The organism is Oceanobacillus longus (assembly GCF_042650085.1).
Classification (GTDB): Bacteria; Bacillota; Bacilli; order Bacillales; family Amphibacillaceae; genus Oceanobacillus; species Oceanobacillus longus.
Window position 1 is genome coordinate 1 of the sequence record NZ_JBHSAO010000017.1, and the last position, 57,671, is coordinate 57,671.

Here is a 57,671-nt window from a genome sequence, read left to right on the forward strand (position 1 = left end):
TGTTTTAGAAAGAAAAACAAGTTTTCTTTTCTGTGACATACTGGTTGTTTTGTTCAGTTTTCAAAGATCAATTTTTTCTTTTTGTCGTTTTTTGCGACAAGATATAATATAACACGCATCTTAGTTGTTGTCAATATGTTTTATGAAATATTTTGCTTCTTTTTTCTCGAAGTTGTTTCATAAATCGACAACAGAAATTAATATATCATAAATTATTCCCAAGAGCAATAGAAAATCATAAATTAATTAAATTAGTATTTCTTATATCTTGTAAAGCTAGTACTTACCAAGAGAATGATATAATCCCCAACTTCAAGAATAATTGTGTTTGAAATTAGGGATTATAAATCTTATGTGTTTTCTCTACGTTTCGGAATATACTTCATACAATCCTGCTCACTTGCTACACGTCTTAATAATTGAAACAGAGTTCGATACCTTTCTCTCATTGCTCTTTTCACCATATGATCAATCCTACTGTCTTCTAAATCCATCAATAATTCTTCAAGTTCTCTCTTTAATAGATACTCTATTTCTTTTTGTTCCATTTCATTGATTAACAATCCCAGCATATTATTCACCTCATGCGTTCTCTAATCTAAATTCGATAATTCTAATTCCATTCGTAAATTCCTATTTGAAAGTAGAGAATAATTCTCTCACAATACACATTCCCGTTAATATATATTTTCCCTTAGAAGGTTACACCACATTCATTCGTCAGTAAAAGAGGATTTTGTCGGTTATTGTCAGAATTAATTCTAAGTAATATATAGGGACTTCCAAACATTAGAAAATCGGTTAGTAAATTTACTATTCCCTCATTCCTACATTTTTCATCCATTTTCATCATTTTTTCCCTGAAGATTTTATTTTAAAGTTTTTCATCCTTTGGAAGGCTTGTTCATATTTCTTTACCTTTATCATAAATATAATGTTAGAACTACTGAATAATGGGAGGAAAAATACATGGATCATTTTTATGTAATAGGACTTAAGAAAAGAAGAAGTTGGTTACTAATTGGATTTGCATTTGTCACTGCCCTCTTATTTTGGACTCAAAAGGATATGGTTTTTTCAGTTTTCTCAAATGATCGTCCTGTCGCTTTATCAAAAGGAAATGCAGATGAACCAAATATTGCATTAACATTTAATATTAGTTGGGGTGAAGAAAAGGCATTGGATATATTGGATCAGCTTAAAAATGAGCAAGTGCAAGCCACCTTCTTTGTTAGTGGAGAGTGGGCTGAACGTCATCCGGAGATTCTTGAAAAAATAACAGAAGGACAGCATGAATTAGGAATGTTAGGTTATCGTTATAAAAGTTACCTGGATCAGGAGATTGATCAAGTGAGGAAAGATCTTCTTTATGCAAGGGACATTTTTAAGAAACTGGGTTACGAAGATGTAAATCTGCTGCGAACACCAAATGGTCATTTTAACGAAGAAATCATTGAACTTGCAGAGGGGTTGGAATTTGAAGTGATTCATTGGAATATTAACCCTAATGACTGGGAAAACCCTGGTACAACTAAAATCGTTGATACGGTGATGAAAGATACAACGAATGGCGACATCATTTTGCTGCATGCCTCAGATGCTGCCAAGCAAACTGCAGATGCTTTAAAAACAATCATACCTGGCCTGAAGAACAAAGGCTTTCAATTAGTTAGCATTTCAGAATTGATTAACCAGGCGCATGCAGAAACAAAGATTATTGAATAATAATTCTAACTTGAAATAAAATACCTCTGTACCATTGGTGGCCCAGAGGTATCATTTTATGCTTTTTTGGCACCTGCTTGCTTTTTAGGTGCTTTTGTACCTTTTTGATTTTCACTCTGTGTTGCCTCGTCAGACTTCGTGATTCGATGTAGTGTAAGTAATTGGTAGGTATTACATGCCAGCAATGGAGCAACCATTAGCCATGCATAATCCGTACCTTCCACCTGTAATCCAGGTACCCATTCCACAGTAGTAATGACAACCATAAAAAATAAGGCTGGAATAAAAGCATGCTTATTTGTTTCTTTTGCTTTTCGCTTAGCAACAATCCAACCAACAGCGAGTAAAGCTGCAGCCATGAGAATATACCAATATACGGCCACCTCGCCATTTGTAGCTTGGTATGGGAAATAAACCAAGTCAAAGAGTACAAATGCGATCAGTAACACCTGGACTGTAGGCCAAAACGAACGAAATAGGTTCAACCCCATACGGTGAATAAATAAATATGCAAAAAAGCCGGTCATACTAACGACACTGAAAGTTAATCCTAGACCAATAAAAAATAAAACAAGGCCTAGAACCTCTATAAAATCGAACGGGCTTATGTAATTAGCGTAATCCTCCGATTTAATGAAAAAACTAATGATGAGACCAGTAATACCTCCGATCATAAATGTTTTGAACAAGAAATTTACCAATTTACGACTAGTCAATATAAATCCTCCTAATATCCCCAACAATTAACACTTTTGCGATGTACGTCTTCTATAGTTGGTATTTTATCATGAAGTACATTAATTTTCCCCTAAGAAGTGAATATTTTATAAATTTGTCACTCATATTAAAGGATATAGGAAGGAGGTACAATACCTAATGAAACGTTTTGTATTTATTACACTCCTTGGAATATCCTTTACTTTGCTTGCTGCTTGTAATGGTGAGAACACCGCCGGTAAAGAGGGGGATTATGAAACAACGAAGAAAATGGTCGTTGATATATTACAGACAGAAGATGGTAAGAAAGCATTAACAGAAATACTGAAAGATGAAAAAGTAAAACAGGAATTGGTCATCCAATCCGACGTGGTAAAATCAGCCATTAATGAAACCCTTGTTTCAGAAAAGGGCAAAGAAATGTGGACGACTTTATTTGAAGATCCGAAGTTTGTCGAGGGTTATGCAAAATCCATGTCGGAAGAACAAAAGAAACTAATGAAAGATCTTATGAACGATGCGGAATATCAGAAACAAATGCTAGAACTAATGAAAAACCCTGAAATTACAGACCAAATGCTTAGTCTTCTAAAGAGTCAGCAATTCAAGTCACATTTGGAAGAGACAATCACTCAAACACTGGAAACTCCTTTGTTTCAGGCAAAAATACAGGAAATATTGTTGAAAGCTGCTGAAGAACAAAGTAAGAAAGAAGAAGGTGGCAGTGGTGAATCAGGTGGTGGCACCGGTGGTAGTGAAGGTGGCGGTGGTGAAGAATCAGGTGGTGACAGCGGAGGACAATAATGCTTCTGACCATCTCATGAATAAGAAGAGGGCACCCCATTTAGGATGCCCTCTTCCCTATTCTTCCATTTTTGCGATGACTTTTGCTGCAATTTTGTGGAATTGCTTACCATTTGGATGATCCTCCTGATAAACAGAAGGTGCAAATACACCCTCTTCTTCGTAAGGCTGTTGAATCGGTAACTGACCAAGTACTTTTGTTTTCAAAACCTCAGCTAGCTTCGTACCGCCGCCCTCACCAAATACAAATTCTTTTTCACCAGTCTTTTTACTTTCAAAGTAGGCCATGTTTTCAACAACACCTAAAATTTCATGGTCTGCCTTTATTGCCATTTGTCCTGCCCTAGCCGCTACAAATGCAGCTGTAGGGTGCGGAGTTGTTACAATGATTTCTTTACATGTTGGCAGAAGTTCATGGACATCCATTGCAATATCTCCAGTACCTGGTGGTAGATCCAAGAGCAGATAGTCCAAATCGCCCCATTCTACTTCTGAAAAGAAGCTGTTAATCATTTTACCTAGCATTGGTCCACGCCAGATGATTGGTGAGTTATCCTCTACAAAGAAACCCATTGATATTACCTGTACACCAAAGCGTTCAACCGGAATAATCTTTTCACCACGTACAACCGGCCGTTCTTCCACACCCATCATGTCTGGAACACTGAATCCATAGATATCGGCATCAATAATACCTACTTTTTTACCAAGTCGCATCAGAGCTACTGCAAGGTTAACGGTAACCGTCGATTTACCTACACCACCCTTACCACTAGCAATTGCGATAAATTTTGTATTCGAGTTACCACCCATCAATGATTCTGCTTGTGCCTCTTCGGCAGCTGGCTGATATTTTTGAATAACTTCATCGGGTAACGGTTCAAAACGTAAACCTACCGTATTGGCACCGTTTCTTTTTAAAATACCGACAATTTCCTGCTGCAATTCCATCTGCTCCGCAGTATTTGTCTTAGAAATGCCAATTTTGACACTGACATGCTTCTTATCTTCCTTAATCGTTACATTTGTAATTCCACCAGTTTCTTCCAGTGTTGTATGTAAAAAAGGATCTTTAACAGGATTAAGCAGTTGAACAACTTCCTCTTGCTTTAGCATTGTAAGTCACCATCCCTTATCTTTATACTCCATCTGTTAGTATAACATAATTCGTATAAATTCTAAGTGATATGAACTATGGTTACGTTTTCAATCCTCCTCATCTACATCCTCGGTCAAATACCTCAAAATTCCTTCATAAATACTTGCTGCCATCCTACGCTGGTAGTCTTCCTGTTTAAGCAATTCTCTTTCTTCAACATTCGATAAAAAGCCAATTTCCAAAAGAGCCCCCGGAGCATTGGCATGTTTCAGTAAATAAATTCCATTTATCACCAATGGAGAACGATTTGTGTTTTCCATATTACGAATAATCTCATCCTGTATCATTTTCGCTAGATGCTTACTTTCTTCAAATTCAGGATAGTAAAACGTTTGCGCTCCTCTCCACTGAGATGAAGGCAATGCATTTAAATGTAAAGTCAAAAAGAAATCTGGATTCTTATCTTCAATAAACTCCAGGCGATTACGGATATCCTCTGCTTTCCTTCTAGCTAGACCCTTTGTACTTTCATCTGCAAGGTCTTTATCCTCTTCTCTCGTCAAATAAACAAGTGCTCCATTTTGTTGCAAATACTTTTGCAGCATTTTTGCAACTTCAAGTGCTATATCCTTTTCTAAAGTTTCATCTGCTCCAACCGCTCCCCCGTCAGGTCCGCCGTGTCCCGGGTCTAGTACGATTGTTTTCCCGGATAGTGGAAGTGACCATGCATTGTTCGTATTAAACTCACTTTGACTTAGAGGAAATTGAATTAAGAAAGCTAAGAGAAAAGCTCCAAGTAACCAGTACATCATCTTCTTCCCACGACCCATTTGATCCGCCCCTTAAGTATATTCTCTTATTCAATTTATGGGACAAGATACAGGATTATGACTCCCCATTTGTGGTATGCTAATATGCAAGAAACGTTTATTAAAAATACAGAAGTGGTATTAGAAGAGAAATAGGAAATTTGGAGGGAAGTGACAGAATGATTTGGGTAGGTATTGGTCTAATTATCATCGGAATTGCGTTTATGGCTTTGGTTGTTTTTCTTATCAAGCCGCTTAATAATTTGGCAGGTGTTTTCAGCAGCCTTCAAAAAACAACCGATGAATTACCGAAAACAGTCGATGAAATAACATTACAAGCAACGAAAACCATGAGTACGAGTGTTGAAACTCTTTATCAGGTAAATAACCAGGTCAAAGAGTTGAGCCCACTATTTCATATCGTAGGAGATGCTGGCAGAGCAACCAACCAATTGACTACAACGATGGTGAATGCAGTCGATGATATGAAAGTAAATACACAGAATGGAAATGACTTTGCTACACGGAAAAATCTAGAAGGTTTTTATGGAGCATTAACGCTTGGATATATTCTTTTTCAGAAGAATAAGGAAATGAAAAACGAAGAAAATACAATAAATATATAAATCGTATTACAAAAAAGGTCAGCCATCGACGGCTGACCTTTTTGCAGATAGGAAAGTATAATACTTTTCTATCTGCATAAGTGCAACAAATTATAATTAGGTTTTACTATTTACTTCCTGTTTGATACCTTCAATAACATTTGCACGCTTTTTCCCGTCTTCATATAAATTAGTTTCAAAATCTTTAAGTCGCTGAATGACTGATCGATGTTCTTCCAATTGCTGCTGGTTGGAAAGATACGTTTTTACTACCCATCCGATAGTAAATCCTCCAATAGCACCGGCTATCAGTGATGAGTTCTCTTTCTTATCGGTTTCCATTTGCTGATTCCCCTTGTGCTACCTTCATTTCTTGACGTTTTTTCAGCCAGTAATAGCCTAAAGCAAATGATCCATAGAGACCCCCGAGTTTATTCCCGTCTGAAACTTCTTTTCCACCATCTGTTTTTGTTTTCATAGAGTCTGTCACATCAACCAATGAGGAAGAAAATTTTCTTGTTGCGCTTCCTACGTCTCCTACAATATAAAATAATGGGCTTAATTGATGAAGTTTGTCATTTACATCTGCCAATGTATTGTTACTCTCACTAATCATGTTACCAGTTTCTTTAAAAACATTATCCAATTGATTCGGAAGCTGCTTTACAGTTTTATCAATACCACTTAGCACGCCTGCCAGGTTATTCAGAGCATGTCCAATAAATATTGCCAAAATAATAAATGCCACTCCTATTAGTAATACTCCAATACCAACTAAAGTCATCTCTATCCCTCTCTTCCAGTATTTACCGGCACAACATTTGTTTGTTGAACCATTAATTCATTCTTACTCGTCCGCTTTGTTGCTTTCCATTTGGAGTAAATTTGAACAGCTGCTTCACTCCACGTAATACCTCCTACGAAAGGTTTCATTTTCTTTTCCAATTCTACATCGGATAGGCCTTTGCTCTTTTGACTGTACACTTCATTTAGAGAATTGACTGTAACCCCGATTTCTTCTACCGAATCAAACAGGCTGTCTGTAGCCCTGATCTTTTCTCCAATGTCATCAACAAGTTTATCTGTCTCACGCACGGTTTGCGTTAGCTGGGGTGTAATATAATTCAGTTCCTTCTCCAGTTCGCCTACTGATGTACCAAGTGATTTCATCGTATCTGCAAGCCGTTTCAGTACCAAGGATATATAGATGACTACAATCGCAAAAGCAATTGAGCATAATAGAACACCCACATAAATGATATCCATATGTAAAACCCTCCCTTTTGATAATATTATACCACCTGCCCCCATAAATAAAACGTTTTCCACTTCTTCGTTAATAAGATTGATTTCTATCATACCAGGGTATAGACAGAGTAAATGTTTTTATGATGGAGGTTTATCATGGCTAAGGTTAAAAATTTCTTAAAAAATTTCATGGAAAGATTCAAAGAAGATAATGTGACATTACTTGCGGCTTCACTTGCATATTATTTTCTATTGTCCATTTTCCCTTTATTAATCGTAGCATTTGCAATTATTCCATACTTCAATATTAGTCCGGATGATGCGATGGGATTCGTCACGTCCATCCTGCCCGGAGAATTAGCTTCTGTCTTTGAAGATAATATCGTAGGTCTCGTTGAAACTCCTAGAGGTGGATTGCTCACAGTCGGTATTATCGGTGCATTGTGGTCTGCTTCGAATGGTATTAACGCTTTTATAAAAGCATCAAATGAGGCCTATGATGTGGAGGAAAGCAGGTCCTTTATCGTTGTTCGTTTGATAGCATTCGGTCTAACACTGGGAATGATACTAGCTGTTGTTATTGCCATTTTGCTTCCTGTATTTGGAGATGTCATACTCGGATTTATTACATCTTTCCTTGGAATAAGTTCAGAGATGACCATCTTACTCCAAATCCTTAGATATGTCATTAGTATCATCGTTATTACTGCGTTATTATTAATGCTTTACCGCTTTGCTCCTAATAAGAAAATACCTTTCAAGCATATTATTCCAGGAGCATTGACAGCGAGTATCCTTTGGCAAGTTATTTCAATTGGGTTTTCTATCTATATAAGCAATTTTGGAAACTATTCTGCTACGTACGGCAGTCTTGGAGGTATTATTGTTTTAATGATTTGGTTCTTCCTTACCGGCATGATCCTGATGATTGGAGCCATCGTTAATGTGATGTATCATAAAAAAGAAATAGGACAAGACACAGAACTTCATAAAGCTGCAAATATATAACGCGACTTTCGCAGAGCAAAATGGACAAATAAGCCTTAGTATAATTAGGAAGACTCATGATACACTGCTCCAGTTGACTTTGAATTAACTATTTGCACTGCCCAGTCTAAATAAGGTACTTTTCGTTAATTTGTTGATTTTTGACCAGCATCTTTTATATAAACTAAGAAGTAACTGCTGGTTGGTTTCCATCGGTATGCAGAAACTTCGGCGACCGCTCTGGGCGGTGACTCCTGCGGGAAAAGCACGTGTCCGAAGACCCCGCAGAGTGGTCTTCTCGAGGAGGCTGAGGCCGTGCCCGCGGAAAGCATCCGCCCAGAGCAATCCCGGACGGCGATAGAAGCACACGATTTTGGATATCAACTAGTAGTAAGTTCGCAGTTTGTCTCAACTCTGCAATCATTAAAAGCAATAAACAGAAAATAGCCTTTAGAAAACAACCTTTTTCTTATTAAGGTTAGCAAGATGATTATTAGAAACATCCTAAGTTTAATCCGGCTAACTGTTCAAACTTATTTTATTGGTGCAAAAGTTGAGTATAAGAAAACAAAGAGGTCGGCATTGGGCCGACCTCTTTTATCTGGACAATAAACCTGTCATCAAGTTTTCGGCCCAATTATCATCTGAAAAGGAATACTTTGTTATCTCTTTTACTTGTAATGGTGTAATGAAATCTGCTCCGTCGTGGAACAAACTTGGTGGATCGACAGCAACCCAGTCACCGGTTTCTACTCCATCAACAAGTTCCACCAAACTATCTACATATAATCCGGTTTCAATATTCTGTTTGACAAGTTTCCCTTCATTTGTCATTTTCCACACAGATGATGTAAAAATAGCTTCCTCATAGAGTGCAGTTGCACCTAGTGATTTTTCCATTACGATGGCAATATCGGCATGATAACCAGGAAGCAATTCCTCCACTTCCGAATCTTCATTAAAAGCGATTTGGAAAGGGTAAATACTCTCACTTCCAATTTCAATAGATATTGGCGTGTCACTTACTTCTTGAACCGTCCCATCCAGCTTCAGACTCATCTCCTCAACTTGAACTTCCGCATCGAGACCCGGTTGCATTTGTGTTCGTTCTTTTTCCGTTAATTCCCCAACTACTTGCAAGTCTGCATTTTGAATGGTGACCACCGGATTACCCAGGGTTTCGTTTATATCCGTTATTATACCTGCATAAGGGCTTCCTACTGTTATCGTATCTCCTGAAGTCTGCAAGTCTGTTAATTGGTTTTGATACGCCTCCAGTTGTGCCCTTTTTTGGGATAATTCCTTTTCTTTTTCTACCATATATTGTTGCTTTATCAGTTCTGCATCAATGGAAGTCTGTGAAAACTCGACTTCAAGTTGTTCTTCTGTCAGAGTAAATGTACTCGGCTCTCCAGTCGCATTCAAGGGGAGCTGATACATTTCCATTTGTGAAATTGCTGTTTCAATTGCTGCAATCTCCCCGTTAATCTGCTCCATTTGATTCATCAGGTTGGCTTCGGCCTCATAATAATTATCGACGAGGTAGGTATAAAGTGGATCCCCAGTATTAATTGAAGTTCCCTCTTCTACTAAAAACGCTTGAAAGCTACCAAGATTTTCATCAAAATAAATATGTTCCTCACCGGCTGCCTTAAGTACACCGGGTTTGTACATTTTTTCCACAATATCTGTCTCAAAGCTTTCTGACCAATTATTAATATATGCTGTTCTATCAATTTTCCCTTCATCATCAAGATATACAAGAAGAAAATTGACTCCAATAAATATAACTATTAATACCTGGATTATTCTCTTCATCCTCATCCGAACCACCCACTTAATATGTATGAATCAGTAAAAGCGGTAAGCGCAGTAAGACACCAGCCAAGGAAATGCAATAATACTACATTAATCCAGATCAACGGTTTTTTCATTTCTGACAACGACGTTATATATTTGACCTGAAACCAGATAATCCACAACTGAAATAACGTTATCGCTCCAAAAAAGTAAATCATCCATGGTATTTCTGTTATGTAGGAAGCAATTATTCCAAAGGATAGTGGAGATACCTGCCAGTTCAGACCGGAAAAGATTACAATTGGAACCCATAAAACTCTTTCCAACAAGATAACTACTAGTACGACCTGTTGCATAATAATTAGTTTCTTATACGGAATTCCCGTTAAAAGATAAAGTAAAAGACTCGGTACAAACAAGATAAACATTGCAAACACCAAGCCATAGAGTGCTCTCCCTATCATGAACCATAGTTTACTAGTTTCATATGCCGGCTGTGTTAGGGAAACTGCGATACTGGATATACTTTCTGAACCCAATCCAAGAAATGCCATCCAAGCATATAGCCCAATTGCCGAAAGAATGAGTATCGTATTTACTTTCCATAAGTTTTGAATTCGTTCGGCTTTTTGTATCCTGAATAAATCGTCTTCCATTGAAAAAAGAATTTTAAATAAGTGAACATGATATGTCATATGCTACATCCCTTTTCTACTTACCCTATTGTCTTAATTTTAACGCAGAATTTGTAGAAATACTATAAATTTTGAATTTTTTCGTAATAACGAGCTATTAGTCCTATTAGAAGAAATCCGAAAAAAATGTTTGTCTATCAGGAATAAGTTTTTCCAGATGTACCATCGTTTCATCATTGCCTTGGATAAGTCCTGCTCTATAAAATTCCAGGGGTCGCTTGTATCCAAATAACAGTGCTGCAAGCTGTTGAACCGTGCAACTTATGTCAACCATTTCTGTTGAATTATCATGCTGATGAGATACCCTTGTATTACCATTCATTTGATTAATCCAATAGAATCCACCATTTTCTGGTAGAAAGATATCCTCCACATGGATAACTAGCGAAGTGCCTGGAACTTGTTCAAATGGAAATTCTTTTAGGAATGCCAACACGTCCACAATACGCGCCATGAAATAAGGAGCATTTTCCTGTTTAAATCTTGGCTCATTGACCAATAATGGCAGGTTATCATTCTCAGAAACGGTCATTTTAACTTCTTTTGCCATCGAGTCGTGATTAGCAATAAACTCAAGCAGCAGCTTCCAGCTATTTAACGAATTATAAACAAGTTCTTCTACTTGTAGTAGATTATCTTTTACCGTGTAGATCATATATCCATCTGCTTCATCGTTTGTATTATAACAAACAGCTACCAGCTCATCTTCCGTCAAAATACGCTGTTCCCACCATTTTTTATCACGGGTAAGCATACCATTGAATTTCAATGCAAACTCACTATAAATAGGATGAAGAAGTTCGATATCTGCTTCGACTCTTCGAACATACCCATCCGCCTCCCAATTTCTTTGCAGCTTTTCCGTTGGGATTGTATAATGTTTTTCATTAAAAGCAATTTCCCAGCCAAATTTGCGATAAAAAGGAACAGAAAAAGGATGTAAATAGGAAACCATTTGACCATTTTCCTTCATATGATTTAAAGCATGTGAAAGAAGTTGCTTTACCATTCCATTTCTACGATACTCCGGCCATGTAGATACCGAACTGATTCCTCCCATTTTAAATGTTTTACCATTTATATAAACGGACAGCGGGATTAAATGGAGCTTTGCTGCAAGCCTTTCCTTATCCATCCATCCCCATATGATATGCCGGTCTGCCTCTTCTTTCTTTTTAATCAAAGCTTCTTCTGTAAGCTTATACTGAAAAGCAAATTGAGATAACCTAAAAATTTGGTCGTAATCTTTTGAGTATAACTGTTGGATTTCCATCTTGTTTCACTTCTCCTCCTTAGATTTATCGTTTGTTTTACATTGATAGTAACATTATCGATAACCTTGTTCAAAATTGTATCTATGAACAAAAGCGCAAGCGCCCGTTTAGGGACTACGGACTGGACTGAGGCGTAGGAGATAAAGGAAACACGGCGACCGGAGGGAGTCGATGTTGACTTATCGTACGGAGGTGAAGGAAGTCTCGGTAGTCCCTGGGCGCTGGAGCTGAACGCGGCCGTTTATGTGGGAGAATTATTTGCTGAGAAAAAGTTTATACTTTCTTACCTAGCAAAAAAAACGACTCCCTCTAAGAAAAGGGGAGTCGTTTTGTGACCTATTGTTTCGCATCAAGATCTGCTGCGATACCTGCTACTTTTTCATCGGAAAGGTGGTAACCGAATTTAAATACAATAAAGCTTATAAGACATGCGATTGCAGGGAGGAGGACCATTAATATTTCCAGACCTAAGATGGTATCTGGGCTTTGAACTACATTTGGAATATATCCGATCACTGTAAGTCCCATTGCTGCAACGAATCCTGCTATTGCCTGAGATACTTTACGCATAAAGCTATACAAAGAATAGGTTGTACCTTCTTGCCTGTATCCAGATTTCCACTCACCATAATCGATAACATCTGACACAAAAGCCCACATCAGCATGTTTGGCAGTGTAATCCCCGTCATACCCATCACAAGCAAAACAATAACCGTTACTTCATGTATTGGAACAATAAATAGTAAACCGAACGCTACTGCACCCAGTAAAAATCCAAATAGCGAGAGTTTCTTCTTGCCATATTTAACAGTAAGTTTTGGTATGAACATAACAAGAATGACCATTGCCGCGATATTTATCATATTAAATATCGGAAATAACATTTGGTTTCCTAAAACATACGTAAAATAATACATACCTACTGATTGATTGATCCACATTGCTGCTAAAACAAAAAATGACATACCGCAAAGTGCTAGAAACGGACCATTTTTCAAAATTCTAGTAATCATTTTAATATTTATTTTTTCTGGTTTAGCTGATTGAACAGGTTTGATTCGCTCTCTCGTATTATTATAAGTGATATAATATAATACTAAAGCGATAACCCCCATAATTGCTACGACAGCAGGATAACCTATCCTTGGAGATGGAAACATATTAACCATCGGGACCACAAGTACTCCTACCGCAAAAATTCCAATCATAGAGCCTAAACCACGATAAGATGATAATGCAGAACGATCTCCTGAATCTCTAGTCATAACAGATGCTAATGAACCATATGGAATATTAATCACCGTATAAGCCATCCCAAATAAAATATAGGTTACATATGCATACACTAGTTTTCCACCATCCGAAAAGTCAGGAGATAAGAATAGTAATACGGACATCACTACGAGTGGAATACCCGCCCATCTCAGAAACGGCCTAAATCTACCATTTGGATTGTTTCCTCCAAAACGGTCGACAATTACACCCATAAATGTATCTGTAAACGCATCCAATATGCGTGCAACTAAAAACAACGTCCCAACTGCAGCTGCAGTGATTCCAAAAACATCTGTATAAAATACCATTAAGTAAGTGGTAACCATTGAAAATGCTAAATTATTTGCTGTATCACCTAAACCGTAGGAAAGTTTTTCCTTCATACTTATTTTTCCAGTTGCATTGTTTTCTTCTACGATTGGATTATGATTCGTTTGTATATTCTCCATCGTCAACCCTCCATATTAGTTGCAATCGTTTCCATATCCTTATTATAATAAAATTATAAACATTTTTATAAGGACTATTTCATCATAAAACAGGACATATATAGCGTTTTCATAAAACGCTTTCTTTTTTAAGGGGGATACGAATAATGGAATCTATACATGCACCTATTATTTCTGCGGCTATAAAGCTGAACCATATAACAAATCTCAATACATATGTAGTTGATGAAAATGAAGCATTTACTTTTCAACAAAAAGAAATCTCCATCCCGAACTTTATGCCAGGTTCTGAAGGAGAAGATGTCCTGTATTTAGCCAGGAAGATAAGCTATGAAACTAATAAGTTATTTACTTACATAAACGAATGGGGATTGCACTATTTGGGAATATCTTTTTCAAAAAACGATGCGTATACCGTTATAATTGGCCCCTACTTAGATGCAACTTTAAATCTTTACGGTCTATCTAGGGAATATAGTCTCACCAATCATGAAAGTGAGAATTTACGAGTTGTATGTGATCAGTTACATATTTTAACAGTTGAAAAAGCACTTAGTTTTTCTAGCGTCCTAAAACAATTCGAAATATTATTAGAAGAAGATCAAATTCCAGAACTGATTACTTCGGATAAGCAGATCGGTAGTGACAAAAATAGCGGCCACAAAATGAACGCCGAAGAAGATACAGAAATTATTAAAATGAGATATAAGATTGAGGAAGATTTTATACATACCGTAGAAACTGGCGATAAAAAGGCAGCAAAAAAACTATTGAATTCCAATCCAGTTTTGCTTTCTTTTTCCGAGCGTTTTCCAAATCAGCCATTACGTAGAGTTAAAAACTTGGCAATTGTTTTAAACACGTTATTACGTACTGCCGCCAGAAAGAGGGATGTTCCGCCAATACTAATTCATCGTATCTCTGAAAAATATGCATATGAAATTGAATTAACCAATCAAATCGCCCGACTGTATCAATTAAATGACGAAATGGTTGATGATTATGCAAATGTAATTCAAAGCAATGCTCTAAATAAGTATTCAAAAGTGACTCAAAAGGTAATCGAACACCTGGTAAGTTTCTTTGACAAGCAAATTGATAAAAACGAACTAGCAGAACTTACATTCACAAATCTAAGTCATTTGTCCCGGAAATTTAAACAAGAAACAAATATGACAATTACAGGATATCAGCAGATGTTACGTATTAATAAAGCGAAGTATCTGCTAAAATCCGAAACCATCTCCATTGAAGAAATAGCCTGGATTGTTGGATATGATGATTCCTCCTACTTTACAAGGGTGTTTAAGAAAGAAACAGGTTATACTCCGTCCTATTACAGAGAGAATGCATAAAAACCGAACAGTGTCAGGCACTGTTCGGTTTTTATGCATTAAGATCTTTTATAGTAAACTTTACTTATCATACAACTTTTGTTTTACCATCTTCTTCAGTTTCTTTAATTTTTCCTTCTGCTTTTAATCTTGCTAGTTCTGTTTGTATTTCTTCCATTCTCTTATCATCTAAACTATAAAACTTCATTGCAACAAGTGACACAATTAACATTAGTGCTGGTAGCCCAAATCCTAGTAATAATGTCATTCCAAACAAAGGAGTTGTTAATGGATCATTAACCGTTGGGAACTCAGCTGTAAATCCAATTAGTGCTACTCCTAAGCCAACAATAGCAGGAGCTAATGATGTAACTAACTTATCAACAAAGGAGAAAAGTGTTCCTAACATACCTGGTACGTAGCGTCCTGATTTGTAAGTTTCATAATCGGAAATGTCTGCAATCATTGGGTTTACCAATGTTGAAGGTATTGCACCAAATCCCATTGCGAGCGTGTATAAAATAACAAATAGTACAATACCAATACCGATGTTACCAGATATGGAAGTAGGGTCACTAATAACTAAGAAGAGAACAACCAACCCTACTAAGGATAGAAAGGAAATCCAAGTTGATTTTATAAATGAATTTCTCATACCACGTTTTCTAGCAATTGCAACAGCTATAAATGTGATCAGTAAGATTGGTACAACAGTAACCATAGATATAGTGCCACTTAACGCATAATCACCAATTAAAATCCCAAAGATCATGACCATAACTACAGATTGTCTTAAGAGGCTGAAGGCTAATTTATCCGCAGTTACAGCGGTTATTAGCAATTTTAATGGCAAGTTTCCTTTTAGAATTGGCCAATAATCTCGAAACCTCGTATTTACTGTTAAATCTGCTAAACCGTAAAACTCTTTCCGGTCTTTACCCGATATTCCAATTACAGCCAGGATTGTACAAATAGCGGCTAGAATGATTGCTAGTGTATTTAACTCCACGAATAATTCCATATTAAAGTCTCCGTGTTTTGCAATCAGGTAAGATGCTACATAAACTTGACCTAACGTGAATACTACCGTGTTGTAAACGCCATCAAAAACAGAAAACAATGGTCTTTGTTTTGGACTGTTCGTCAATACTGTTTGCGCTGCTTTTGTTACAGCAGTTTGAAAAGTGTAACCAATAACATAAAGTGCATATGTCAATATAAAGAAAATCAATTGAAATTCTTGTGGTAACGTATGTGTGATGCTATACATGAGTATAATCGAAGTTGCTAAGATAGCGTTACCTAAAATCATTAATGGTCTGAACTTACCAAATTTGGATTCCGTTTTATCAATTATAAAACCTACAACTGGGTCGGTTATACCGTCAAATATACGCATTGCTGTTAACACGATACTTACTAATGCAACAGTTAAACCTGCTACCCCTGCAGCATAATAAGAGACGAACGTTAAAATAAACATATAAAGATTTGTTGCCGTATTATTGAGTGCAAAAAAGCCAATCTGCCATAACTTCGCTGTGTTATATTTTTGTTCTTTTCCTATCGTTGATGTTGACATCATTTTTCCCCCTTATTTTAAACCGCTTACATTGATGAATAAAAAAATATTTTAGATTTATGAATGTAAAATTATGTCTAAGTCATTTGTTTGCTAAACAAACTAATTACCTATAAATTTATAATATGTCAATTCGACAAATAATGCAAGCGCTTTTTTATTAAATTTTAAAAAAGTTTTATCACAATATATAACATGTATTCCATAATAAAAATTGAAACGTAATACAAAAAAGAGGACATCTCATTTAAATGATAAATGAGATGTCCTCTTTTAACTAATCAACCGTTTCCTATACAACAGTTGTTTTTTTCTCTTCTGCCTGTTCCTTAATTTCTGCAATTGCTTCTTGAATCTCTTCCATTTTTTTGTAATCTAAATTATAGAATTTCATTGCTATAAGTGAGATGATCCACCCAATTATTGGTACACCAAATGCTAGAAAAATTGTCATACCATATAAAGAAGTTGTCAATGTATCCTCTATCTGTGGAAATTCTGAACGATATCCAATTAGAGCTACAGCAAATCCGACGACTGCTGGCGCTAAAGAAGAAATTAACTTATCAACAAACGAGAATATGGTTCCCATCATTCCGGGTACATAACGCCCTGACTTATATGTTTCATAGTCTGATATATCTGCAATCATTGGAATAACTAGTGCAGATGGAAGTCCACCGAACCCCATACCCAACGTATATAAAACCAAAAATACTATTGTAGCAAAGCCTATATTTTCAAGTGAAATTGTTGAAGGATCTATCATAAATAAAAATGCAGCTAGAACACTAAAAGATAACAATCCAATCCAAGTTGACATTACTAAAGATTTTTTTAAACCTGTTTTTCTTGCATACCAAACCCCTACAAATACTATCAACACAGTTGGTACCATAGTAATTAATGAAACTGTACCACTTAGCTCATAATTTCCCATCAAAATTCCAAATAGCATTACTACAACCACTGCATGTCGAAGAACGCTAAGGGTTAGTTTATCAGATGCTGCAGCAATAACAAGCATTTGCATAGGCCTATTTCCTTTTAGAATTGGCCAGTAATCACGAAATCTAGTTTTCACATTATTATCCGCTAAACCAAAATACTCTTTACGGTCTTTTGAGCCAATACCAGTTACAGCTAAAACAGTAAATATACCGGCAAGAATAATAGCATAGGTGTTCAATTCTGTAAATAAGGACATCGTAAAACCGCCGTGTTTTGCTACAAGATAAGAAGCAACAAAAATTTGACCACCAGCAAATAGTACAGTGTTATAGACTCCATCAAAAATAGCGAAAAGGGGGCGTTGTTTTGGACTATTCGTCAAAACAGTTTGAGCAGCTTTTGTACAAGCTGTTTGAAATGTATAACCTATAATAAAAATTGCATAGATAGCAATAAAGAAAAATATTTGTAATGACTCCGGTAGTAAATGGGTTACATTATACATAAGTAAGATAGAACTAGCTAATATAACATTTCCTATAATCATCATTGGTCGAAACTTACCAAATTTTGTTTCTGTTTTATCAATAACAAAGCCAATAATTGGATCTGTAAAACCATCAAACACACGCATTGCTGTTAAAATCGTACTTACTACCACCACTGTCAGTCCTGCTACTCCTGTTGCATAATAAGATACAAACGCTAAAATAAACATGTATAAATTTGTTGCAGTATTATTTAATGCAAAAAAACCAATTTGCCATAATTTAGCTGTGTTATATTGTTGACCACTTTCGATTGTTTTAATTGACATGAGACATCCCCCTTAATTTTAATATAGCTCCTTAAAAAAACAAAATTTTCCAAAATCTTATGATAAAACTATTTCTCTTTTACTAATATAATCATCCAATGTTTTTTGTTTTAATCAACGTACTATACTCCTTTGCGTCAACTAAAACCTCATCCCCCCCATGCACAATCGTTTTAAATTCGTTTACAAAGTACCATACCATTTCAAACGTTTCTTCTTAATCACTAAAAGATATTTTGTTTGCAAAACAAACTATCTTGTACTAATAATAATTGTAAGCGCTTTAAAAAGCAACAATTATTTTTTAAATTTATAAATTATTTTAAATAAGCCAATAGTAGGAAAAATCTCAACAAACAAAATCTGATGTTGATGATATCATTTTAATATTTCCATACCTTTCTAATGCATAACTAAAGGGCGACTGCATCTTCTAATCTTTAGAAAATGCGGTCGCCCTTTAATTCTTTTTAAAAGCAATAAAGAACGTAATAACAGCAATTGTACTACAAGCAAAAATAACAATTGCCATTGGTATGGCGGAGGCTTCTCCAGCTAGCCCAACGAGTGGAGCAACGATACCACCAAAGGCAAATGGAAGCAGTCCTAGAAATGCGGATGCACTCCCCGCGGATTTCCCCTGTGTTTCCATAGCTAGTGAAAAGCTTGTTGTCGTTACGATTCCGACACTTGAAACAATGAGAAATAAAGCAATGGCCATATACAGTAATGGGAGTTCCTGCCATACGACATATATTAAAATTAAACTTCCGATAAATGACAAGAGGGTACCAGCACATAGCAAGTGCATTTCTTTAAAGTAACTTGCTAATCGGCCAGTTAATTGTGCCGCAATAATAATTCCGATACCATTTAAGGCGAAAAGCAGAGAAAATTGCTGTGGTGAGACACCATATATATTTTGCAGTATAAATGGTGAACCTGCTATATAGGCGAACATACTAGCCATTACCAATCCCTGTGTAAGTGCTATCCCCATAAAATATCGGTTCGTAAGTAATGCGCTAAATGTTTTAAGGACCGAAAACAGACCTCTTTCTGCACGATTTTCGTCAGCTAATGTTTCTGGCAAAAATAAGAGTACTGCTAATAAAGCAACGATGCCAATAAAAGCTAAAACATAAAAGACGCCAATCCAGGTTGTAAAATTTAACACACCCCCTCCGATTACTGGTGCTAAGATAGGTGCTGCCCCGTTAACGAGTGCGAGTAAAGCAAGGAACTTTGTCAAATCTTTACCTGAATATAAATCTCTTGCCGCTGCACGTGCAATGACAACCCCAGCCGCTCCTGTAAATCCTTGGATAAAACGAAGCGTAATAAAAAAGGCTATCGTAGTACTCCAGGCAATAAGTAATGAAGCTATCGTATAACCTATTAATGTAATAATCAATAGTTTGCGCCGTCCATAAATATCACTTAATGGACCAAAGAAAATTTGTCCTAAACCAAGACCGACTAAACATGCTGTTAAGCTCATTTGTACTAGAGATGTTGATGCATCTAAATCAGCAGCGACGTTTGGGAGCGCAGGTAAATACATATCCATCGATACAGCCCCAAAAGCCGTTAGTAGACCTAATACAGAAATGAGTCGAAGCTTGTATTTGTCAGTTTTTCTTTCTTTTGATAAGATATTTTCCAATTAGAATTCTCCCCAAAATAGTAGTATTACAAATTATTATTGCAAGGTGTATAACAATGGTAAAAACAAATCAGGACTGTATAAAAATATTACTGAAACAGCTATGGTACAGCAATCGCTAGTTTGAACTTCAGCCATTTTCTTGTCATCCAACAAGATCCTAATAAGGAAACCAAAAGCACCGAAACAATCATTCATTCATTAAACCCTTTAATACCCCTACATCATCCCAAAACTGCTCCACACGATCTCCTTTAACAAATTCTATCATTAAATAACGCACGCCATCATCTTTCTCTAATTCCGCTAAATATCCTTTCCAATCATTGGTACCCTCTGAAAAAGAATATACGATCCTGCTACCGTCAATGATTTTCCAATGAAAAACATGAACATGGGTTAACCACGGTTTAATTTGATTAATACTGTTCTTTCGCTCTTCTACCGTTTCAAATAATGCCGGCTGCCAATATAAAGAGATATTTTCATGATTGATTTCCTTCATCAAACGTGTGGCACTTTGGACGGTATCTGTTAATGTCCGACCATGATATTCCAAATTAATTTGAATATCCCTTTCCTTTGATAGGTCGCCAATTCTTCTCGCATCTTCAACAATAGTACGCCAGTCAGTCTCTGTTACTTCATTTGAACCTTTTCTGCCAGCCCAGACACGAATAGATGGTGCTTTTAGCTTCACAGCTGTTTGCAATATGGTCTCAAAAGATGCATCTTCTGTTTCACCCAATCGATAATAGGATCCATAAGAGGTAACCTCCATTCCTGCATCCTCGGTTAAGGCAGCTACGGTTTCTGCCTGTTCTAGATTCCCAGGTGGAACATGAATATCTCCTCCCCATTCAATCCCTTGAATCTCTGCCTCCTTCGCTGCTCTTATAACTTCCTCCACGGGTAAATTTCTAAATGTAACCGAACATAATCCAATTTTAAACATGCTTCTCCTCCAATCACTTTAAGCCATGACATCAAATTTTTGTTTCGTTACTTGCCATTGCAATGCTTCATCATTTACGTAACGTTTCAATTCATCTAGCATATATGCGCCCATTCTGCCACATTCTTTTCCAAGACTGCCGGCAATATGTGGTGTTAAGATCACATTGGGAAGCTCATATAAAGGTGAATCTTCAGCTGGTGGCTCAGGGTATGTTACATCTAGTACTGCCGTAATATCCTCACGCCTACGTAGTACTTCTATCATTTCCGGTTCATTCACAATTGCCCCTCTTGCTGTATTAATAAAACTTGCATTCGTTTTCATTTTTTCAAAATGTTCACCGTTTATCATCCCCGTTGTTTCATCCAGTAAAGGACTATGAAGAGAAACCACATCTGATTTTGAAAAGATTTCTTCCAACGAACATAACTCAGCATTGTATTTTTTTGCTTCCGCTTCACTTACAAATGGATCATATAAAAGTACTTGAATATCAAAATGACGTAATAACTCCATAACCTTACGCCCCACTGTACTTAGAGAAATAATTCCTACCGTACTACCAAACCCACCAGTGATCTCCATTAAACGCTTATTCGGGTATGCCTTATTCTGTTTCACCTCACGTGCAATTTTCCAGCCATCTTTTAACAAAAATAAAATTTGCGATAGCGCGTACTCTGCAACAGGAACTGCATTTGCATCATTCGCGGTCGTAATTACTATATCTCTATCCCATGCTGCATCCGTCATAATTTTTTTAATAGTGCCTGCGCCATAGAACATTGCCTTCAAATTAGGTGCAGATTCTAAGAAAGCTTGATCCAATGTAGGTCCGCCCCAACTTGAGAAAATCACATCTGCATCTTTTAATACAGAAGGATTTTCCAATGCTTCTGCAGCTCTCATTGGTGGTGCATATATATCTACCAAACGCTCAATTCCTTCTCTCACTTCTGGTGGGTAAACTAATTCTACTACTTTCTGTTCCATAATGAATAAACCTTTCATTACACTCGACCCCTTCAAACTAATATATTCTTATTCTATCAGAATGCAGGAAAGAGAATAGCCAAATGAACTATTCTCAAATCCCTAATATCTATACATGCTTTACGAAACGGTCATTCATTAATGCAAGGACATCATCGCCTGGCATATTCCATAGTTCCTCGTTCATAATTTCCACTTCAATCGGACCTTGGTAGCCTGCTTCTTCCACTGCTTTTCTAATGCGACGGATTTCAATGACTCCATCCCCCATCATCCGACGGGCTTTGAATGTATCAGTAATCGGTACATTCCAATCGGAAACATGGAAACCTAGAATTCGTCCTTTAGCTCGTGCAATTTGCTCGTAAAGTTCAGGGTCCCACCAAACGTGGAATACATCTACAACGACCCCAACTTGATCGGCTCTATACTTTTCTGCCATTTTGTTTGCTTGACCGAGGGTCGAAACGACCGAACGATCTGCTGCATACATCGGATGAAGTGGCTCTATTCCCAATTTAATTCCATGTGACTCTGCAAATGGGACAAGCTGTTCGATTCCTTCTTCTACCCATCTTCGGGATAAATCAATGTCCCGGTCTGGTGATGGTCCGCAAACAAGGACAAGTACATCTGTACCAAGCTCTGCCGCTTCCTCTACTGCACGTTTATTATCATCTACATTTTTCTGACGCTGTTCCTTTGTTGCAGCAGGAAACATTCCCCCTCGGCAAAGGCTGGAAACCTTGAGTCCTGTGTCGTTAATGATTCGCTTACTTTCAGCAAGTCCAACCTCCTCAATCTTATGCCGCCATAAAGATATCCATGGAATATCTGCTTTCACGCAACCTAAAGCCGCTTCCTTCAGATTCCACTGTTCCGTGGTAATTTGATTTAAACTAAGGTGTTTCAATAAGTCTGTACCCTCTGCCATTTCTTTCTCCCCCCACTATATTCACATGAATTGTCTCGTTGGTTGCATGACACCCGCTTGAGCTAAAATGATTTTCAACCTTTCAGCCGCCATTTCTGGATCTTTTAGTAGTCCAGCCTCATCTGCCATTACGAAAATTTCAGATAAATGGATGATGGAACGCTGTCCTTCTGCACCGCCAATCATACGGAAATGGGATTGATGACCATTCAAGTATGCCAAAAACACAACACCGGTCTTGTACGCATACGTAGGTTTTTGGAAAATATGACGTGATAGTGGTACTGTTTTTTCTAAAAGAGAATCATACTTTTTTAAGTCCCCAGCATCTAATGCATGCATCGCACTCGCGGCTGCAGGTGCAATCGCATCAAAGATTCCAAGCAGTGCATGGCTATACCCTTGCTCATCGCCTTTAATAAGACTTGGATAATTAAAGTCATCTCCTGTATACATTTTGACACTGTCAGGAAGAAGGCGTCTCATGCGTATTTCCTTCTTGTCATCCAGTAAGGAAATTTTAATTCCATCAATTTTAGCTTCATTTTCTTTTATGACGCGAAGGCAAACTTCCATTGCCTCATCGACATTTTCATGACCCCAGTATCCTTTTAATGCTGGATCAAACATATCTCCAAGCCAATGCAGAATAACTGGTTGTGAGACTTTATCTAGTATATTTCGATAGACTCGCTCATAATCCTCTGGTGTCTTGGCACAAACTGCTAGCGCACGACTCGCCATAAGAATAATTCGGCCACCCTGCTTTTCTACAAACTCACACTGCTCCTCGTATGCTTGTTCTACCTCTTCTAATGTCAAATTCGGATGGGCAATCAAGTGATCTGTGCCAGCTCCAGATGCGATGCGTCCATGAACAGACTTCGCTTCCCTCACAGAACGGCTAATCAGATCTTTTGCATGTTCCCAATTTAATCCCATGCCACGTTGAGCAGTATCCATTGCCTCTGCTACCCCTAAACCTAGAGACCATAAATAATGGCGATATTCTAAGGTTGTCTCCCAATCAATTTTACTATTATTAATAGGATCCGTATCTGCAAGTGGATTAGCAACGACATGTGCTGCCGAATAAACAATGCGTTTGGAAAAGGGCTTTTCTGGGATATCAAAAGAAACAGGTTCCCTCGGTGTATACGTATATAACTCTCCATTTTTGTTCGGTAATTTTATAGAATTAACCAAAATTTCCCCTCCTATGCATTTACTTTGTTTTTAATTCCCGGTACATCTATCCAACGTCTTTCCTTCGATGATTGCAGTGCAACTTCTGCAAGTTGGATCCCTTCTGCACCTTTAAATAGATCTAATGTATATTCTTCATCTGCAACAACATGTTTCAAAAACATTTCCCACTGAATTTTAAAGGCATTATCAAATTCCTGGTTATCAGGTACTTCTTCCCAATGGGACCCAAAATCAAATGGATTTGGAACATCTGGATTCCATACTGGTTTAGGTGTATTTACACGATGTTGTACTTTACATTCTCTAAGACCGGCAACCGCACTTCCTTCTGTACCATCCACTTGTATCGTAAGCAAATCATCGCGATTCACACGCACTGCCCAAGAAGAATTCGCCTGAACAATAACACCATTTTCCAATTCAAACGTACCGTATGCTGCATCATCTGCTGTAGCGGTATAAGCGTCTCCAGTCTCATCCACACGCTCTGGAATATGTGTCGCAGCAAGACAGGAAACAGAATCTATTTTTCCAAAAAGATGCTGAATCACATAGCTCCAATGTGGATACATATCAACAATCATTCCACCACCATCTTCTTTTCGGTAATTCCATGATGGACGCTGACCTTCTTGCCAGTCACCTTCAAATACCCAGTATCCGAATTCCATACGAACCGTTAAGATTTTTCCAAAGAATCCAGAATCAATGAGGCGCTTTAATTTTAGTAATCCTGGTAGATACAACTTATCTTGTACAACGCCATTTTTTACACCAGCTTCTGTCGCTAGCTGCGCCAGTTCAATTGCCTCATCTAAACTAGTTGCCGTCGGTTTTTCACAATAAATATGCTTTCCAGCTGCAATCGCTTTCTTTATTGCTTCTGCTCTTCTCATCGTCGTTTGTGCATCAAAGTAAATCTGATTATAATCGTCAGCTAATGCTTCGTCTAAGTCTGTTGTCCAACGTGAGAGATGATGAGTTTCTACTAATTCCTTTAAACGATTCTCACGTCTTCCAACTAAAATCGGATCAGGAATAATTACATCTCCATTAGCTAATTCGATTCCACCCTGTTCCCGTATTGCCACAATGGAGCGTATCAAATGCTGATTTGTTCCCATTCGACCAGTTACACCATTCATAATAATTCCAATTTTTTGAGTCGCCATCTATATTCCTCCTATTTTTTAATTTGTTAACGCTATCATAACTTCTTTTTCCACTTCTGTCTTATTAATGGAAGAACAAAATTCTCAATTTCGGAAACAACAAAAAAGAGATATGCCATTTATATGGGATATCTCTTTAATGGTTGGAATCCGTATACTGATACTTCATCCTATATTTATTTGGAGAAAGGTGGGTATACTCTTTAAATCTTCTATAGAAGGTTGAGATTGCTTCAAAACCCACTTCAAAACAAATGGATGCAATATCATTATCTGTTTCCATGAGCAATTTCTTGGCCATTTCCATTCTTACTTCATTTAAATATTTCATCGGTGTCGTGTCATATTGTTCTTTAAAAATCGTATTAACATGTCTTGTACTAATTCCAAGCTTTTGCGAAATATCATTGGCATCGCTTATTTCGAAATAATGCCTATTAATATGCTCACGCAAACGTTCAGCCCGGAGTACATTTGCGTTCGTTATCGTTGAATTCTCCTGCGTTCGAAGCAGGATTAACAATAATTCTTCAAGGTAAATTTTTAATGCTAATAGATTAATTGGCTCCGCATGGGATTGTTCATAAAGCATTCTTCTGAGTAATTGCCTGACATTGCCCGCTTCAAATGGATTTAACTCAATTAACCTAGTTTCATCAAAATGCTGTTGTACTAAGATATTTTTAATGTCAGAATCCAAATTTTCCAAGTCAAATTCAAGAACTAGAATGGTCATTTTGGCATCTGATGTTATGGAATGATCGGAATACGGTGTAATAAAAGCCAAGCTATCCTGTGAAAATGAATAACTTTGATTCTTAAAAGTAATTTCACCCTTATTCTCTAATACGTATAGTATTTGGTGGACCTGGTGATGGTGACTCTTCACTAGGTTCTTCCCTGAATGTTTATTTTCCGTCAAGCGAATACCATAACCCATTACGCTTCCCCCTTTGAGTAATATATTTCGGCTGGCTTTACATTATTTGTCCCGTAATCGAGATAAACTGCGAACTAGGATAAGTAACTTCGGCGACCGCTCTGGGGAAATATACTTGCGGTTCGCGGGCGGCTGGTGAGCCTCTTCACACTAACGCATTTCAGAGTCTCACCTATGCCTTTCCTCCCGTATTTCCCAGGGCTGGTTAGAAGGTTGCTAATAATTACTATACTAGCGTAGCTAAAATAGCATTATAAAACTTCACCAGTACGGCATCGCTGTGGGCGGTGACTCCTGCGGGAAAAGCACGCGTCCGAAGACCACGCAGAGTGGGTTTCTCGAGGAGGCTGAGGCCGTGCCCTATGGATGCGCATCCGCCCGCAGCGATTCCGGACGGTGGGAAAAGCAGTTACGTCGTAGTTTATATAAACTGCGATGGTTAAAAAAAGCAGCATGTTTACAAAAAGAGCGTGCTTTTTAAAATAGAATTCGTCCTAAATAGATTACGAGTGTAACTGTAAATGCACTGGCTATCGTTGAAAACAATACAATTTGCGCTGCCAAATTAGGATGATTATTATATTCCTGAGCAATTACCGCACTATTTACAGATGTTGGCATTGCTGAGGCAATTAATAATGCTTGCGCTATGATCCCTTCAACACCAAAGATAAAAATGATTCCTAAAGCAATTATAGGACCTATCAATAGTCGGATGACCACACTCAAATATACAGAAGATAGACCAGATTTAAATGAAATATTTGCGACTTGTGCACCAAGTGTCAACAGAGCTAACGAGATCATGGCATCTGCAATATAATTGGCTGGAATCCAGATGAAATTTGGAATCGGAACCTCAAATACATTTAGCAAAATCCCTGATAGCATCGCATACAAGACTGGCATTTTAAAGTAACCGAGTAAAGCTTTTAACTTACCAGTATTTACAGATTGCAAAGAGAAAATGCCATAGGAAAATAAAAATATATTTTGTAAAGTTAAGACAATAACTTGAATCGACATTGCAAATGGATCACTCTTGAACACTAAATCATTTACCGGAACGCCATAATTACCGGAGTTAAAAAACATCACACTATTGGAAAAGGTGATCTTTTTTCTTCTATCTAATCCGATCCACTTAGCCACAATAATAGATAAGATATATAGAACAGCAACATATAATAAGAAAAAGAAAAGTATTTTCATAAATAAATTGGCTGAAAAAGTAGTACTGTATAGTTTAACAAATATAAAACCCGGAACAAGAAAGTAAATATTCAATTTTGCCAATGTCGGTATATTCAAGTCAAACTTTTTTTGCATAAAAAATCCGATACCCATAATGATAAAGATTGGTAGAATAATATCTATAAGAATAGTGATTAATTCAGTCAACCATCATCCTCCTTTCTAAAAAATTCTCTTCAAACACAAAAGCGCTGTCTTGGTTCAGCCGATTACTGAAGTTCCAAGACAGCCTATGATTTCCTATTTTGAAACTACGATTGCTTGTTCCTGTGCTTGCAAACATAGTTCAGCAGCTTTAAATGCATGTTCTTGTGTCATTGCATTCTCTGTGCGGTTTATACAATCTTTTATGAACTCACCGAAGAATGGAAAGCCTACTTCACCTGAGAGTTTATAATGCTTCTCGCCATCTTTGTTTACTAGGAATAGATGATCACCTGTTTCTTCTCGGGCTACATCTACATATTTACGGATTTCTATTGTTCCTTCTGTTCCGGTAATAAATGTACGGCCATCACCCCAGGTGCTTAATCCATCTGGTGTAAACCAATCCACTTTAAAAATTTGCGTTGCACCATTGTCACCTCGTAATGTTGCATCACCATAGTCTTCTAATTCCGGATAATCGGGATTGTTATAATTTCCTACTTTACTATGCAGGATTTCTGCATCTTCACATCCTGCGTAATATAAGAATTGTTCTATCTGATGGCTGCCAATATCGCACAAAATGCCACCATATTGCTCTTTATTAAAGAACCAATCCGGACGACTTGGTGCATTTAGGCGATGTGGCCCAAAGCCGGTAACCTGAATTACTTTTCCAATAGCTCCATCTTTTATAAGATCCCCAGCGAATACAGCTCCTTCTACGTGAAGACGTTCACTGAAATATACCATGTATTTTTGACCAGTCCGTTCAACAACTCGTTTTGTTTCTTCTAATTGAGCCGTGGTAGTGAACGGTGTTTTATCAGTAAAGTAATCTTTTCCAGCTTCCATTACTTTATTTCCTAATGTACTTCTTTCTGAAGGTATTGCTGCCGCTGCTACCAATTTAATTGATTCATCACTTAAAACCTGATCAAGTGATTCTGCAGCCTGAACCCCTGGAAATTGTTCAATGAAATCTTTAACTTTTTCCGCGTCAGGGTCATATACCCATTTCAACGTAGCACCTGCCTCCAGTAATCCATTACACATTCCATTTATATGACCATGGTCAAGTGCAACTGCCGCAATTGGAAATTCTCCTTCTTTTACAACCGGATTCGGTTTCCCTTTTGGTGCATATGTCATCCCGTCTTTACTCATACGTGATCACTCCTGTATTCCATGTATTTTTATTAAGTTGTTTTCGCATCGATTGTTGCAATCTTCCCCGTAGCTTGAGATAAACTGGACATAAAATAAGAAGCTTCGGCGACCGCTCTGGGAAATATACTTCGCTTTCCGTGGGCGGCTGGTGAGCCTCTCTTCCCGTAGGAGTCTCCGTGTATTTCCCAGAGCTGATTAGAAGGTTGCTAACAATTACTATACTTGCAGTAGCTAAAATAGGATAATACAACTTCACCAGTCCGGGATTGCTCGGGGTGGTGACTCCTGCGGGAATAGCACGTGTCCGAAGTCACCAAAGAGTGGTTTTCTCTTTGGTGGCTGAGGCCGTGCCCTAAGGATGCGCATCCGCCCCGAGTAATCCCGGACGGCAGCATTAGCAAAAATCTTTGTATATAAACCTAAAGTTACGTCATTTATAGAAACTACGAAGTTTAAAAAGCAACAAATTTTTTCGATGGGACGAGCAACCACAGTCCCAAAGTTTACGTAGAAGTCTTTTATTAGAACCAGTCAGCGTATCCTATTTCTCTTAAGTTCTCTGCTGATAGTTTCAAACAATCAAATGGGTCTCTTCCGTACGTATCATCCTGCTCAATAAGGAAGTACTGTGCACCACTCTCAAGACCTGCTTCGATAATAGCTTTTATATCCAGATTTCCTTCACCAACCTCAGCAAATTCGATTAAGTTCGTGAATTTCTGGAAAAATTTACCCATATCTTCCAAATCTTCTTTATTAACATCCAGTTTTCCAATACGATAGTCTTTTAGATGCAATAGAGAAATGCGCCCTTTATACTCTTTGATAAATTCAACCGGATTTACACCAGCGCGTTGAATCCAGTGAACATCTAATTCAAATCCTAGCTTGGAAGTATTATTTTTTATAATATCCAGTAAATACTCGCCATCATACTTTTGGAATTCGATATGGTGTGTATGATAGTAAAGTTCGATTCCATGCTCAGCAAGTTTACCGGCCATTGCCTCTGCTCTTTCAATAAATGCCATGATTTGATCTTTATCACCCATCACAGTCAATGGAAGCATCCCTATACGCAAGAAATTACAATCAAGCGTTTTACAATCTTTAACAATCTTATCGAAATCATCTGTTAGCGTCTCACCTGGCGCTCCTGGCAGCATTGGTTCTAATGGTGCTGACATCGCGGCAATCTTGATATCGAAATCTTTACTTGCTCTTTTTAATTCTGCGACGTTTTCTTCTGTCATCGGAATTTGTGAGACTTCTACCGCACCAAATCCTAGTTCATGCAATTTCTTCATTGTTTCATAAGCACCAAGCTCTTCCACTTTTTCTTTAAGCATCATCATTTGCACACCGATTTTTCCTTTATTCATTGATATACCTCCATTTTAATTTCTTTTTTTATTTCAGAAGATCTACGAATTGCACTGATAATTTCCATCGATTTTTGTGCATCCTTTGCATGGATATAATCCTGGCTGTCATTTTCGATGCAAGTATAAAAGTAATTGATTAGTTTTGAGTGGCTTGCCCCGTAATAGAATTTTGCTCCAGGAAGCTTTGCATCCTCAATAACTCTTTCCTTCTCACCTTTATCATTTGTTTTTGTCAAAATACTATCTTTAATAGTTAATTTGCCACGTTCCAAAATAACCTGAAATTCAACGGAAGAGTTTGTTGCATTTGTAACTGTCGCAAAAAACAATCCAGTTGCACCATTTTTAAATTGGATGTTAGCTGTAGCCGTGTCTTCTACTTCATATCCGTAATCAAATAGATTATCAATAGATCCTCTAATCGTATTGATTTCTCCACCGATCAACTGCATTTGATCCAGCGTATGGATTGCTTGGTTGATCATAACGCCACCACCGGCCTGTTTCATAATACCCCGCCATGGCTTTACATCATAATAGGATTTTGGTCTAAACCAGGTGACAAGTCCCTTTAAACCAGTAACCTTACCATATTCTCCACTTTCGACAATTTCCTGAAGTGTCTCAAAGGTTTCATTCAGGCGGTTTTGAAATGACACACAAAGTTTAATGTCCTTGTATTTTTCTTCTAAGTCTACTAGAGACATACCTTCTTCCGCACTTCTGGCTAATGGCTTTTCCAAAAATACATGGACACCTTTTTCAACACAAGCTTTTGCAGCAAGATAATGAAGATGGTGTGGCAGGCAAATATGGACACAATCAAGCACTTCTTTTTCCAGCATTTCATGGTAATCCGTATAAAAAACTGCATCCGATACTGTCGTCTTTAATGTTTCATCAATATCACAAACAGCAACTAACTCCACATTCGGGTTATCTTGAATTATTGGGAGATGAATTTTCGATATATCACCGAGTCCGATTACTGCGATTTTCAACATGGATTTTACCCTCCCTTTAAAGCTAACCCATTTCCTTAAATGCGGAATGGGTTAGCTTGATGTACTTACTTTTTTAACAGATTAAGCTTTTTCTTCTTCGATCTTTTTGTTTAATTCTGCAAGATAAACTTCTTCATCAATTGGAAGTTCTACTTCTTTACCTAACCAGCTAGATAAGTGAATAGCATTCGCTAATGCCACACCATTAATTCCGTCGCTACCTGGTGCGATAAGAGGTTCCCCATCAAGAATGTTTGCAGCAAAGTTTTCTAATACTGCCGTATGTTGTCCGCCCCAAACACTTTCAAATTCAAGAACTTCTGTTTCATAAAGCTCATCGGCATTTCCACCCATAACGAGCTTCGCAACTTCCATCATGCTCATCGTTTTGCTCATTTCACTTTCGGGTTTTCTGAGGCGCTTAATGGTAACTTTCTTGCTGTCGTCTACAACAATCTTCCCGTTATCACCTAGAATTTCAAAACGATCTGTTCCAATTGCATCATGTGTACAAGTAACAAATACACCTGTTGCACCATTACCATAGTCAAGTATTGTTGTTACTTCATCTTCTACAGCTATATCTCTTTGATAGCCATATTTCACGTTAGAATAGACTTTCTCAGGCATACCAGCAATCCATTGAAGAAGATCCAATTGGTGAGGTGCCTGGTTTACAAGGACACCGCCGCCTTCACCTTCCCAAGTTGCTCTCCATGCACTTTGTTCATAATAAGTTTGAGGTCTCCACCATGTTGTAATAATCCAGTTTGTACGGCGAATATTACCAATGTCTCCACTATCAACAATTTCTTTTACTTTTTGATAAAGCTCGTTCGTTCTTTGATTAAACATAATTGCAAAAGTAAGTTCTGGTTTCGTAGCAGCAAATTCATTTAATTCTTTTACTTGTTTTGTATAAACACCAGCTGGTTTTTCACCTAATACATGGATATCTCTTTTTAAAGCTTCAATTCCCATTTCTGGATGAAAATAATGAGGTACTGTAGTTACAATTGCATCTACATCTCCACTTTCAAGCATTTCGATGTAATTATCATAAAACGGTACATCCGGATACTTTTCTTCAGCAATCGCTTTCTTTTCCGGGTCAATATCACAAATTGCTCCGATTTCCATATTTTTTACTCTTCCCTCTGTAATAAATCCTGCATATGCGCTACCCTGTGTACCTAAACCAATAATACCTAATCTAACTTTTTTCATATTCCATTCTCCTCACTATATTTTTTTTGACGATTACGTCGATACTCTTTTGGAGACATTCCTACATTATTTTTAAAATAACGACTGAAGTGTGAAACGCTTTCAAAACCACTATCATAAGCCACATTTTTTATTGGTTGGTCAAGCTCCATTTCAAGTAAATATTTTGCTTGCGTTAAACGTGACGCCATTACATATTCCATAATTGTAAATCCTGTTATTTTCTTAAATATATGTGAAACATAAGACTTGCTAATATTAAGTTCTTGGGAGATGGAATCGATGGTCAGCTTATTCATATAATTCTTTTGAATATACTCTGCTATTTTCTCTGCATGTTCCGTTGACTCTGCTTTTTCTCCTGAAACCTTAATCGATTCCAATTGACCAAGACGATTTACAACGGTCAATACTTGCAGCAGTAACCCTTTCAATTCAATCTCTCCATTAATATCATCTGGATCTGAAGTTCCTATTACCTCTGACATACGGCAAATTAACCTCTCGAGTTGTTTTGACTCTTGATTTTCTTTTGTACGAATCAAACAGTGATGAAGCTTTTCAAAAACATGAAGTAAATGTAAGCCTCCCGCTTTATCCAGAACACCGCTAATCCATTGTGGTGAAAAATGTAAGGTGCTGCGAACATATTGACTGTTTGGTGGAACATTAGGCTTATGAAGTGCCATTCCATCCATTAGTAAAATGTCACCAGGCTCCAAATCATAAATTTGATTGTGAATTAAATACCTGCAGGAACCAGCATGGAATACATAGATTTCATATTCTCTATGGGAATGAAAATCCATATCGCTCCACATATGTTGAAGGCGATAGCCTACAACTAATGGGCTATCCATTAAAACCATCCCCTTTAGTGGCTTAATTCCATTATACACTTCTCCTAATCAATTTCATTACCCAAAACACCTTATTTTTACCCTGAAATTATCTGAGACTGCTTTTTTATTGAGATTTCCAGGCTATATTTATTAATGAGCCTTCCTATAAAAGAAAGTATGCAACAATTGATCCAACAAAACCAAACCCTAAGGCATATGGTAGATTATTTAACGTAATACGATATGGATTTTGCCCAGTACTTAGAGATGTTAGCTGTACAATTAATCCATAAGCCCCAACGGTTAACGTAGCAACCGAACTTGTCGCCAATACAATAGCAAGACTGACTGGATTCATTGTTTCCAATAATGTTGCAATTACTCCACCTAAGATTCCAATCGTTGCGATCGGGTGAACACCAAACATACTCATAAAAATGAAAATAACCTGTATGAAAACAAAAACAAGCAGTGGGTATTCAGAAACAGCGATGACTGGCTGCTGAATAAAATCTAAAAATGCCGTCCCACTGATACTAACTTCAAAAAATGATAAAGATAGAAACAATACGATAAAATTCTGCATGGAATTTGTTTTCACTTTCCATGTTTTCCACCCAATAACCCAGAAACTCTTGCTTCGTTTCATAATGAAGGACCATGTTAACGCAAAGGGGAAAATAAGGATTGTAACGGTAAAGATAAAATCTAAATTAAATTGATTGCCAAAGAAAATAACAAGGGTTAAAAATAAAATAAGCGCGGTTAATAGATGAATAATTTTCTTGATTACTTTTTTCATATCAATCGTAGTCTGCTTCAATGAGTAATCGCCATAGGAGTGCTTCTTATAATGAAAACGTCCCCAGATGGAATCAAGTATAAAAGTTATACCTGCGATCAATAGCAGCCATGGTAATAAGGAAACATAGTCCACCCCTGTTGTGAATATAGAAACAGCTAGCAATATCTCTAATGGACTCCATAATAGTGCTAACGTATAGCCTCGAAGTGTAACTGTACTAATAAATGAATTTTGCAGGTTCTTTTTCAGTGAGCTTAAATTATCTTTTAATACATCTTGCGATATGGATGCAGCTGATAAATTTAAGAAGGATGCTAAAATTAATGTTGTAATGGAACTACGCGGATAGAGTTTACCTAAGTCAGAAGCATTCACATTTAAAAGGCTATTCAGACTTCGGTCAAACCTGCCACTTCGTACAACACTGTTCATCCAGGGTAGCATCGCCAATAGTGTCAATAACGGCATATTGGATGTTAAAAATGCTGGAATGGAAAGAATCGGTTGGCTTGTTGAGAGATAGGCAATAGTCCCTACAATTAAAAAAGCACTTCCAAGAATTTTAAAAAGCCTTGAAGCACCAAAAAAGGATATAAATAACATTAAAATGGCAAAAATACCGATTATATAATTTAAACGTTCACTTTCTATAAATACGTTACTAATATTGATTAAAAATACAAAAGAATAAAAGATATATAGATAGCGAAAAATTGGATGTTGTTTCATTTTTCCTCCTAGAATGCTATATTAATCACCATTGCCTGAATCCTACTTATGAAGAGGAGCATTAGAATTGTTTTTATACAGAATTATAGATTATCAGCATAATTCCATTACATCCAATACCATTTGTTGAATTCTAAAGTCCCGTCCCTTCCTGTAATCTCCCATTAACCTTAGATGGAACTAATCGCCATATAGATCTTACATCCTTCACAAAAGCATCTTTATTTTTCGATGCTCCTCCAAACTTCTTCATAAACCTTCTTCAACGGCACATCAAATTCCTCCGCTATTTTTCTGCATTCTTCATATTCCGGGGAACTTTGAAAAACTTCGCCACCAGAAACTCCCTGCTTTACTGTTAGGGAACCCCATTTTGTTTCAACTTGAATAAACTTTCTCTCCATACGATGGACGGTAAGTGGATAATAACGGATGCCGAGTGTCGTTGTCTCTTTGAGCAATATTTCCTTCATTTGGTTGATTGCCTCTTTCCTGCAAAGCAATTGAAGCAATATCCCTGGTCGATTCTTTTTCATATAAATAGGGGTATAAAAGACATCATTCGCACCTGCGTTAAACAGTACGTCCATAACATAACCAAGCCATTCCCCTGAAATATCATCCAGGTTGACTTCCATTTTTACCATTTGATTATCGATATGTTCATGATTTGGTGGTCGATTGTTCATTTCAATACCCCTCTCTATTTTTAATCTTTATTAGCCAAACGATCGATAATTACTGCGTTATAAGCTCCGCCAAATCCATTATCAATGTTTACGACACTAATCCCGGATGCACAGGAATTCAGCATGGAAAGTAATGCAGATACTCCGCCAAAGTTTGCCCCATATCCTATACTTGTTGGGACAGCAATGACCGGATGGGAAACAAGACCTCCAACAACACTTGGCAGTGCACCTTCCATTCCTGCGACAACTACCGATACGGTTGCCTGTTGAATTTCTTCCAGGTTATCAAGAAGGCGGTGAATTCCGGCAACCCCAACATCATAAATACGGTGCACCTTACTTCCCAATACTTCTGCTGTGACAGCAGCCTCTTCCGCTACCCTTAAATCAGATGTACCTGCACAAACAACTGCAATATAACCTTTTGTTTTCTGAACGTTTTCAGTTTGTTGTTTCCAATATAAAATTTGTGCAACTTCATTATAGATTAACTCCGAATGTTTTTTAAGAATTACTTCTGCTTTTTCTTCATTCATCCGTGTTACTAAAATGTCGTTACCTTTTGCTTTTATCGCTTCAATGATAGCAGTGATTTGTTCCGCCGATTTTCCTTCACCATAAATTATTTCCGGAAAGCCTTGACGTTTCTTCCGATGATGATCCACTTTAGCAAACCCGAGATTTTCATATGTAGCAAGTTGGTTTTTTGCTTGTGCTACACTTATTTTACCATCCTGAAGCTGTTTTAAAATCTCTTCCATCGAGTTACCTCCTGTACTTTTTCACTGTTTCCTTTTCAGGAGATTCTTTAAGTGAAATATATCGATAAGTCCTTCGCTATTTTTTCGTATCTCTCAAAAACGGTTGAATAAATTTCATGATGTTCCATATTTGGATGAATCACTTCTTCAGCAGGCAAATTTTCTTTAATCGCATTAAAACTCGCTGCTTCATTTATTCCTACCAATGCCGTCCAAGCAGCTCCCCAAGCAGCATTATGATGTGTATCTGAAATATGAATATCACTGCCAAAAACATCAGCCATGATTTGGACCCAAAGGCGAGATTTGGAAAGACCGCCATTCACACTGATTTTTTTAGGTGCACCTGCCATTTTTTCTAGCGATTGACTAATCTGATAGATATTAAATGTAATACCTTCCAGTACTGCACGTGCCAAATGATCCTTTTTATGACCGATGCTAAGCCCATAAAAATTACCCTTTGCCCGTTGATTCCATAGAGGGGCTCGTTCACCGTTTATATATGGAAGAAATATAATACCTTCAGACCCTGGCTCAATAGCTTCAGCTCCTGCAAGCAGTTCATCATGTGTTCCTTTAAACTCAATCACGTCTTTGAACCATTGTAATGCAATGCCGCCATTATTTGTTGGTCCTCCAATAATCGATGTGTCTTCCGAAAACGCATATGTGAAAGTTTCCATTTCTTCATTAGCGGGAGCACCATTGATAAACTGCCTAATAGCCCCACTCGTGCCTACAGATACGTTTACTTCTCCCGGTGATGTTGCGCCACTTCCAAGGTTAGCCAACTGACCGTCAGCAGCACCAATGACGAATGGCATTTGCTTAGAGATCCCCGTTTCATTAGCGACTTCTTCCGTGATATTTGTAAATATTTCTGTTGGTGGGACGATTTTGGAAAGCTGCTCCCGTTTAATACCTGCCAGGGACAATGCCTCTTCGTCCCAGTCTAACGTTTTTACATTCATAAGTCCTGTAGAGGAGGCCATGGAATAATCAATAGCACAATTACCAAACCACTTCTGCAATAAATACTCTTTGAACGTCATGAAATAAGCAGCTTTTTCATATGCCTCATAGTTATTTTCACGCATCCAAACTAACTTCATTAATGGCGTCATGGGATGGATTGGCGTACCTGTTGTGGAATAAATCTCTTTCCCTTTTGTTGTATCAATCAGTCTCTCTGCCTGTTCACTGCTCCGACCGTCTGACCAAATAAGCATATCCGATAAAGGCTCTAAATTTTCATCCATACAAATCAATGAGTGCATTGCACACGATATTCCTGTTGCAAGTAGCTCATACTGTTCAACGTTCACCTTTTGGATCACATTTTTCATTGCTAAACGACATGCATTCTCGACCTCTTGTGGGTTTTGTTCCACCCATCCGGTTTTCAGATAATATGTCGTAATCATTTCCTCTGTTTCAGCAATTAACTTTCCTTTCAAATCGAAGACGACCGCTTTAGCGCTCGTTGTTCCAATATCAAGTCCGATTACTAAACTTTTTTTCAATGCAATCACATCCTTTACAACTCTAATTTTCATTATAATGTATTCTATCCTGTTTATCTAAAGTAAAAAGGCTTTGAAGGTGATTAATTCCTCCAAAGCCTTCATAAGTATTTACTATATTGTCATACTACCATATCCACCATCAACGCGAAGGAATGATCCGGTAACAAATCCAGATGCTTTATCAGATGCAAGGTAAACTGCTGCACCTTTTAATTCTTCAGGTTCTCCAAAACGGTTCATCGGTGTATGCTTCATGATGGATTCAATACGATCTTCATCCAATATTTTACGATTCTGCTCCGCAGGGAAAAATCCTGGGATAATTGCATTTACTCGAATGCCATGTGGTGCAAATTCTTTCGCTAAATATTGAGTCACACTGTTCACACCGGCTTTTGAAGCAGAGTATGTGAATACACGTGATAATGGAGTCGTTGATGAAACGGATGAAATATTAATAATGCTTCCTTGTCTGTCTTGTTCAATCATTTGTTTTGCAAAAATTTGCGTTGAAAAAACAAGTCCTCTAAGGTTAACATCCATGATATCATCCCATTCTTCTGGAGCAAGTTCCATAAATGGAGTCGAACTGTTCTTACCAGGAGCATTTAAAATGATATCCCAGCCGCCTGACCATTCTTTAATTTCATTTGCTGCACGTTCGATGGACTCAAGGTCACTAACATCTCCTTGAAACGCTTTTGCAGACCCGCCTTCTTCTTCAATTTCTTTTACAACAGCTTCTGCCTTCTCCAAGTTTCTTCCAACGATAGCAATCTTCGCACCTTCTGCTGCAAGACCTTTGGCCATCGAGCTTCCTAACGTACTATTTCCGCCGATCGCTACTGCTACTTTTCCAGTTAAATCAAATAGTTTACTCATTTCAATTCCCCCATTTTATTATTGGAATAAATTCCCTTGCTCATTAAAATCAAATTCGTACAGCTTTGAACTCTGTTCCAGATTAGGATGCTTTCCCACATGCTCAAGCAATGATTCAGAGACTTCAATTTCGCCTATATCCAGCGTGTTTTTAATACGAACTAGTTTAACTTTTGTAAAATCAAGGATATTACATGTCTTTACCGCTGCTTGAATCGCCATTTTGTCATTCGGCAATGTTGTCGATATATGTGTTGGTCCAACAACCGTTGACGTAAGCCCATTGGCATATGTCCCATGCTTATCCATTTTATTAACAAGACGTTCCGTTGTAAAATCAGCCGTTCCTACACCATTGGCATTTCCTTCCGATTCGGGTGTAACATCAAGAACAACCATTTTCGAAACATCTGGACCACCATGTGCATATGGGGTCGGATATCGACCGGTTACGTTCGGGTCCATTCCATCACCACTGATGTTTTTCCCGATTTCATCAATGACCAACACATCGATCTCATCAAAGAATAGTTTTGGAAGCAATTGTTTAGAAAGCTTTTGTAGTTCAACTTCTTTATCTTCTACTTCTTCTGGAAGAAGTACTTCCAGCTTTGCAACTTTATCAAATGCATTCTCAACCGTTGCAACCGAAAAAATAATCGGCATTTTCTCCATGATCATCTTGGCCATTGCCGGGACATGCTCTGCCATATGTTTAAAACCTAGTTGGTGACATGCTTCCGCACCCTTTTGCTTCCCGAGACCAATGCTGATCATTTTCATAATTCCACTTTCAACAGGCCCACGAAAAGCGGTATGTGGTTTCACACGATTGATGACAACAATACCATCAGCTTCAGATGCAAGCTTATCAATATACACCGGCAGACCATTAGGAAGTTCACCGATTTTAATAACTTCCATGGATGAGCGAATCTCTGCGTTAACAGCTTGTTCTGTAACACCTAAATGTTCCAGTACTGCTTTCTGACCTTCAGCGGTCGCCCCTCCATGACTTCCCATCGATGGAACAATAAACGGCTTCGCACCTAAATCATGCAGGTATTTAATGGTTACTGCAGTAATATCAACTAGGCGGTCCACACCTCTGCTCCCAACCGCCACAGCTATTTCCATCCCTGGTTTAACCGTATCTTTTACACGCTCCAATTGTTCCTGTAAAGTCCCTATAACATCTTCTTCCCTTGTGTTGTCAAACGTCTGGTTAACTTTTGCCATTTTGGGAACAGGAATATCATTTAGCAGCTCTTGCAAAATACCCATACAGCTAATTCACTCCATTTCAGATTATATTTAACTAATTAACTATCGAATATACTTAACCATAATTACTATTCCCTTAATAAGGATAATTAACACTGTTACATGTAATCCCTTTCATCCAGGGATATAATTAGTTTGTCGGATAAACTAATTATATAAACAGAATATCATGATGGCGTTTCCTAGTCAACCACCACCTATGATACGTCCCACTATTTACCCTTTTTTATCACGTATAATCTCTCTCCATTTCAGATCCCCACGTTCTAATGCATGAATGAGAATCTCAGCTGAACCCATATTTGTTGCTAAAGGAATGGAGTACACATCACATAAACGCATCAGGGCAGATATATCCGGCTCATGTGGTTGAGCAGTCAATGGATCTCGGAAAAAAATAATCATGTCCATATTATTATCCGCAACCATGGCTCCTATTTGCTGATCCCCACCAAGTGGCCCAGACTGGAAACGATGAATCTCCAGACCAGTACTCTCTGTAATTCTCAAACCTGTTGTCCCAGTAGCGAATAGTTCGTGTTTTTCCAAACTATATTGATATGCTTCCGTAAACCGAACCATATCGTCTTTCTTTTCATCATGAGCAATTAATGCAATTTTCATTATAAAGCCCCCTGTAAACGTCCAAATTGTTTTTTCCTATTAACTTACTTTCTCATTTGTTGGTAGAACAGCACCGTCTTTTGTTTAGTAAACAGCCTTCAAATTGGCTCTTTATTCTCCGATAATGGTTCGTAATACATTTGGATGGTCGGCAAATGTTTTTGTTCCTGCCCCATAACCAATTGTATTTACTTTAAGTGATGGCATGCTCCCAAATTCTTCTGCGAGAACTGCGATGATTGCCGCTCCCGTTGGGGTCGTCAGTTCTGCTTTTAATTCACTCCCCGCAATAGGAATCCCTCGTAAAATTTCCAATGTTGCTGGTGCAGGAACTGGATAAACCCCATGATCAATGTGTATCTTGCCTCCACCTACTGGAACGGGAGCAGACTTCACTTTATCAATTTCCATTTGATGAATTAAAATAGCCGTTCCTACGATATCAACAATTGAATCTACCGCACCTACTTCATGAAAATGTACATCCTCTAAAGGCATTCCATGAATACGTCCCTCTGCTTCTCCAATTTTTTTGAAAATCTTCAATGCCGTATTCTGTACTTGTTCCTCAAAACCAGCTGAGTGAATGAGATTTACGATATCTTTATAGGAACGATGACTGTGGTGATGGCTATGTGTATGCGTGTGCTCACGATGTTCATGTGTATGATCATGTGTATGATCATGTGTATGATCATGTGTATGATCATGTGTATGATGATCATGTGCGTGTTCCTGTGAGTGATGCTCATGCTGATGTTCGTGTTCCTCACTTAATAGAGTCACATCAAATTTGGTGCTTGTAATGCCATTTTTAACGACTTTATTCCATTTGAGTTGATATTCATCGTCCATACCAAGTTTTTTTAATTCATTCTCCATGTATATAGGATCCCCACCCGCATCAACAAGTGATGCAATTGTCATATCCCCGCTAATACCAGAAAAACAATCAAAATATAGAATTTTCATTCCAATTGCTCCTTTTTTTGTTATAATATAGATATAATGCAGTTTCTTAAACTGGCTCTCATATTTATGTAAACCTTTTCATTTTGAATACAGAACGGTTTTAGAGTACAATTTTAGTATATTACTTTGTTTGACAGACAAACCATAAGTTCAAGAAAAGAATATCACTATTCTACACAGGACGTCAATAAATCTTCTTTTCCTTAAAAGCGGCTTGAATTTATCGTATATTAATAATATATATAACAAGCGCTTACAATTACTTTATATTTTAGATTGGGGTGGGTCAAGTTATGGTTACGGGTGATGGGGCTTACATAAAGAAAATTAATAGAAGTCTAATCTTAAAAACAATTATTGAACACGGTATGATATCCAGGGCAGAACTAGCAAAAATTACTGGGTTAAACAAAGCAACTATCTCTATTCAAGTTGCTGCTTTACTAGAGGAAGATTTAATCTATGAAACGCAACAGGAGCATAACGCAGTTGGGAGAAGACCAATTATGCTTTCCATCAAACGTGATGTAGGTTATGTACTAGGAATCGATTTGGATTATAAAGAAATTCAGTATACCTTGTCTGATTTACTAGGATACCCTGTCCATCATGAAAAAATTTTCTTGGACAGTGAAGATTATGAAGAAATCGTACTGTTACTCGTAGAGCATATTCAGAAGTATCATAAAAATTGTAGTCATAGTCGGTACGGTTTAATTAGTACAGTAATCGGCATTCACGGAACTGTAAACAAAGAAGAAGAAGACATTTTTTTCATTCCAAGATATAAATGGCATAGCAAAAGTCTTAAATCTGACTTGAAAGAAAAAGTAAATTTCGATTTAAATATTCACATTGAAAATAATGCTAATCTATCTTCCTATGCAGAAAAAGTATATCACTATCATAAAAGTGACAATCTGCTTAATATAATCTTATCCTCTGGTATTGGTGCTGGAATTATGGTTGATGGGCATATACACAAAGGTTATCATGGTTATGCCGGTGAAATGGGGCATATGATTATATCTCCTGAGGGGGCATTATGCAAATGTGGTAACCATGGTTGCTGGGAACTTTATGCAGCAGAGCCTCGTTTATATGAACAATTGGCTCAGCGGCTTGATAAACCGGTTATCACACAAAATGAATTTTACAATTTGGTAAACGAAAAGCATCCGATTGTTTATGAAGAAATGGAAATATTTATTAAATATTTATCCATTGGACTGAATAACATTATTAATTTATATAACCCGGAAACAATCGTACTCAACAGTGAAGTATTGCAAGCGTATCCGAATGTAATCGAAAAGATCAAAGGAAATTTGGTTTCTTCTGTTAGTCAATATGGTGAAATCGTACTATCAAAGCTTGGGAAAGATGCCTGCATAATGGGAGCCTGTGCGATAGCAATTCAAAATTTCTTTGAAGTTCCTGAACTAATATTTTCTGATTCAGAAAAACATATCCCATTTACAAATCATAAAATAGAGATATTAAATAATTAAAGCTTTCTAATTAAGTTAGTTAGAAAACTTGGCATCCGCCAAGCCTTTTCGGCGAATGCCTTAGTTGCCCTTATGCAAGTAAGAAAGTTTATACTTTCTTACTTGCCAAAAAAGGAGCACTCCCATCTATCAAGGGAATGCTCCTTTTTTAATCTAAATTTGTTATTTTTAGAACCAGTTTGTATGGAAAGTTCCTTCTTTGTCTTTACGTTGATACGTGTGCGCGCCAAAGTAATCACGTTGTGCTTGGATTAGGTTTGCTGGTAAGTCTTCCGTACGGTAGCTGTCATAGTAAGCTACTGCGCTTGAGAATGTCGGAACAGCAATACCATTTTTAATAGCAACTGAAACAACTTCACGCAATGCTGATTGATAGCCTTCCACTACTTCCTTGAAGTATGGATCAAGCATTAAATTAGCCAATGCCGGTTCCCGATCATAAGCATCTTTAATTTTTTGTAAGAAGTTAGCACGGATAATACATCCACCACGCCAGATCATTGCGATATCTCCGTATTGAAGATTCCAGTTGTTTTCTTCGGAAGCTGCACGCAATTGCGCAAATCCTTGTGCATAAGAAACAATTTTACTCATGTAAAGTGCTTTACGAACCGCTTCAATTAATTCTTTGCGATTACCATCATAAGCGTCTGTTTGTGGTCCACTGAGTACTTTACTCGCTTTTACACGCTCATCTTTCAATGAAGAGATGAAGCGAGCAAATACAGACTCTGTAATCAACGGTAGTGGTACGCCAAGATCCAATGCGTTTTTGCTTGTCCACTTTCCAGTTCCCTTTTGACCAGCTTTATCCATAATGACATCAACCATTGGTTTACCTGTTTCATCATCTGTTTTTGTAAAGATGTCCGCAGTAATTTCAACCAGATAGCTATCTAGCTCACCCTTGTTCCACTCGGTGAATACTTCATGTAACTCCTGTGCTTCCATACCAAGGACATTTTTCAAAATATCATACGCTTCTGCAATTAATTGCATGTCGCCATACTCAATTCCGTTATGAACCATTTTCACAAAATGACCAGCACCATTCGGCCCAATATATGTCACACATGGGTCTCCGTCTACTTTTGCAGAAATAGCTTCAAATATAGGCGCTACAAGTTCATACGCTTCTTTCTGACCACCAGGCATCATAGAAGGTCCATTAAGTGCACCCTCTTCTCCACCAGAAACTCCTGTTCCGATAAAGTGAATACCTGTTTCATCAAGCATTTTATTACGGCGGATTGTATCTTCAAACAATGTATTACCGCCATCTATAAGAATATCGCCTTTTTCAAGGTATGGTTGCAAGGACTCAATGGTTGCATCTGTAGCTGGACCTGCTTTTACCATTAGTAAGATTTTACGTGGTTTTTCAAGTGAATTAACGAATTCCTCGATTGTTTCTGATCCGACAAAGTTTTTGCCTTTCGCTTCATTTGTCAAAAAATCTTCTGTTTTGTTATAGGAACGGTTAAATACGGAAACAGAGTATCCTCTGCTTTCGATATTTAAAGCTAAGTTTTTACCCATAACGGCTAATCCGATTACACCGATTTGTTGTGTCATTTATATCATTTCCTCTCTTCACTACTTTATTTGAAATGAATCATTTACATTATACATAATAATGGGCCGAAATTGAAATCCTTATATTCCAAAGTAACGTTTTGCATTTTCATAGCAAATATTTCTTACATATGTTTCAAGTAAAACCATATCCTTTGGTGCTTTGCCTTCCTCTACCCATGTTCCTAATAAATTACATAAAATTCTTCTGAAATATTCATGCCTAGGAAAAGAAAGGAAACTTCTGGAGTCTGTAAGCATTCCGACAAAATTACTAATAAGCCCCATATTTGCGAGTGTCTTCATTTGGTCTTCCATGCCGTCAATTGTATCATTAAACCACCATGCAGTTCCAAATTGGACTTTACCAGGTATTTCACTCGTTTGGAAATTACCTGCCATTGCTGCAAGTATATTGTTATCTCGTGAATTCAAGCTATACAAAATAGTTTTCGGAAGCTTATTATTGATATCCATCGCATCAAGTAAATTCGATAATTTATTCGCTAGCAGTTGATCACCAACAGAATCAAATCCACTATCCGGTCCTATCAATTTAAACATTCTTGTACTATTATTACGCAATGGATTGATGTGTAATTGCATAACCCATCCTTTATCCGCATACAACTCGCCGAGTGTCACCAATGTGTATGTTTTAAATTGTTCCACTTCTTTTTCGGATAATGTTTCACCATTTAAACGTTTATGGAAAATAGTAGCAACTTCACTTTCCGTTGCCGCTTCATAAAACATGACATTGATACCGTGATCAGAGCTGCGGCAGCCATTTTCATCAAAATATTCCACACGACTAGCTAACCCATCTAAAAAGGCACGGTAATTTTCAATTGTCGTATTTGTTGCCTGTTCCAATTTCCCTACCCAAGTTAGGAAGTCATCATTTTCAATGCTTAACCCTTTATCCGGTCTAAATGACGGTGATACAGTTAATGCTTGATTCTCTTTAGCTAATGCTTGATGGCTTGCTAGATCATCGGTAGGATCATCCGTTGTTCCAACAAATTCAACTTTTTTATTTTTTAATAATGATCTTGTTGAAAATTCAGCGCCTGCCAACTTCTCATTTGCCTCTTCCCAGATAGCTGGTGCCGATTTCTCATTAAATACTTGATCAATATCAAAATATCTTAATAACTCTAAGTGTGTCCAATGATAAAGTGGATTTCCGATTGTATTAGGTACTGTTTTTGCCCATGCCATAAACTTCTCATAATCACTTTTATCCCCAGTAATATAATCCTCACTTATTCCATTTGCACGTAATGCACGCCATTTATAGTGGTCTCCGCCTAGCCAAACTTGAGCCAAATTCGAGTAATTCTTATCCTCTAAGATCTCATGCTGGTTTAGATGGTTATGATAATCAATAATTGGTAAGTTCTTCGCTGTATTGTGATAAAGCTCTTTCGCAGTTTCATTATAAAGCAAAAAATCGTCGGTAATAAAGGTCTTCACTTTTAATCATCCCTTCTCTTTTATTATATAATGATTTTTCCCTAATCCATTTATAATAGAACCTTATTTTTAAAGTTCTAGGCAAGTAATTAGTTTGTTTACAAAACAAACTATATATATTATACTAACATCATAATATATGTAAACGGTTTATATTTCAAGCGTTTTATTATATGATTACCAGTTAATCTAAAAGTTAGAGTAGTAAAGTCTATAATTAAGGGGAAAATAAACGTTATCTACCTAAAATATAGTCATTTATGTAACTAACTTAGATCAATTAGGGAACTATTATTTATAACTACAATTACACACCTAGGGAGGTAAAAAAATGAAGAAAGCCCTAAAAATAATAGCGGTTTCATTATTTGTAATGATTCTTGCGGGTTGTCAAAATGTGTCAGGTGATTCAGCAACTAAGACGATGAAGCTTGCACATAATCAGACACTAGACCATCCTGTACACCTTTCATTAGTTGAATTCGGAAGATTAGTAGAGGAAAAGTCAAATGACACAATTCAAGTGGATATTTTCCCGAATGGACAGTTGGGAAGTGAACGAGAAGTAATTGAACTAACGCAAACCGGAGCTGTTGATGTTGCAAAAGTAAGTGCCAGTGCCTTGGAGGGATTTGAATCCGATTACTCTATTTTTAGTCTGCCATATGTTTTTGAAGAATATGAAGACTTCGAACACGTAATGAACACTGAGTCAATTACTGATAAAATCTATAAGAATACAGAGGATATTGGTTTTATCGGACTTACCTATTATAATGCTGGCATGCGTCACCTTTATACAAAGGACAGGGAAGTAAATGATCTATCAGATATGAGCGGATTGAAAGTAAGGGTTCAGCCTAGCCAGACAAGTGTAAACATGATAGAAGCTTTAGGTGGTATACCGACAGCAATGGCATATGGTGAGGTATATACTTCCCTGCAATCTGGAATCATTGATGCTGCCGAGAACAATGAAACCGCCTTAGTCGGAAATAATCACGGGGAAGTCGCCAAGTACTATATGTATACGGGCCACCAAATCGTTCCGGATATGTTGATTATGAACGCTGAACGATTTAACCAATTTTCCGAAGAGGAACAGGCTCTTATCCAGGAAGCAGCAGATGAATCAACCGCCTACCATGAGGATGTCTGGGCGAAAGCAATAAAGGAGCAAACAGAAACAGCTAAAAATGAGATGGGCGTGCAATTTATTGAAGTAGACAAGGGACCATTTATCGACGCTGTGCAACCGCTTCATAAAGCATATGCCAATGATGAAAAAACAAAAGATATTTATCAGCTAATTATGGGAGGGAAAGCAAATGATTAAATTTAAAGACAAGCTGGATAAAATACTTTTAACGTTTTCATCCTTTTTGCTGATTATGATGGTTATCCTTTCCTTATGGCAAGTATTGGCGCGATATGTATTTAATATTTCATCTCCGGGTACGGAAGAAATAACAAGATATTTACTAATTTGGTTTGGATTAATGACAGCTGCATATGTATTTGGAGCAAAGAAACATATTGCCATCCTATTTTTCAGAGAAAAATTAAGGGATAAAACCGTTATTTTATTTGAACGAATGACCGATATATTAATTATTTTAATTACTGGGATTCTTATGGTTTATGGCGGAATAAGAGTTGTGCTATTAACTTCTGCACAAACTGCTGCAGCAACTGGAATCTCTATGGGAATCGTCTATGCTGCATTACCAGTTTGTGGGATATTAATTATTATTTATACGATTCACAGCATGTTAACCAGTAAGGAAAACCATAATGAGGAGGTTGGAGTATAATGGAAACAATTGCAGCAATCGTATTATTTGCAAGCTTCCTCTTTTTACTGTGGTTTGGGGTTCCAATTGCAATTGCAATCATCGCCAGTTCCGTATTGACCTTTTTACTCGTGCTACCATTTGATGTAGCAATCATGACCTCGGCCCAACGAATGGTTACTGGAATTGATAACTTTACAATGCTTGCTATTCCGTTATTCGTACTATCAGGGATTATTATGAGTACGGGTGGAATCGCGTTTCGATTAGTTAACTTTGCCAAGATACTTGTTGGAAAGCTGCCTGGTTCTCTTGCACATACGAATGTAGTCGGGAATATGCTCTTTGGATCGATTGCCGGTTCTAGTGTTGCATCTGCAGCAGCAATGGGGCGTATTATGACACCAATGCAAGATAATCAAGGATATAAAAGAACGTACTCTGCAGCAGTAAATATTGCATCTGCACCGACAGGTCTAATCATCCCACCAAGTTCCGTAATAATTGTATACTCACTTGTTAGTGGCGGTACTTCGATTGCAGCTTTATTTATGGCTGGCTATATACCTGGGATTCTTTGGGGGCTCGGGGTAATGATTGTTGCTTATTTCATGGCCAAAAAAGAAAAGTATCCGGTATCAAGCCTGCCAAGCTTTAAAGACGTGCTCTATATTATTTGGAGTGCTATTCCAAGTTTACTATTAATCGTAATCGTTATAGGTGGGATTATTGCCGGTATATTTACAGCAACAGAGGGTGCAGCCGTTGCAGTACTTTACTCCACTGTACTCTCATTGATATATAAAAGCTTAAAGGTAAAGGATATTCCAGGCATATTAAAGGAAACAATTGAAATTACCGGGATGATTCTATTCCTAATCACTGCTTCTGCATTATTTTCATTGATTATGTCCTACATGAACTTACCGCAATTAATCAGTGATGCGCTATTATCTATAACAGATAATCAGGTTGGAATACTGCTTATCATGCTTTTAATTCTGCTTCTTGTCGGTACATTTATGGATATTACACCTGCTGTACTCATATTTACACCGATATTCCTACCAGTAGCAGAGTTGTTCCAAATGGATCCTGTTCACTTTGGAATAGTATTATGTTTTGCTTTATGTATTGGAAACATGACACCACCTGTTGGTAGTGCACTATTTGTTGGTGCCTCTGTAGCCGACGTTAGAATTGAACAAGTTATTAAAACCTTGCTTCCGTTCTTTGCAGTAGTTATTGTGGTTCTGTTATTTATAACCTTTATCCCACAATTAAGCTTGTTCCTTCCAAATTTATTTGGACTATAGTATTTCATCTCATAACTAACACAAACCGCTTTGGGCTGGCCCCTAAGCGGTTTTATTATACGTTACCAACAAAAAACGATCACTGTCACCACTTCCCGGTTTTTGTCGAATGGGACAAAGATAAAAAGAGCTCTCAAACATAAGGTCTGAGAGCTCTTAATCATTATTGTCTTTTCTTCGTCTTTTTGTTATTGAACTTTTCTTCTGGAGTCAAAGGTTCATTGGCAAATTCATGATCAAATTCCTTAGATAATTTCCCTCTTACGGCCTGTTCATCACTCATTCCATCCGTCAGCTTATTCTTACCTCTTTTACTCATAAAAAGCACCTCCATGCCCTTATTTTGTCTGCTATCCATCATAGTATGTGTCTGGTGGAGGACCTCATCCAAACAATTTTTGGCACAAAAAAGACCCTCAACCAAAAAGTTGAGAGTCTTTGAAACGATAATAGAATTAACGTTTTGAGAACTGAGGTGCTTTACGCGCGCCTTTAAGACCGTATTTTTTACGTTCTTTCATGCGTGAATCACGAGTTAAGAATCCTGCGCTCTTTAAGCTTGGACGGTATTCTGGATCTGCTTCAAGAAGCGCACGAGAGATACCGTGACGAATTGCACCAGCTTGACCAGTGAATCCTCCACCATGAACGTTAACTAAAACATCATAAGTTCCTTGTGTTTCTGTAGTTACTAATGGTTGATTTAAAATCAACAATTGAGTTTCATATGGGAAATAGTCTCTTGCATCGCGACCATTAATTGTGATATTACCTGTACCTGGTATTAGACGTACACGTGCTGTTGAGCTTTTGCGGCGACCTGTGCCGTAATATTGTACTTGTGCCAATTGATTAACCTCCTCTTAATTATCCGCGAAGTTCGTAAACTTCTGGTTGTTGTGCTTGATGCGTATGTTCAGCGCCTCTGAATACGTGCAATTTTTTACCCATTTTACGGCCTAATGGACCTTTTGGAAGCATGCCTTTGATAGCAAGCTCAAGCATTTGTTCAGGGTATTTTGTACGCATCTCGTCAGCATTACGTTCTTTTAATCCACCTGGATGGCCAGAGTGACGGTAGTACATTTTGTCGTTGATTTTGTTTCCAGTTAATTCGATTTTCTCTGCATTGATAATGATAACATTGTCACCAGTATCCGCGTGTGGTGTGTAAGTTGGTTTTTGCTTCCCGCGAAGGATAGCTGCAACTTCACTTGCTAGACGACCAAGACGTTGGCCTTCCGCATCCACAACAAGCCATTTGCGTTCAATATTTGATTCATTCGCCATGAAAGTTGTGCGCATGATAGATTTCCCTCCATATATCAATAATTCATTTTTATTTTCATTCGTTTTTTATATTCTTAACATAATTAGATTCCGGGGCTAATCATGGTTTAGAAATAAAATGCCATATATCATAATATAACAAATTACAGCAATTTGTCAAGGGCTTGAGAGATTTAATCCCTTATATTATTTTGTTTTCTTCATTATACTTCACTTTCCATAGGTACAAGCCATTTGGAGATATTGTTTTCCCTACTTGTTGGCGATCTCTCTTCTCCAACAGAATAGGAATGTCTTCAGGTTTTCTTCGTCCTTGGCCAATATCTAGTAGAACACTGACCATTATCCGGACCATGTTATACAAGAACCCACTACCACGGAAAATAAACTCTATATCACTACCATGTTTTATACAGGAGGCATGATAAAGTGTTCGAATTTTCTCTCCCTTAATAGTCGATTTTGCTGAAGAAAATGTCGTGAAGTCATGTGTCCCTTCCAAATAACGGCAAGCTTCCTTTATTTTTCCGATATCGACTTCATATGGAAAATGGTAGGAATAGTTACGTGAAAATACATCCGGCTCCACTAAATTTCGAACAAAATAATGATATTCCTTTTCGGAAACACTGTATCTTGCATGAAATTCTTCAGATACCTTGATAACCTCTTGAATATAAATATCATCGGGAAGAAGCGTATTTAGAGCCCGTTTCCAATTTTCTTCGGGAATATCATACGTTGAGTCGAAGTGTATCACTTGTCCAATGGCATGTACGCCAGTATCGGTACGCCCTGATGCTTGCAGACGTATTTCAACCCCTTTATGCATCTCCTTAAGAACTCTCTCCAGAACCCCCTGTACGGTTCGATTTGTCGGTTGTACTTGAAATCCGTAGAATCCGGAACCATCATATTTAACAACACATTTTAACCTTGCCATCATCATTCAGCCTTCCTTAACTATACGACCTTACAAGAAATAACCCTGTTATTACCAAAGCAAACAAAATAAAAATAAGCATATCACGCTTTTCTATTTTTAATTCTCTAAGCTTTGTACGACCTTCGCCCCCCTGGTAGCCTCTTGCTTCCATTGCCATTGCCAGTTCTTCTGCACGTTTAAATGCACTAACAAATAACGGCACTAACAGTGGTACAACAGCTTTAATTCTTTCTTTGATCGGACCGGTTTTGAAATCAACACCACGGGATGCCTGTGCTCTTGAAATTTTATCGGTTTCCTGCATCAATGTAGGAATAAATCTTAAAGAAATAGACATCATTAATGCCAATTCATGAACTGGAAACTTAAATCTTTTCAATGGATGAAGCATATCTTCTATCGCATCCGTTATTTCAATCGGTGTAGTAGTCAATGTTAATAACGAAGTCACAAGAATTAATAAGAAAAATCGCACAGAAATTGCAATCCCTTGAATCAGTCCACCAGAATAAAATTCAAAAATCCAGAACTCAAATATAACAGTGCCTTCTCTTGTAACAAATAAGTGCAATATAAAAGTAAATATAATTAAAAACCATACAGGTGTCAGGCCCTTTAATATAAAGCGGATTGGAACTTTAGAGGTAAACATACATGCCAGTGCGAAAATAGTTAACAGACTATAACTCGCAACATTATTGGCTAAAAAAACAATGAATACAAAGAAAAAGATGATCGTAATTTTGGTCCTTGGATCCAAGCGGTGTACCAAAGACTCCCCTGGTACATATTGTCCGATAATCAATGAATTGTTCATCTAGATTCAGCTCCTTCAATAATATGCCGAATCGACTGTGCAATTTCTTTTACTGATTGTTTTTTAAATGGGATGGTCTTTCCGATTTTTTCCTGGAATCTATTTAAAAATTGCACCATCTCAGGTACATCCAACTGGACACTCTGTAGTGCTTCTTTTTCATTAAAAACTTCTTCCGGAGTACCTTCCATATACTTTGTCCCTTTGTTTAGAATAAGCACCCGATCTGCATATTTTAAAGCATCTTCCATACTATGTGTAACTAGAATGGTCGTTAAGCCTTGTTCCTTGTGTAGGTTATAGAACATATCCATGATTTCCTTCTGCCCCCTTGGGTCAAGTCCGGCTGTCGGTTCATCGAGCACGAGTACATCAGGATTTACAGCAAGCACACCGGCAATTGCTACTCTACGCATTTGCCCACCACTTAAATCAAACGGTGATCGTTCGAGCACACTTTCATTAAGCCCTACGGCGGGTATGATTTCTTTCATCCGCTTTTGAATCTCGCCTTCCGAAACACCAAAGTTCTGGGGTCCGAATGCAATGTCTTTTGCAACCGTCTCCTCAAATAGTTGATGCTCTGGATATTGAAAGACGACACCTACTCGGCTTCGTAATTCCTTCATATCCTTTGGTTTATGATCTTTTGACAGTAGATATTCACCAATTATAACTTCTCCCTCAGTTGGAACAGAGAGGCCATTTAAATGCTGAATAAGCGTTGACTTACCTGAACCCGTATGCCCGATAATTGCAACAAACGATCCTGACTCTACTTGAAAGGAAAGATCTTCAATCGCTTTATGTGCAAACGGTGTATTTTGTTGATAGATGTAGGTTACGTTCTTGAATGTAATGTCCATAGGTCCTCCAACAATTCCTCTTGATTTAATGGTGCAGCTGTCAGGCTTACACCTGCTTGCTTCAACTCTTCTGCCAGGATAGCTACGAAAGGAACATCCAAACCAATTTTGCGCAATGCATCTTTTTCGGAAAAGATCTCCCTTGGGGAAGCTTCCTTCCATTTCTCACCATTGTTCATTACAATAACGCGTTCAGCTTGAACTACTTCCTGTAAGTCATGTGTAATCGTTATAAGGGATAATCCATTACTCTCCTGAATTCTTCCGACCGTATCCATAATCTCTTTACGTCCACTAGGATCCAGCATAGCAGTAGCTTCGTCTAATATGAGTACTTTTGGAGAAATTGCCAACACACTCGCAATAGCAACGCGCTGCTTTTGTCCACCTGATAATCGATGTGGTTCTGTTAGGCGATAGTCCTGCATCCGTACTGCAGATAAGGTCTCTGAAATTCTTTGCTGCATTTCTTCTCTAGGAAATCCCCGATTCTCCATACCGAAAGCAACATCATCCTGTACGGTGGCACCAACAAATTGATTATCCGGATTTTGAAAAACCATTCCTACTTCTTTCCGAATATTCCAGATAGAATCTTCATTTACTTGCTGCCCATCTATGATAATCTCGCCTTCCTGTGGGAATAATAATCCGTTCAATAATTTGGCTATCGTTGACTTTCCTGAACCATTATGTCCAATAATAGCAACCCATTCATTTTCATAAATTTCAAATGAACAGTTTCTTAATACCCAGGGTTCTTTTTCTCCGTACTTGAAAGATACATTTCTAAACTCAACTAATTTCTTACTCACCATGAAACCTCCTCTACCACTATGCTGACGTTCAGAAAAAAATATGTATGTATGTATTATGTACTTAAATATGAAGAGAATAAGGTGTAACACCTCAATTCGTGAAAGAATAACGCCTTATGAAACGCACTTTCACTTTTCTTACTACAAAAAAAGGGCTTGGATTAACCTCGTGAGAGAGATTGAGTCCTGCCCTTGCCGCATGTAGCCTGATTAAACCAATTCAATGATTGCCATTTTTGCTCCATCACCTTGGCGTTCACCTAGTTTAAGAACACGAGTGTATCCACCTTGTCTGTCTTCATAACGTGCAGCAACGTCATCAAAAAGTTTTTGAAGAACACTATTTTCTTCATCTGCTTCTTTGTTGTATAAGAATGCTGCAGCCTGACGACGTGCATGAAGATCACCGCGTTTTCCAAGTGTAATCATTTTTTCCACTATCGATTTAAGTTCTTTCGCTTTTGCTTCTGTTGTTTCAATCCGTTCATGAATAATTAAATCAGATGCAAGGTTGCGAAGTAGCGCCATACGATTGTCTGTTGTACGTCCTAACTTTCTAGCCACGGACTATCCCTCCCTTTTTTGAAACATTAAAGGTGACTGTAAAAATCAGTCATCATCACGTAAACCTAAACCTAGGTCTACTAATTTTACTTTTACTTCTTCTAAAGATTTACGGCCTAAATTACGTACTTTCATCATATCCTCTTCAGACTTGTTGGCAAGTTCATGAACAGTATTGATTCCAGCTCGTTTTAAGCAGTTGTAAGATCTTACAGATAGATCAAGTTCTTCGATTGTCATTTCCATGACTTTCTCTTTTTGATCTTCTTCTTTTTCGACCATGATTTCAGCATTCTGTGCTTCATCGGTTAAACCAACAAATATATTAAGATGTTCTGTAATAATTTTAGCACCTAAAGAAACAGCTTCTTCAGGACGAATACTACCATCAGTTGAAACATCCAATGTTAATTTGTCATAGTTTGCCACTTGGCCTACACGTGTATTTTCCACTTGATAAGTGACACGTGATACTGGAGTGAAGATGGAATCAATCGGAATAACGCCAATTGGTAATTCCTCACTATTGTTTTCTTCAGCTTGACGATAACCACGGCCACGTTCAGCTGTTAATTTCACATGCAAATTGCCTTTACTGTTTAGCGTAGCAATCTGCAGTTCGGGATTCATTACTTCTACATCACTATCATAAGTTAGATCAGCAGCTGTAACTTTTCCTTCACCTTGTACATCTATTTCTAATGTTTTTGGTTCATCAGAATAGATTTTTAAAGCAAGTTTTTTCAGATTCAAAATTATTGTTGTTACATCTTCAACAACACCATCAATCGTTGAAAACTCATGCAGTGCTCCGTCAATTTGGACTGTAGTAACTGCAGCACCTGGAAGTGAGGATAATAAGATACGACGCAAGGAGTTTCCAAGAGTGGCACCATATCCACGTTCAAGCGGTTCAACCACAAATTTTCCAAATGTAGCATCATCGCTGATTTCAAGCGTTTCAATTTTTGGCTTTTCTATTTCGATCATTCAATAAAACCCTCCTTTAAAACGTCGAAACCCCGGCTAGACATTTGTCTAACCGAAATTCCTCAAATAAGGCAGTTGGCGTTTCTGCGCTACCTGTATTTCTTTCGTACAATGCTGTCTTGAATGCTGTTAGATCATTGCTTTATATTTAAGCTATCATAACCCATTATAGACAGGGTGACAAATTCTATACGGTATAATTAAACACGACGACGTTTTGGTGGGCGGCAACCATTATGAGGAACTGGTGTTACATCAACAATTGCAGTAACTTCCAAACCTGCCGCTTGAAGTGAACGAATCGCAGCTTCACGACCAGCACCTGGGCCTTTAACAGTAACTTCTAATGTTTTCATGCCATTTTCAACTGCTGTTTTTGCAGCAGTTTCAGCTGCCATTTGAGCTGCAAAAGGGGTAGATTTACGAGATCCTCTGAAGCCTAATGCACCAGCAGAACTCCATCCAACAGCGTTACCGCGTGTATCTGTAATTGTAACAATTGTATTATTAAATGTAGAACGGATATGTGCTATACCCGACTCAATATTCTTTTTCACACGACGTTTACGTGTATTAGTTTTACGTGCCATTGATTAGCTTACCTCCTTACTTTACTTTTTCTTATTAGCCATTGTACGACGTGGGCCTTTACGAGTACGTGAGTTGTTTTTCGTATGTTGTCCACGAACTGGTAAACCGCGACGGTGACGAATACCTCTATAAGAACCGATTTCGATTAGACGTTTGATGTTAAGTGAAACTTCACGACGAAGATCACCTTCCGTGTTAAACTCTTCCATCGCTTGACGGATTTTACCTAACTCTTCTTCTGTTAAATCACGTACACGAGTGTCTTCAGAAACGCCTGCTTCTTTAAGGACTTTCTGTGCGGTAACTTTTCCAATTCCATAAATGTAAGTGAGTGAAATTACTACACGTTTATCACGTGGAATATCAATACCTGCAATACGTGCCATAGAACATAAGCACCTCCTGTTTTTTAGCCTTGTTTTTGTTTGTGTTTCGGATTTTCACAAATCACCATTACTTTGCCTTTGCGTTTGATGACTTTGCATTTTTCGCAAATTGGTTTAACAGATGCTCTTACTTTCATCATCTTTACCTCCTTTTATATCGGAGCTCGTTTATTTATAACGGTACGTAATTCGCCCTCTGGTTAAATCATACGGAGAAAGTTCAACCGTTACTTTATCACCCGGTAATATGCGGATAAAATGCATACGGATTTTGCCAGATACATGCGCTAAGACCGTATGGCCATTTTCAAGCTCAACTTTAAACATCGCATTTGGCAATGTATCCTTTACGGTACCTTCAACTTCAATTACATCATCTTTCGCCATCGTGTTGATCTCCCTTCTTCAAATCAGTCACAACCTCACCTATAAATTTCGTTATGGCAAATCGCAATTTCCCATTTGTGACACGACCAGTTTCTAGAAGGCTGTTTTGGACTTCTGGTGAAACATAATCCATCGTCTCAATATGATGCAGATTCTTCTTCTTTGGTCTATTCGTTTTGCGCTTTTCCCCGTCGGCCAGCAGAACAAACCGATCATCCACAATTGCAATAACAACTGCATACTGACCCGCATCGCGTCCTTGCTTAATACGAACAATCTGACCCTTCATTGGAATCGAATCATTCTCGTACAACAGCGCTCACCATCACTTAGGCTATAGTTTATATAGAAAATCGAGTAACTATTTATAATCCTGCGTCACTTTATATAAAGTAATACATTTTTTCTCGTTAACTCACGTCATTTATTATAACACTCAGAGATAGAAATGCATCTTATCTGTATCACAAACAATAAATGACTTATTTTTCCAATATAGTTTGAATATCTTGAAAGACTACTTCAATGTCTCGATCTCCATCTACCTTCAAAAGATATCCTTTATCCTGGTAAAAATCAAGTAACGGTTGTGTTTGCTCTATATTAACGGATAAACGTTTCTTAACCGTCTCTGGTTGATCGTCATCCCGTTGAATTAACTTAGAACCATCATTATCACATACGCCTTCCTGTTTTGGAGGATTGTATACAACATGATACGTAGTTCCGCAAGTTGGACAAATTCTCCGTCCTGTTAAACGCTCTACCAATTTTTCTTCTGGTACATCTACATGTAAAACATAATCTATAGATCGGTTTAAATCAGTTAGAAGTTGTTGTAAAGCTTCTGCTTGAGCAATGGTTCTTGGAAAACCATCCAGTAGAAATCCATTCACACAATCAGCTTTGCTTAGACGTTCTTTTACAATTCCAATGGTTACTTCATCCGGAACAAGATCACCTTGATCCATATATTCCTTAGCTTTCATAC

General features: G+C 37.6%; 60 protein-coding genes (1 of these 60 running past the window's edge). 9 read left to right on the forward strand and 51 right to left on the reverse strand.

Going from position 1 to position 57,671, the window contains the following annotated elements:
- Positions 1-350: 350 nt before the first annotated feature.
- Positions 351-572, reverse strand: a complete 222-nt coding sequence (locus ACFOUV_RS17565) for a hypothetical protein (protein ID WP_379498085.1) — start codon at positions 570-572, stop codon at positions 351-353.
- Positions 573-969: 397 nt separating this feature from the next.
- Between ACFOUV_RS17565 and pdaB the strand changes: the two genes are divergently transcribed.
- Complete coding sequence (pdaB, locus tag ACFOUV_RS17570; protein WP_379498086.1) at positions 970-1,725, forward strand: polysaccharide deacetylase family sporulation protein PdaB; 756 nt, start codon at positions 970-972, stop codon at positions 1,723-1,725.
- A gap of 56 nt (positions 1,726-1,781) precedes the next feature.
- Here the strand turns inward: pdaB and ACFOUV_RS17575 are convergent, their stop codons facing one another.
- Positions 1,782-2,441 (reverse strand): KinB-signaling pathway activation protein, encoded by a 660-nt coding sequence (locus ACFOUV_RS17575; protein WP_379498087.1) that lies wholly within the window; start codon positions 2,439-2,441, stop codon positions 1,782-1,784.
- Between the two features lie 160 nt (positions 2,442-2,601).
- On the opposite strand from ACFOUV_RS17575, the gene gerD reads away from it, so the two are divergent.
- Complete coding sequence (gene gerD, locus ACFOUV_RS17580; RefSeq protein WP_379498088.1) at positions 2,602-3,246, forward strand: spore germination lipoprotein GerD; 645 nt, start codon at positions 2,602-2,604, stop codon at positions 3,244-3,246.
- Between the two features lie 57 nt (positions 3,247-3,303).
- Here the strand turns inward: gerD and ACFOUV_RS17585 are convergent, their stop codons facing one another.
- Positions 3,304-4,362: an Mrp/NBP35 family ATP-binding protein gene (locus ACFOUV_RS17585; RefSeq protein ID WP_379498089.1), complete on the reverse strand. Its 1,059-nt coding sequence runs from the start codon at positions 4,360-4,362 to the stop codon at positions 3,304-3,306.
- Positions 4,363-4,452: 90 nt separating this feature from the next.
- The gene (gene cwlD, locus ACFOUV_RS17590; RefSeq protein WP_379498090.1) at positions 4,453-5,175 is read right to left on the reverse strand and encodes an N-acetylmuramoyl-L-alanine amidase CwlD; all 723 of its coding nucleotides are present in this window, start codon (positions 5,173-5,175) and stop codon (positions 4,453-4,455) included.
- 158 nt (positions 5,176-5,333) lie between these two features.
- Between cwlD and ACFOUV_RS17595 the strand changes: the two genes are divergently transcribed.
- Positions 5,334-5,780 carry a DUF948 domain-containing protein gene (locus tag ACFOUV_RS17595; protein WP_379498091.1) on the forward strand — a complete coding sequence of 149 codons (447 nt, stop codon included), beginning with the start codon at positions 5,334-5,336 and terminating at the stop codon, positions 5,778-5,780.
- Between the two features lie 96 nt (positions 5,781-5,876).
- On the opposite strand, the gene ACFOUV_RS17600 is transcribed toward ACFOUV_RS17595, so the two are convergent.
- Genes ACFOUV_RS17600 through ACFOUV_RS17610 form a run of 3 tightly spaced genes read right to left on the reverse strand, consistent with a single transcriptional unit; the run spans position 5,877 to position 7,025 of the window.
- Positions 5,877-6,101: a hypothetical protein gene (locus tag ACFOUV_RS17600; RefSeq protein WP_379498092.1), complete on the reverse strand. Its 225-nt coding sequence runs from the start codon at positions 6,099-6,101 to the stop codon at positions 5,877-5,879.
- Complete coding sequence (locus ACFOUV_RS17605; RefSeq protein WP_379498093.1) at positions 6,088-6,543, reverse strand: DUF948 domain-containing protein; 456 nt, start codon at positions 6,541-6,543, stop codon at positions 6,088-6,090. Before ACFOUV_RS17605 ends, ACFOUV_RS17600 begins: the two co-directional genes overlap by 14 nt.
- A 2-nt stretch (positions 6,544-6,545) precedes the next feature.
- Positions 6,546-7,025, reverse strand: a complete 480-nt coding sequence (locus ACFOUV_RS17610) for a DUF948 domain-containing protein (protein WP_379498094.1) — start codon at positions 7,023-7,025, stop codon at positions 6,546-6,548.
- Between the two features lie 138 nt (positions 7,026-7,163).
- Between ACFOUV_RS17610 and ACFOUV_RS17615 the strand changes: the two genes are divergently transcribed.
- Positions 7,164-8,015 carry a YihY/virulence factor BrkB family protein gene (locus tag ACFOUV_RS17615; RefSeq protein ID WP_379498095.1) on the forward strand — a complete coding sequence of 284 codons (852 nt, stop codon included), beginning with the start codon at positions 7,164-7,166 and terminating at the stop codon, positions 8,013-8,015.
- Between the two features lie 576 nt (positions 8,016-8,591).
- On the opposite strand, the gene ACFOUV_RS17620 is transcribed toward ACFOUV_RS17615, so the two are convergent.
- The 4 genes from ACFOUV_RS17620 to ACFOUV_RS17635 all read right to left on the reverse strand — a co-directional run bounded on the left by ACFOUV_RS17620 (position 8,592) and on the right by ACFOUV_RS17635 (position 13,488).
- A complete protein-coding gene (locus tag ACFOUV_RS17620; RefSeq protein WP_379498096.1) occupies positions 8,592-9,812 on the reverse strand; it encodes an efflux RND transporter periplasmic adaptor subunit in 1,221 nt (406 codons plus the stop codon).
- A gap of 2 nt (positions 9,813-9,814) precedes the next feature.
- Positions 9,815-10,489, reverse strand: coding sequence for a hypothetical protein (locus tag ACFOUV_RS17625; RefSeq protein WP_379498097.1), 675 nt, complete (start codon positions 10,487-10,489; stop codon positions 9,815-9,817).
- 106 nt (positions 10,490-10,595) lie between these two features.
- Complete coding sequence (locus tag ACFOUV_RS17630) at positions 10,596-11,762, reverse strand: GNAT family N-acetyltransferase (protein WP_379498098.1); 1,167 nt, start codon at positions 11,760-11,762, stop codon at positions 10,596-10,598.
- A gap of 337 nt (positions 11,763-12,099) precedes the next feature.
- On the reverse strand, positions 12,100-13,488 hold the full coding sequence (locus tag ACFOUV_RS17635) for a glycoside-pentoside-hexuronide (GPH):cation symporter (RefSeq protein ID WP_379498099.1): 1,389 nt from the start codon (positions 13,486-13,488) through the stop codon (positions 12,100-12,102).
- A gap of 146 nt (positions 13,489-13,634) precedes the next feature.
- Here ACFOUV_RS17635 and ACFOUV_RS17640 point away from each other — a divergent pair, with 146 nt between their 5' ends.
- On the forward strand, positions 13,635-14,843 hold the full coding sequence (locus ACFOUV_RS17640; RefSeq protein WP_379498100.1) for a helix-turn-helix domain-containing protein: 1,209 nt from the start codon (positions 13,635-13,637) through the stop codon (positions 14,841-14,843).
- 67 nt (positions 14,844-14,910) lie between these two features.
- Here the strand turns inward: ACFOUV_RS17640 and ACFOUV_RS17645 are convergent, their stop codons facing one another.
- The 23 genes from ACFOUV_RS17645 to ACFOUV_RS17755 all read right to left on the reverse strand — a co-directional run bounded on the left by ACFOUV_RS17645 (position 14,911) and on the right by ACFOUV_RS17755 (position 41,351).
- Complete coding sequence (locus ACFOUV_RS17645) at positions 14,911-16,404, reverse strand: MFS transporter (RefSeq protein ID WP_379498101.1); 1,494 nt, start codon at positions 16,402-16,404, stop codon at positions 14,911-14,913.
- Positions 16,405-16,696: 292 nt separating this feature from the next.
- On the reverse strand, positions 16,697-18,172 hold the full coding sequence (locus tag ACFOUV_RS17650; protein WP_379498102.1) for an MFS transporter: 1,476 nt from the start codon (positions 18,170-18,172) through the stop codon (positions 16,697-16,699).
- 460 nt (positions 18,173-18,632) lie between these two features.
- The gene (locus tag ACFOUV_RS17655) at positions 18,633-19,829 is read right to left on the reverse strand and encodes a multidrug effflux MFS transporter (protein WP_379498184.1); all 1,197 of its coding nucleotides are present in this window, start codon (positions 19,827-19,829) and stop codon (positions 18,633-18,635) included.
- Between the two features lie 199 nt (positions 19,830-20,028).
- Positions 20,029-20,793, reverse strand: a complete 765-nt coding sequence (locus ACFOUV_RS17660; protein WP_379498103.1) for a sugar phosphate isomerase/epimerase family protein — start codon at positions 20,791-20,793, stop codon at positions 20,029-20,031.
- An 18-nt stretch (positions 20,794-20,811) separates the two neighbouring features.
- Positions 20,812-21,807 carry a hydroxyacid dehydrogenase gene (locus ACFOUV_RS17665; RefSeq protein ID WP_379498104.1) on the reverse strand — a complete coding sequence of 332 codons (996 nt, stop codon included), beginning with the start codon at positions 21,805-21,807 and terminating at the stop codon, positions 20,812-20,814.
- A 91-nt stretch (positions 21,808-21,898) separates the two neighbouring features.
- Positions 21,899-22,723, reverse strand: coding sequence for a sugar phosphate isomerase/epimerase family protein (locus tag ACFOUV_RS17670; protein WP_379498105.1), 825 nt, complete (start codon positions 22,721-22,723; stop codon positions 21,899-21,901).
- Between the two features lie 21 nt (positions 22,724-22,744).
- A complete protein-coding gene (locus ACFOUV_RS17675; protein ID WP_379498106.1) occupies positions 22,745-23,929 on the reverse strand; it encodes a dihydrodipicolinate synthase family protein in 1,185 nt (394 codons plus the stop codon).
- Between the two features lie 11 nt (positions 23,930-23,940).
- Positions 23,941-25,104 (reverse strand): Gfo/Idh/MocA family protein, encoded by a 1,164-nt coding sequence (locus ACFOUV_RS17680; protein WP_379498107.1) that lies wholly within the window; start codon positions 25,102-25,104, stop codon positions 23,941-23,943.
- A gap of 136 nt (positions 25,105-25,240) precedes the next feature.
- Positions 25,241-26,044: a helix-turn-helix domain-containing protein gene (locus tag ACFOUV_RS17685; RefSeq protein WP_379498108.1), complete on the reverse strand. Its 804-nt coding sequence runs from the start codon at positions 26,042-26,044 to the stop codon at positions 25,241-25,243.
- Between the two features lie 477 nt (positions 26,045-26,521).
- Positions 26,522-27,445, reverse strand: coding sequence for an AEC family transporter (locus ACFOUV_RS17690; RefSeq protein ID WP_379498109.1), 924 nt, complete (start codon positions 27,443-27,445; stop codon positions 26,522-26,524).
- 93 nt (positions 27,446-27,538) lie between these two features.
- On the reverse strand, positions 27,539-28,612 hold the full coding sequence (locus ACFOUV_RS17695; RefSeq protein ID WP_379498110.1) for a Gfo/Idh/MocA family protein: 1,074 nt from the start codon (positions 28,610-28,612) through the stop codon (positions 27,539-27,541).
- Between the two features lie 524 nt (positions 28,613-29,136).
- Positions 29,137-29,997, reverse strand: coding sequence for a sugar phosphate isomerase/epimerase family protein (locus ACFOUV_RS17700; protein ID WP_379498111.1), 861 nt, complete (start codon positions 29,995-29,997; stop codon positions 29,137-29,139).
- Positions 29,994-31,004, reverse strand: a complete 1,011-nt coding sequence (locus tag ACFOUV_RS17705) for a Gfo/Idh/MocA family protein (protein ID WP_379498112.1) — start codon at positions 31,002-31,004, stop codon at positions 29,994-29,996. The genes ACFOUV_RS17700 and ACFOUV_RS17705 overlap by 4 nt, the downstream gene beginning before the upstream one ends.
- A gap of 81 nt (positions 31,005-31,085) precedes the next feature.
- The gene (locus tag ACFOUV_RS17710; RefSeq protein ID WP_379498113.1) at positions 31,086-32,231 is read right to left on the reverse strand and encodes a Gfo/Idh/MocA family protein; all 1,146 of its coding nucleotides are present in this window, start codon (positions 32,229-32,231) and stop codon (positions 31,086-31,088) included.
- Complete coding sequence (locus tag ACFOUV_RS17715; RefSeq protein ID WP_379498114.1) at positions 32,228-33,091, reverse strand: AraC family transcriptional regulator; 864 nt, start codon at positions 33,089-33,091, stop codon at positions 32,228-32,230. The genes ACFOUV_RS17710 and ACFOUV_RS17715 overlap by 4 nt, the downstream gene beginning before the upstream one ends.
- A gap of 145 nt (positions 33,092-33,236) precedes the next feature.
- A complete protein-coding gene (locus ACFOUV_RS17720; RefSeq protein ID WP_379498115.1) occupies positions 33,237-34,607 on the reverse strand; it encodes a hypothetical protein in 1,371 nt (456 codons plus the stop codon).
- 221 nt (positions 34,608-34,828) lie between these two features.
- Positions 34,829-35,296, reverse strand: a complete 468-nt coding sequence (gene larC / locus ACFOUV_RS17725; RefSeq protein WP_379498116.1) for a nickel insertion protein — start codon at positions 35,294-35,296, stop codon at positions 34,829-34,831.
- A 20-nt stretch (positions 35,297-35,316) separates the two neighbouring features.
- Positions 35,317-36,060, reverse strand: a complete 744-nt coding sequence (gene larB / locus ACFOUV_RS17730; protein WP_379498117.1) for a nickel pincer cofactor biosynthesis protein LarB — start codon at positions 36,058-36,060, stop codon at positions 35,317-35,319.
- A gap of 47 nt (positions 36,061-36,107) precedes the next feature.
- Positions 36,108-37,586 (reverse strand): gluconokinase, encoded by a 1,479-nt coding sequence (locus tag ACFOUV_RS17735; protein WP_379498118.1) that lies wholly within the window; start codon positions 37,584-37,586, stop codon positions 36,108-36,110.
- Between the two features lie 114 nt (positions 37,587-37,700).
- Entirely contained in the window at positions 37,701-38,471 is a 771-nt protein-coding gene (locus ACFOUV_RS17740; protein ID WP_379498119.1) for an SDR family oxidoreductase, read from the reverse strand.
- 18 nt (positions 38,472-38,489) lie between these two features.
- Positions 38,490-39,755, reverse strand: a complete 1,266-nt coding sequence (locus ACFOUV_RS17745; RefSeq protein ID WP_379498120.1) for a lactate racemase domain-containing protein — start codon at positions 39,753-39,755, stop codon at positions 38,490-38,492.
- Positions 39,756-39,971: 216 nt separating this feature from the next.
- Positions 39,972-40,379, reverse strand: coding sequence for a methylglyoxal synthase (mgsA, locus tag ACFOUV_RS17750; RefSeq protein ID WP_379498121.1), 408 nt, complete (start codon positions 40,377-40,379; stop codon positions 39,972-39,974).
- A gap of 111 nt (positions 40,380-40,490) precedes the next feature.
- Positions 40,491-41,351 carry a LarC family nickel insertion protein gene (locus tag ACFOUV_RS17755; protein WP_379498122.1) on the reverse strand — a complete coding sequence of 287 codons (861 nt, stop codon included), beginning with the start codon at positions 41,349-41,351 and terminating at the stop codon, positions 40,491-40,493.
- 293 nt (positions 41,352-41,644) lie between these two features.
- On the opposite strand from ACFOUV_RS17755, the gene ACFOUV_RS17760 reads away from it, so the two are divergent.
- Positions 41,645-42,862 (forward strand): ROK family transcriptional regulator, encoded by a 1,218-nt coding sequence (locus ACFOUV_RS17760; RefSeq protein WP_379498123.1) that lies wholly within the window; start codon positions 41,645-41,647, stop codon positions 42,860-42,862.
- 168 nt (positions 42,863-43,030) lie between these two features.
- On the opposite strand, the gene gndA is transcribed toward ACFOUV_RS17760, so the two are convergent.
- Together gndA and uxaC are read right to left on the reverse strand one after the other, a co-directional pair.
- Positions 43,031-44,437 (reverse strand): NADP-dependent phosphogluconate dehydrogenase, encoded by a 1,407-nt coding sequence (gene gndA / locus ACFOUV_RS17765; protein WP_379498124.1) that lies wholly within the window; start codon positions 44,435-44,437, stop codon positions 43,031-43,033.
- 81 nt (positions 44,438-44,518) lie between these two features.
- Positions 44,519-45,916: a glucuronate isomerase gene (gene uxaC / locus ACFOUV_RS17770; protein ID WP_379498125.1), complete on the reverse strand. Its 1,398-nt coding sequence runs from the start codon at positions 45,914-45,916 to the stop codon at positions 44,519-44,521.
- 331 nt (positions 45,917-46,247) lie between these two features.
- Between uxaC and ACFOUV_RS17775 the strand changes: the two genes are divergently transcribed.
- From ACFOUV_RS17775 to ACFOUV_RS17785, 3 genes are read left to right on the forward strand one after another with little or no spacing between them, the layout of a single operon-like run.
- Positions 46,248-47,252, forward strand: a complete 1,005-nt coding sequence (locus tag ACFOUV_RS17775; protein ID WP_379498126.1) for a TRAP transporter substrate-binding protein — start codon at positions 46,248-46,250, stop codon at positions 47,250-47,252.
- Positions 47,245-47,730 carry a TRAP transporter small permease gene (locus tag ACFOUV_RS17780; protein ID WP_379498127.1) on the forward strand — a complete coding sequence of 162 codons (486 nt, stop codon included), beginning with the start codon at positions 47,245-47,247 and terminating at the stop codon, positions 47,728-47,730. Before ACFOUV_RS17775 ends, ACFOUV_RS17780 begins: the two co-directional genes overlap by 8 nt.
- Positions 47,730-49,025 (forward strand): TRAP transporter large permease, encoded by a 1,296-nt coding sequence (locus ACFOUV_RS17785; RefSeq protein WP_379498128.1) that lies wholly within the window; start codon positions 47,730-47,732, stop codon positions 49,023-49,025. Before ACFOUV_RS17780 ends, ACFOUV_RS17785 begins: the two co-directional genes overlap by 1 nt.
- A gap of 163 nt (positions 49,026-49,188) precedes the next feature.
- Here ACFOUV_RS17785 and sspO read toward each other — a convergent pair whose 3' ends face one another.
- The 15 genes from sspO to ACFOUV_RS17860 form a co-directional block, all read right to left on the reverse strand.
- Entirely contained in the window at positions 49,189-49,344 is a 156-nt protein-coding gene (sspO, locus tag ACFOUV_RS17790; RefSeq protein WP_379498129.1) for a small acid-soluble spore protein O, read from the reverse strand.
- A 136-nt stretch (positions 49,345-49,480) separates the two neighbouring features.
- Complete coding sequence (gene rpsI, locus ACFOUV_RS17795) at positions 49,481-49,873, reverse strand: 30S ribosomal protein S9 (RefSeq protein ID WP_087975071.1); 393 nt, start codon at positions 49,871-49,873, stop codon at positions 49,481-49,483.
- A gap of 19 nt (positions 49,874-49,892) precedes the next feature.
- Positions 49,893-50,330 (reverse strand): 50S ribosomal protein L13, encoded by a 438-nt coding sequence (rplM, locus tag ACFOUV_RS17800; RefSeq protein ID WP_379498130.1) that lies wholly within the window; start codon positions 50,328-50,330, stop codon positions 49,893-49,895.
- Positions 50,331-50,496: 166 nt separating this feature from the next.
- Complete coding sequence (gene truA, locus ACFOUV_RS17805) at positions 50,497-51,258, reverse strand: tRNA pseudouridine(38-40) synthase TruA (RefSeq protein ID WP_379498185.1); 762 nt, start codon at positions 51,256-51,258, stop codon at positions 50,497-50,499.
- Between the two features lie 16 nt (positions 51,259-51,274).
- Complete coding sequence (locus ACFOUV_RS17810; RefSeq protein WP_379498131.1) at positions 51,275-52,078, reverse strand: energy-coupling factor transporter transmembrane component T family protein; 804 nt, start codon at positions 52,076-52,078, stop codon at positions 51,275-51,277.
- The gene (locus ACFOUV_RS17815; RefSeq protein ID WP_379498132.1) at positions 52,075-52,944 is read right to left on the reverse strand and encodes an energy-coupling factor ABC transporter ATP-binding protein; all 870 of its coding nucleotides are present in this window, start codon (positions 52,942-52,944) and stop codon (positions 52,075-52,077) included. The genes ACFOUV_RS17810 and ACFOUV_RS17815 overlap by 4 nt, the downstream gene beginning before the upstream one ends.
- Positions 52,920-53,759, reverse strand: a complete 840-nt coding sequence (locus ACFOUV_RS17820; RefSeq protein WP_379498133.1) for an energy-coupling factor ABC transporter ATP-binding protein — start codon at positions 53,757-53,759, stop codon at positions 52,920-52,922. The genes ACFOUV_RS17815 and ACFOUV_RS17820 overlap by 25 nt, the downstream gene beginning before the upstream one ends.
- Before the next feature lie 213 nt (positions 53,760-53,972).
- Positions 53,973-54,326 carry a 50S ribosomal protein L17 gene (gene rplQ / locus ACFOUV_RS17825; protein ID WP_067729267.1) on the reverse strand — a complete coding sequence of 118 codons (354 nt, stop codon included), beginning with the start codon at positions 54,324-54,326 and terminating at the stop codon, positions 53,973-53,975.
- 45 nt (positions 54,327-54,371) lie between these two features.
- Positions 54,372-55,316, reverse strand: coding sequence for a DNA-directed RNA polymerase subunit alpha (locus tag ACFOUV_RS17830; protein ID WP_379498134.1), 945 nt, complete (start codon positions 55,314-55,316; stop codon positions 54,372-54,374).
- Between the two features lie 200 nt (positions 55,317-55,516).
- Positions 55,517-55,906 (reverse strand): 30S ribosomal protein S11, encoded by a 390-nt coding sequence (gene rpsK, locus ACFOUV_RS17835; RefSeq protein WP_379498135.1) that lies wholly within the window; start codon positions 55,904-55,906, stop codon positions 55,517-55,519.
- Positions 55,907-55,927: 21 nt separating this feature from the next.
- Positions 55,928-56,293: a 30S ribosomal protein S13 gene (gene rpsM / locus ACFOUV_RS17840; RefSeq protein WP_379498136.1), complete on the reverse strand. Its 366-nt coding sequence runs from the start codon at positions 56,291-56,293 to the stop codon at positions 55,928-55,930.
- 23 nt (positions 56,294-56,316) lie between these two features.
- The gene (gene rpmJ / locus ACFOUV_RS17845; RefSeq protein ID WP_010095733.1) at positions 56,317-56,430 is read right to left on the reverse strand and encodes a 50S ribosomal protein L36; all 114 of its coding nucleotides are present in this window, start codon (positions 56,428-56,430) and stop codon (positions 56,317-56,319) included.
- Between the two features lie 31 nt (positions 56,431-56,461).
- Positions 56,462-56,680: a translation initiation factor IF-1 gene (gene infA, locus ACFOUV_RS17850; protein ID WP_379498137.1), complete on the reverse strand. Its 219-nt coding sequence runs from the start codon at positions 56,678-56,680 to the stop codon at positions 56,462-56,464.
- Positions 56,667-56,993, reverse strand: coding sequence for a KOW motif-containing protein (locus ACFOUV_RS17855; protein WP_379498138.1), 327 nt, complete (start codon positions 56,991-56,993; stop codon positions 56,667-56,669). The genes infA and ACFOUV_RS17855 overlap by 14 nt, the downstream gene beginning before the upstream one ends.
- A 169-nt stretch (positions 56,994-57,162) precedes the next feature.
- Positions 57,163-57,671, reverse strand: the 3' portion of a protein-coding gene (locus ACFOUV_RS17860) for an adenylate kinase (RefSeq protein ID WP_379498139.1). 136 nt of this gene lie beyond the right edge of the window; 509 of the gene's 645 nt are visible here — the last part of the coding sequence; the start codon falls outside the window, past its right edge; the stop codon is at positions 57,163-57,165.

Bases quoted from the DNA above. Each gene is read 5' to 3' on its own strand.
- ACFOUV_RS17565 (WP_379498085.1), bottom strand. From the start codon at position 572: ATGCTGGGATTGTTAATCAATGAAATGGAACAAAAAGAAATAGAGTAT.
- pdaB (WP_379498086.1), top strand. From the start codon at position 970: ATGGATCATTTTTATGTAATAGGACTTAAGAAAAGAAGAAGTTGGTTA.
- gerD (WP_379498088.1), top strand. From the start codon at position 2,602: ATGAAACGTTTTGTATTTATTACACTCCTTGGAATATCCTTTACTTTG.
- ACFOUV_RS17585 (WP_379498089.1), bottom strand. From the start codon at position 4,362: ATGCTAAAGCAAGAGGAAGTTGTTCAACTGCTTAATCCTGTTAAAGAT.
- cwlD (WP_379498090.1), bottom strand. From the start codon at position 5,175: ATGGGTCGTGGGAAGAAGATGATGTACTGGTTACTTGGAGCTTTTCTC.
- ACFOUV_RS17595 (WP_379498091.1), top strand. From the start codon at position 5,334: ATGATTTGGGTAGGTATTGGTCTAATTATCATCGGAATTGCGTTTATG.
- ACFOUV_RS17600 (WP_379498092.1), bottom strand. From the start codon at position 6,101: ATGGAAACCGATAAGAAAGAGAACTCATCACTGATAGCCGGTGCTATT.
- ACFOUV_RS17605 (WP_379498093.1), bottom strand. From the start codon at position 6,543: ATGACTTTAGTTGGTATTGGAGTATTACTAATAGGAGTGGCATTTATT.
- ACFOUV_RS17610 (WP_379498094.1), bottom strand. From the start codon at position 7,025: ATGGATATCATTTATGTGGGTGTTCTATTATGCTCAATTGCTTTTGCG.
- ACFOUV_RS17615 (WP_379498095.1), top strand. From the start codon at position 7,164: ATGGCTAAGGTTAAAAATTTCTTAAAAAATTTCATGGAAAGATTCAAA.
- ACFOUV_RS17620 (WP_379498096.1), bottom strand. From the start codon at position 9,812: ATGAAGAGAATAATCCAGGTATTAATAGTTATATTTATTGGAGTCAAT.
- ACFOUV_RS17625 (WP_379498097.1), bottom strand. From the start codon at position 10,489: ATGACATATCATGTTCACTTATTTAAAATTCTTTTTTCAATGGAAGAC.
- ACFOUV_RS17630 (WP_379498098.1), bottom strand. From the start codon at position 11,762: ATGGAAATCCAACAGTTATACTCAAAAGATTACGACCAAATTTTTAGG.
- ACFOUV_RS17635 (WP_379498099.1), bottom strand. From the start codon at position 13,488: ATGGAGAATATACAAACGAATCATAATCCAATCGTAGAAGAAAACAAT.
- ACFOUV_RS17640 (WP_379498100.1), top strand. From the start codon at position 13,635: ATGGAATCTATACATGCACCTATTATTTCTGCGGCTATAAAGCTGAAC.
- ACFOUV_RS17645 (WP_379498101.1), bottom strand. From the start codon at position 16,404: ATGTCAACATCAACGATAGGAAAAGAACAAAAATATAACACAGCGAAG.
- ACFOUV_RS17650 (WP_379498102.1), bottom strand. From the start codon at position 18,172: ATGTCAATTAAAACAATCGAAAGTGGTCAACAATATAACACAGCTAAA.
- ACFOUV_RS17660 (WP_379498103.1), bottom strand. From the start codon at position 20,793: ATGTTTAAAATTGGATTATGTTCGGTTACATTTAGAAATTTACCCGTG.
- ACFOUV_RS17665 (WP_379498104.1), bottom strand. From the start codon at position 21,807: ATGAAAGGTTTATTCATTATGGAACAGAAAGTAGTAGAATTAGTTTAC.
- ACFOUV_RS17670 (WP_379498105.1), bottom strand. From the start codon at position 22,723: ATGGCAGAGGGTACAGACTTATTGAAACACCTTAGTTTAAATCAAATT.
- ACFOUV_RS17680 (WP_379498107.1), bottom strand. From the start codon at position 25,104: ATGGCGACTCAAAAAATTGGAATTATTATGAATGGTGTAACTGGTCGA.
- ACFOUV_RS17685 (WP_379498108.1), bottom strand. From the start codon at position 26,044: ATGGGTTATGGTATTCGCTTGACGGAAAATAAACATTCAGGGAAGAAC.
- ACFOUV_RS17695 (WP_379498110.1), bottom strand. From the start codon at position 28,612: ATGAGTAAAGACGGGATGACATATGCACCAAAAGGGAAACCGAATCCG.
- ACFOUV_RS17700 (WP_379498111.1), bottom strand. From the start codon at position 29,997: ATGAATAAAGGAAAAATCGGTGTGCAAATGATGATGCTTAAAGAAAAA.
- ACFOUV_RS17705 (WP_379498112.1), bottom strand. From the start codon at position 31,004: ATGTTGAAAATCGCAGTAATCGGACTCGGTGATATATCGAAAATTCAT.
- ACFOUV_RS17710 (WP_379498113.1), bottom strand. From the start codon at position 32,231: ATGAAAAAAGTTAGATTAGGTATTATTGGTTTAGGTACACAGGGTAGC.
- ACFOUV_RS17715 (WP_379498114.1), bottom strand. From the start codon at position 33,091: ATGGATAGCCCATTAGTTGTAGGCTATCGCCTTCAACATATGTGGAGC.
- ACFOUV_RS17720 (WP_379498115.1), bottom strand. From the start codon at position 34,607: ATGAAACAACATCCAATTTTTCGCTATCTATATATCTTTTATTCTTTT.
- larC (WP_379498116.1), bottom strand. From the start codon at position 35,296: ATGAACAATCGACCACCAAATCATGAACATATCGATAATCAAATGGTA.
- larB (WP_379498117.1), bottom strand. From the start codon at position 36,060: ATGGAAGAGATTTTAAAACAGCTTCAGGATGGTAAAATAAGTGTAGCA.
- ACFOUV_RS17740 (WP_379498119.1), bottom strand. From the start codon at position 38,471: ATGAGTAAACTATTTGATTTAACTGGAAAAGTAGCAGTAGCGATCGGC.
- ACFOUV_RS17745 (WP_379498120.1), bottom strand. From the start codon at position 39,755: ATGGGTATTTTGCAAGAGCTGCTAAATGATATTCCTGTTCCCAAAATG.
- mgsA (WP_379498121.1), bottom strand. From the start codon at position 40,379: ATGAAAATTGCATTAATTGCTCATGATGAAAAGAAAGACGATATGGTT.
- ACFOUV_RS17755 (WP_379498122.1), bottom strand. From the start codon at position 41,351: ATGAAAATTCTATATTTTGATTGTTTTTCTGGTATTAGCGGGGATATG.
- ACFOUV_RS17760 (WP_379498123.1), top strand. From the start codon at position 41,645: ATGGTTACGGGTGATGGGGCTTACATAAAGAAAATTAATAGAAGTCTA.
- gndA (WP_379498124.1), bottom strand. From the start codon at position 44,437: ATGACACAACAAATCGGTGTAATCGGATTAGCCGTTATGGGTAAAAAC.
- ACFOUV_RS17775 (WP_379498126.1), top strand. From the start codon at position 46,248: ATGAAGAAAGCCCTAAAAATAATAGCGGTTTCATTATTTGTAATGATT.
- ACFOUV_RS17780 (WP_379498127.1), top strand. From the start codon at position 47,245: ATGATTAAATTTAAAGACAAGCTGGATAAAATACTTTTAACGTTTTCA.
- ACFOUV_RS17785 (WP_379498128.1), top strand. From the start codon at position 47,730: ATGGAAACAATTGCAGCAATCGTATTATTTGCAAGCTTCCTCTTTTTA.
- sspO (WP_379498129.1), bottom strand. From the start codon at position 49,344: ATGAGTAAAAGAGGTAAGAATAAGCTGACGGATGGAATGAGTGATGAA.
- rplM (WP_379498130.1), bottom strand. From the start codon at position 50,330: ATGCGCACAACTTTCATGGCGAATGAATCAAATATTGAACGCAAATGG.
- truA (WP_379498185.1), bottom strand. From the start codon at position 51,258: ATGGCAAGGTTAAAATGTGTTGTTAAATATGATGGTTCCGGATTCTAC.
- ACFOUV_RS17810 (WP_379498131.1), bottom strand. From the start codon at position 52,078: ATGAACAATTCATTGATTATCGGACAATATGTACCAGGGGAGTCTTTG.
- ACFOUV_RS17815 (WP_379498132.1), bottom strand. From the start codon at position 52,944: ATGGACATTACATTCAAGAACGTAACCTACATCTATCAACAAAATACA.
- ACFOUV_RS17830 (WP_379498134.1), bottom strand. From the start codon at position 55,316: ATGATCGAAATAGAAAAGCCAAAAATTGAAACGCTTGAAATCAGCGAT.
- rpsK (WP_379498135.1), bottom strand. From the start codon at position 55,906: ATGGCACGTAAAACTAATACACGTAAACGTCGTGTGAAAAAGAATATT.
- rpsM (WP_379498136.1), bottom strand. From the start codon at position 56,293: ATGGCACGTATTGCAGGTATTGATATTCCACGTGATAAACGTGTAGTA.
- rpmJ (WP_010095733.1), bottom strand. From the start codon at position 56,430: ATGAAAGTAAGAGCATCTGTTAAACCAATTTGCGAAAAATGCAAAGTC.
- infA (WP_379498137.1), bottom strand. From the start codon at position 56,680: ATGGCGAAAGATGATGTAATTGAAGTTGAAGGTACCGTAAAGGATACA.